This window comes from Streptomyces sp. NPDC058671 (assembly GCF_042716475.1).
Taxonomy (GTDB): Bacteria; Actinomycetota; Actinomycetes; order Streptomycetales; family Streptomycetaceae; genus Streptomyces.
Genome location: NZ_JBHXSA010000007.1, coordinates 248,635 through 304,663, shown reverse-complemented (window position 1 = coordinate 304,663; position 56,029 = coordinate 248,635). Strand labels below are relative to the sequence as shown.

General features: G+C 72.2%; 52 protein-coding genes, 2 tRNA genes and 1 riboswitch (1 of these 55 cut by a window edge). Of the genes, 23 read left to right on the top strand and 31 right to left on the bottom strand.

The genetic code is table 11. The features are described from left to right. A protein-coding gene (locus ACFWV2_RS12030) for an ABC1 kinase family protein (RefSeq protein ID WP_384404885.1) crosses the window boundary here: on the bottom strand, positions 1–1,276 show its 5' portion. Its footprint begins 68 nt before the window's first position; only the first 1,276 of its 1,344 coding nucleotides appear in the window; the start codon lies at positions 1,274–1,276; its stop codon lies off the left edge, out of view. A 41-nt stretch (positions 1,277–1,317) separates the two neighbouring features. Next, complete coding sequence (locus tag ACFWV2_RS12025) at positions 1,318–2,490, bottom strand: ThiF family adenylyltransferase (protein ID WP_384404884.1); 1,173 nt, start codon at positions 2,488–2,490, stop codon at positions 1,318–1,320. Positions 2,491–2,709: 219 nt separating this feature from the next. Between ACFWV2_RS12025 and ACFWV2_RS12020 the strand changes: the two genes are divergently transcribed. The 4 genes from ACFWV2_RS12020 (at position 2,710) to ACFWV2_RS12005 (ending at position 6,660) form a co-directional block, all read left to right on the top strand. Further along, positions 2,710–3,285 (top strand): M48 family metallopeptidase, encoded by a 576-nt coding sequence (locus ACFWV2_RS12020; protein ID WP_384404883.1) that lies wholly within the window; start codon positions 2,710–2,712, stop codon positions 3,283–3,285. A 132-nt stretch (positions 3,286–3,417) separates the two neighbouring features. Further along, a complete protein-coding gene (locus tag ACFWV2_RS12015) occupies positions 3,418–5,190 on the top strand; it encodes a TerD family protein (RefSeq protein WP_384404882.1) in 1,773 nt (590 codons plus the stop codon). Between the two features lie 14 nt (positions 5,191–5,204). Then, positions 5,205–5,885, top strand: a complete 681-nt coding sequence (locus ACFWV2_RS12010) for an AIM24 family protein (protein ID WP_384404881.1) — start codon at positions 5,205–5,207, stop codon at positions 5,883–5,885. Between the two features lie 19 nt (positions 5,886–5,904). Then, on the top strand, positions 5,905–6,660 hold the full coding sequence (locus ACFWV2_RS12005) for an AIM24 family protein (protein WP_360785989.1): 756 nt from the start codon (positions 5,905–5,907) through the stop codon (positions 6,658–6,660). Positions 6,661–6,718: 58 nt separating this feature from the next. On the opposite strand, the gene ACFWV2_RS12000 is transcribed toward ACFWV2_RS12005, so the two are convergent. Together ACFWV2_RS12000 and ACFWV2_RS11995 are read right to left on the bottom strand one after the other, a co-directional pair. Next, positions 6,719–7,240: an NUDIX hydrolase gene (locus ACFWV2_RS12000; RefSeq protein WP_384404880.1), complete on the bottom strand. Its 522-nt coding sequence runs from the start codon at positions 7,238–7,240 to the stop codon at positions 6,719–6,721. Then, the gene (locus tag ACFWV2_RS11995; protein WP_384404879.1) at positions 7,237–8,673 is read right to left on the bottom strand and encodes a zinc-dependent metalloprotease; all 1,437 of its coding nucleotides are present in this window, start codon (positions 8,671–8,673) and stop codon (positions 7,237–7,239) included. Before ACFWV2_RS11995 ends, ACFWV2_RS12000 begins: the two co-directional genes overlap by 4 nt. 205 nt (positions 8,674–8,878) lie before the next feature. Between ACFWV2_RS11995 and ACFWV2_RS11990 the strand changes: the two genes are divergently transcribed. From ACFWV2_RS11990 to ACFWV2_RS11975, 4 genes are all read left to right on the top strand, one after another. Continuing rightward, a complete protein-coding gene (locus tag ACFWV2_RS11990; protein ID WP_360785994.1) occupies positions 8,879–9,988 on the top strand; it encodes an SDR family oxidoreductase in 1,110 nt (369 codons plus the stop codon). A gap of 122 nt (positions 9,989–10,110) precedes the next feature. Continuing rightward, positions 10,111–10,572: a molybdenum cofactor biosynthesis protein MoaE gene (locus tag ACFWV2_RS11985; protein WP_360785996.1), complete on the top strand. Its 462-nt coding sequence runs from the start codon at positions 10,111–10,113 to the stop codon at positions 10,570–10,572. A gap of 253 nt (positions 10,573–10,825) precedes the next feature. Beyond that, positions 10,826–11,056 (top strand): hypothetical protein, encoded by a 231-nt coding sequence (locus tag ACFWV2_RS11980; RefSeq protein WP_384404878.1) that lies wholly within the window; start codon positions 10,826–10,828, stop codon positions 11,054–11,056. 67 nt (positions 11,057–11,123) lie between these two features. Next, the gene (locus ACFWV2_RS11975; RefSeq protein ID WP_384404877.1) at positions 11,124–12,212 is read left to right on the top strand and encodes a PDZ domain-containing protein; all 1,089 of its coding nucleotides are present in this window, start codon (positions 11,124–11,126) and stop codon (positions 12,210–12,212) included. A gap of 18 nt (positions 12,213–12,230) precedes the next feature. Here ACFWV2_RS11975 and ACFWV2_RS11970 read toward each other — a convergent pair whose 3' ends face one another. Further along, entirely contained in the window at positions 12,231–12,782 is a 552-nt protein-coding gene (locus ACFWV2_RS11970) for a PPA1309 family protein (RefSeq protein WP_384404876.1), read from the bottom strand. 135 nt (positions 12,783–12,917) lie between these two features. Between ACFWV2_RS11970 and ACFWV2_RS11965 the strand changes: the two genes are divergently transcribed. The 4 genes from ACFWV2_RS11965 to ACFWV2_RS11950 all read left to right on the top strand — a co-directional run bounded on the left by ACFWV2_RS11965 (position 12,918) and on the right by ACFWV2_RS11950 (position 18,231). Beyond that, on the top strand, positions 12,918–15,815 hold the full coding sequence (locus ACFWV2_RS11965; RefSeq protein WP_384404899.1) for a UPF0182 family protein: 2,898 nt from the start codon (positions 12,918–12,920) through the stop codon (positions 15,813–15,815). 45 nt (positions 15,816–15,860) lie between these two features. After that, positions 15,861–15,934: transfer RNA gene (locus tag ACFWV2_RS11960), tRNA-Met, on the top strand. Positions 15,935–16,139: 205 nt separating this feature from the next. Beyond that, the gene (locus ACFWV2_RS11955; RefSeq protein ID WP_384404875.1) at positions 16,140–18,110 is read left to right on the top strand and encodes a tetratricopeptide repeat protein; all 1,971 of its coding nucleotides are present in this window, start codon (positions 16,140–16,142) and stop codon (positions 18,108–18,110) included. 47 nt (positions 18,111–18,157) lie between these two features. Then, a tRNA-Met gene (locus tag ACFWV2_RS11950) sits at positions 18,158–18,231 on the top strand. 127 nt (positions 18,232–18,358) lie between these two features. Here the strand turns inward: ACFWV2_RS11950 and ACFWV2_RS11945 are convergent. Further along, positions 18,359–18,778, bottom strand: a complete 420-nt coding sequence (locus ACFWV2_RS11945; protein ID WP_384404874.1) for a Fur family transcriptional regulator — start codon at positions 18,776–18,778, stop codon at positions 18,359–18,361. Positions 18,779–18,924: 146 nt separating this feature from the next. On the opposite strand from ACFWV2_RS11945, the gene ACFWV2_RS11940 reads away from it, so the two are divergent. Further along, positions 18,925–20,394, top strand: a complete 1,470-nt coding sequence (locus ACFWV2_RS11940) for a catalase (protein WP_384404873.1) — start codon at positions 18,925–18,927, stop codon at positions 20,392–20,394. Positions 20,395–20,468: 74 nt separating this feature from the next. Here the strand turns inward: ACFWV2_RS11940 and ACFWV2_RS11935 are convergent, their stop codons facing one another. Then, positions 20,469–20,855, bottom strand: a complete 387-nt coding sequence (locus ACFWV2_RS11935; protein ID WP_360786010.1) for a CBS domain-containing protein — start codon at positions 20,853–20,855, stop codon at positions 20,469–20,471. 172 nt (positions 20,856–21,027) lie between these two features. Further along, the gene (hisN, locus tag ACFWV2_RS11930) at positions 21,028–21,837 is read right to left on the bottom strand and encodes a histidinol-phosphatase (protein ID WP_360786011.1); all 810 of its coding nucleotides are present in this window, start codon (positions 21,835–21,837) and stop codon (positions 21,028–21,030) included. A 116-nt stretch (positions 21,838–21,953) separates the two neighbouring features. Here hisN and ACFWV2_RS11925 point away from each other — a divergent pair, with 116 nt between their 5' ends. Further along, on the top strand, positions 21,954–22,607 hold the full coding sequence (locus ACFWV2_RS11925) for a TetR/AcrR family transcriptional regulator (protein WP_384404872.1): 654 nt from the start codon (positions 21,954–21,956) through the stop codon (positions 22,605–22,607). Here ACFWV2_RS11925 and ACFWV2_RS11920 read toward each other — a convergent pair. From ACFWV2_RS11920 to ACFWV2_RS11905, 4 genes are all read right to left on the bottom strand, one after another. After that, positions 22,499–22,822 (bottom strand): multidrug efflux SMR transporter, encoded by a 324-nt coding sequence (locus ACFWV2_RS11920; RefSeq protein ID WP_360786015.1) that lies wholly within the window; start codon positions 22,820–22,822, stop codon positions 22,499–22,501. The genes ACFWV2_RS11925 and ACFWV2_RS11920 overlap by 109 nt on opposite strands. Before the next feature lie 93 nt (positions 22,823–22,915). Next, complete coding sequence (gene rsgA, locus ACFWV2_RS11915) at positions 22,916–23,929, bottom strand: ribosome small subunit-dependent GTPase A (RefSeq protein ID WP_384404871.1); 1,014 nt, start codon at positions 23,927–23,929, stop codon at positions 22,916–22,918. 3 nt (positions 23,930–23,932) lie between these two features. Then, positions 23,933–25,264: a 3-phosphoshikimate 1-carboxyvinyltransferase gene (gene aroA / locus ACFWV2_RS11910; protein ID WP_384404870.1), complete on the bottom strand. Its 1,332-nt coding sequence runs from the start codon at positions 25,262–25,264 to the stop codon at positions 23,933–23,935. Positions 25,265–25,285: 21 nt separating this feature from the next. After that, a complete protein-coding gene (locus tag ACFWV2_RS11905) occupies positions 25,286–25,969 on the bottom strand; it encodes a M50 family metallopeptidase (RefSeq protein WP_360786021.1) in 684 nt (227 codons plus the stop codon). Between the two features lie 48 nt (positions 25,970–26,017). On the opposite strand from ACFWV2_RS11905, the gene ACFWV2_RS11900 reads away from it, so the two are divergent. From ACFWV2_RS11900 to def, 8 genes are all read left to right on the top strand, one after another. Then, positions 26,018–26,833 carry an SOS response-associated peptidase gene (locus ACFWV2_RS11900; protein ID WP_384404869.1) on the top strand — a complete coding sequence of 272 codons (816 nt, stop codon included), beginning with the start codon at positions 26,018–26,020 and terminating at the stop codon, positions 26,831–26,833. A 47-nt stretch (positions 26,834–26,880) separates the two neighbouring features. Then, entirely contained in the window at positions 26,881–27,528 is a 648-nt protein-coding gene (locus ACFWV2_RS11895; protein WP_384404898.1) for an alpha/beta family hydrolase, read from the top strand. A gap of 237 nt (positions 27,529–27,765) precedes the next feature. Continuing rightward, positions 27,766–28,422, top strand: coding sequence for a sigma-70 family RNA polymerase sigma factor (locus ACFWV2_RS11890; RefSeq protein ID WP_030207302.1), 657 nt, complete (start codon positions 27,766–27,768; stop codon positions 28,420–28,422). Next, a complete protein-coding gene (gene rsrA, locus ACFWV2_RS11885; protein WP_360786026.1) occupies positions 28,419–28,736 on the top strand; it encodes a mycothiol system anti-sigma-R factor in 318 nt (105 codons plus the stop codon). Before ACFWV2_RS11890 ends, rsrA begins: the two co-directional genes overlap by 4 nt. Before the next feature lie 147 nt (positions 28,737–28,883). Then, positions 28,884–30,266, top strand: coding sequence for an HD-GYP domain-containing protein (locus ACFWV2_RS11880; protein WP_384404868.1), 1,383 nt, complete (start codon positions 28,884–28,886; stop codon positions 30,264–30,266). Further along, a complete protein-coding gene (locus ACFWV2_RS11875) occupies positions 30,263–31,522 on the top strand; it encodes an HD-GYP domain-containing protein (protein WP_384404867.1) in 1,260 nt (419 codons plus the stop codon). Before ACFWV2_RS11880 ends, ACFWV2_RS11875 begins: the two co-directional genes overlap by 4 nt. Positions 31,523–31,601: 79 nt before the next feature. Further along, positions 31,602–32,582 (top strand): hypothetical protein, encoded by a 981-nt coding sequence (locus ACFWV2_RS11870; RefSeq protein WP_360786031.1) that lies wholly within the window; start codon positions 31,602–31,604, stop codon positions 32,580–32,582. Positions 32,583–32,643: 61 nt separating this feature from the next. Further along, entirely contained in the window at positions 32,644–33,273 is a 630-nt protein-coding gene (def, locus tag ACFWV2_RS11865) for a peptide deformylase (RefSeq protein ID WP_384404866.1), read from the top strand. 66 nt (positions 33,274–33,339) lie between these two features. Here def and ACFWV2_RS11860 read toward each other — a convergent pair whose 3' ends face one another. From ACFWV2_RS11860 to ACFWV2_RS11770, 19 genes are all read right to left on the bottom strand, one after another. Further along, complete coding sequence (locus ACFWV2_RS11860; RefSeq protein ID WP_384404865.1) at positions 33,340–34,356, bottom strand: ribonucleotide-diphosphate reductase subunit beta; 1,017 nt, start codon at positions 34,354–34,356, stop codon at positions 33,340–33,342. Beyond that, entirely contained in the window at positions 34,356–36,734 is a 2,379-nt protein-coding gene (locus ACFWV2_RS11855; protein ID WP_384404864.1) for a ribonucleoside-diphosphate reductase subunit alpha, read from the bottom strand. Before ACFWV2_RS11855 ends, ACFWV2_RS11860 begins: the two co-directional genes overlap by 1 nt. A 132-nt stretch (positions 36,735–36,866) precedes the next feature. Further along, a riboswitch (cobalamin riboswitch) is annotated at positions 36,867–37,006 on the bottom strand. A 48-nt stretch (positions 37,007–37,054) separates the two neighbouring features. Continuing rightward, positions 37,055–37,555: a GNAT family N-acetyltransferase gene (locus ACFWV2_RS11850; protein WP_384404863.1), complete on the bottom strand. Its 501-nt coding sequence runs from the start codon at positions 37,553–37,555 to the stop codon at positions 37,055–37,057. A 100-nt stretch (positions 37,556–37,655) separates the two neighbouring features. Beyond that, complete coding sequence (gene mctP, locus ACFWV2_RS11845; protein WP_384404862.1) at positions 37,656–39,281, bottom strand: monocarboxylate uptake permease MctP; 1,626 nt, start codon at positions 39,279–39,281, stop codon at positions 37,656–37,658. Further along, positions 39,278–39,541 carry a DUF3311 domain-containing protein gene (locus ACFWV2_RS11840; protein ID WP_384404861.1) on the bottom strand — a complete coding sequence of 88 codons (264 nt, stop codon included), beginning with the start codon at positions 39,539–39,541 and terminating at the stop codon, positions 39,278–39,280. Before ACFWV2_RS11840 ends, mctP begins: the two co-directional genes overlap by 4 nt. A gap of 123 nt (positions 39,542–39,664) precedes the next feature. Next, positions 39,665–40,648 carry a LuxR C-terminal-related transcriptional regulator gene (locus ACFWV2_RS11835; RefSeq protein ID WP_384404860.1) on the bottom strand — a complete coding sequence of 328 codons (984 nt, stop codon included), beginning with the start codon at positions 40,646–40,648 and terminating at the stop codon, positions 39,665–39,667. A 100-nt stretch (positions 40,649–40,748) separates the two neighbouring features. Further along, entirely contained in the window at positions 40,749–42,812 is a 2,064-nt protein-coding gene (locus ACFWV2_RS11830) for a hypothetical protein (RefSeq protein WP_384404859.1), read from the bottom strand. Continuing rightward, on the bottom strand, positions 42,802–43,767 hold the full coding sequence (locus tag ACFWV2_RS11825; protein ID WP_384404858.1) for an aldo/keto reductase: 966 nt from the start codon (positions 43,765–43,767) through the stop codon (positions 42,802–42,804). Before ACFWV2_RS11825 ends, ACFWV2_RS11830 begins: the two co-directional genes overlap by 11 nt. A 20-nt stretch (positions 43,768–43,787) precedes the next feature. After that, positions 43,788–44,831 carry an endonuclease/exonuclease/phosphatase family protein gene (locus tag ACFWV2_RS11820; RefSeq protein ID WP_384404857.1) on the bottom strand — a complete coding sequence of 348 codons (1,044 nt, stop codon included), beginning with the start codon at positions 44,829–44,831 and terminating at the stop codon, positions 43,788–43,790. A gap of 4 nt (positions 44,832–44,835) precedes the next feature. After that, a complete protein-coding gene (locus ACFWV2_RS11815) occupies positions 44,836–45,963 on the bottom strand; it encodes an endonuclease/exonuclease/phosphatase family protein (RefSeq protein ID WP_384404856.1) in 1,128 nt (375 codons plus the stop codon). Further along, positions 45,956–46,999 (bottom strand): glycosyltransferase family 2 protein, encoded by a 1,044-nt coding sequence (locus tag ACFWV2_RS11810; RefSeq protein WP_384404855.1) that lies wholly within the window; start codon positions 46,997–46,999, stop codon positions 45,956–45,958. Before ACFWV2_RS11810 ends, ACFWV2_RS11815 begins: the two co-directional genes overlap by 8 nt. Before the next feature lie 12 nt (positions 47,000–47,011). Further along, on the bottom strand, positions 47,012–48,079 hold the full coding sequence (locus ACFWV2_RS11805) for an NAD-dependent epimerase/dehydratase family protein (protein WP_384404854.1): 1,068 nt from the start codon (positions 48,077–48,079) through the stop codon (positions 47,012–47,014). Next, on the bottom strand, positions 48,073–49,503 hold the full coding sequence (locus tag ACFWV2_RS11800; protein ID WP_384404853.1) for an aspartate aminotransferase family protein: 1,431 nt from the start codon (positions 49,501–49,503) through the stop codon (positions 48,073–48,075). The genes ACFWV2_RS11805 and ACFWV2_RS11800 overlap by 7 nt, the downstream gene beginning before the upstream one ends. Positions 49,504–49,513: 10 nt before the next feature. Beyond that, the gene (locus ACFWV2_RS11795) at positions 49,514–50,521 is read right to left on the bottom strand and encodes a lysylphosphatidylglycerol synthase domain-containing protein (protein ID WP_384404852.1); all 1,008 of its coding nucleotides are present in this window, start codon (positions 50,519–50,521) and stop codon (positions 49,514–49,516) included. Between the two features lie 7 nt (positions 50,522–50,528). Further along, positions 50,529–51,491: a UbiA prenyltransferase family protein gene (locus tag ACFWV2_RS11790; RefSeq protein WP_384404851.1), complete on the bottom strand. Its 963-nt coding sequence runs from the start codon at positions 51,489–51,491 to the stop codon at positions 50,529–50,531. 43 nt (positions 51,492–51,534) lie between these two features. After that, positions 51,535–52,587, bottom strand: a complete 1,053-nt coding sequence (locus tag ACFWV2_RS11785; RefSeq protein WP_384404850.1) for a glycosyltransferase family 2 protein — start codon at positions 52,585–52,587, stop codon at positions 51,535–51,537. 38 nt (positions 52,588–52,625) lie between these two features. Beyond that, positions 52,626–52,901: a hypothetical protein gene (locus ACFWV2_RS11780; protein ID WP_384404849.1), complete on the bottom strand. Its 276-nt coding sequence runs from the start codon at positions 52,899–52,901 to the stop codon at positions 52,626–52,628. A 26-nt stretch (positions 52,902–52,927) separates the two neighbouring features. Continuing rightward, positions 52,928–53,128: a hypothetical protein gene (locus tag ACFWV2_RS11775; protein WP_384404848.1), complete on the bottom strand. Its 201-nt coding sequence runs from the start codon at positions 53,126–53,128 to the stop codon at positions 52,928–52,930. A 437-nt stretch (positions 53,129–53,565) separates the two neighbouring features. Continuing rightward, a complete protein-coding gene (locus tag ACFWV2_RS11770; RefSeq protein WP_384404897.1) occupies positions 53,566–54,330 on the bottom strand; it encodes a GntR family transcriptional regulator in 765 nt (254 codons plus the stop codon). A 284-nt stretch (positions 54,331–54,614) separates the two neighbouring features. Here ACFWV2_RS11770 and ACFWV2_RS11765 point away from each other — a divergent pair, with 284 nt between their 5' ends. Then, complete coding sequence (locus ACFWV2_RS11765) at positions 54,615–55,910, top strand: extracellular solute-binding protein (RefSeq protein ID WP_384404847.1); 1,296 nt, start codon at positions 54,615–54,617, stop codon at positions 55,908–55,910. Positions 55,911–56,029 lie beyond the last annotated feature (119 nt).

Below are 56,029 nucleotides of genomic sequence, written 5' to 3'. Positions count from 1 at the left end.
TGAGCTGGCACAGCACCCCGATGGTGCTCAACGTCACCCGGTGTATCAGCAGGTACGAGGGCGGCAGATTGAGCTGCTTGCCCAACTGGTGGGCGGGGGAGCGGATGTCGGCGACCCGGGCCGCCTGGGCGCGCAGCCAGCCTCGGGTGAAGACGAAGGACTCCGCCTCGGCCGGCTCGATGATCGGCAGCAGGTACTCCAGGACCGCGTCCGGGTCGAGCACCACGGACTCCTTGACGAAGCCCTCCGCGCGCAGCAGCTCGTAGACCGTCTCGGCCTCACCTTCGAGCGTCTTCCGCAGACACGTCCCGATCGTCTCCGGCAGCCCGTCCGGCAGCCGGTCCACGGTGCCGAAGTCGAGCACCCCGAGGCGCCAGCCCTCCGGGCCCTCGTCCTCGCCGCCCGGCAGCAGCCGGAAGTTCCCCGGGTGCGGATCGGCGTGCAGCAGGCCCGTGCGTGCGGGGCCCGAGAAGAGGAAGCGGGCCAGCAACTGGCCCGCCCTGTCCCGCTGCTCCTCCGTGCCGTCCGCTATCACCTCGGACAGCGGGACCCCGTCGATCCACTCGGTCACCAGGATCTGCTCCGACTGGTGCACCACCGCCGGTACCACCACGTCGGGATCGTCCGCGAACACCTCGGCGTGCCTCTGCTGGGACTCCGCCTCCAGGGCGTAGTCCAACTCCTCGGAGACCCGGTCCCGCATCTCGGTGATCAGGGGTTTGATGTCCATGCCGGGGACGAGCGGGCCGAGCAGCCGGGCGAAGCGGCTCAACTGCGCCAGGTCGGAGAGCAGTGCCTCACCGGCGCCCGGGTACTGCACCTTCACCGCGACCTCGCGCCCGTCGTGCCACACGGCCCGGTGGACCTGCCCGATCGAGGCCGCCGCCGAGGGCTTGTCCTCGAACTCCAGGAACAGTTCCCGCCAGTCGGGGCCCAGCCGCTCTTCGAGGACGGCGTGCACCGTCCGCGTCGGCATCGGTGGCGCCGCGTCCTGGAGTTTCGTCAGCGCCGCCCGGTAGGGCCCGGCCACCTCCTCCGGGAGCGCGGACTCGAAGACGGACAGCGCCTGCCCGAGCTTCATCGCCCCGCCCTTGAGCTCGCCGAGCACCTTGAACAACTGCTCGGCCGTGCGCTGCTGCACCTCACGGGCGACGAGCTCCGCCGATCTGCCGCCGATCCGTTTGCCCAGGCCCCAGGTGGCCCGGCCCGCGAAGCCCAGTGGCAGCGCGGCCAACTTGACGGTCCGGGTGACCGCCTTCCGGGGAAGATCAGACATGTGCCCCTCCAAGTCCCAGACTGTCGTGCCGCGCAGGGCGGTTACCCCGCCATTGTGTCCTGCGCCCTTCCGGCTGCCGAGGCGCGCTCCCCCTCTCGTCCGCGGAACGCCCCGCAGGGGCAGTTCGGGTGCGGTCCCATCCGCTCCGCCCGCCACTCGAGGAACGGCAGTGACGCCTCCCAGCGGGTGCCCGTGCTCGCCGGGAGGTCCCCGTCCAGAAAGGCCAGCGCGTGGGCGGCGGCCAGGCCCGCCACCGCCGTCGCGAGGCCCAGGTCGCAGGCGGGCAGCGGATGCGGTGCGCCGGAGCGCCACTGGGCGAGCAGCCGGGGCCAGTCCGGCTCGCGGTCGGTGCGCGCCTCCTGGAGACATCGCGCGCAGGCGGTGCCGCCCGGCAGCACGAGCGGCCCGACCGTCCCCGTCGCCTCCAGGACCCCGGCGTAGAGGTGGGGGGTGCCGGTGGCGACCCATCGCTCGGCCGGGAGCGGATCGGGGACGTACGCGCCGAGACCGTCCCGGGGCGTCACGACGACGAGGGAGAGCCCAACCCCGGCGGCCCGCTCGCCCGGCCCGCTCCGTCCCGCCGCCGGGCCGGTCGAGGACGTCGGTCGGCCGCGTCCGGTGCGCCAGCGGCCGACCAAGCGACGGGCCGCGTTCGCCCGGCGCTCGCCGACGGACTCGGCCGGCAGTCCGCCGGGGGCCGTCTCCCAGGGCTCGACCCGGCCCGAGTCCACCACCTCGACCTGACCCACGCCCGCCGCCGAGAGGAGCGCCGCCACCGTCGCCCCCACTCGTCCGGCACCCCGGACCTGGACGCGCAGGGCCCGTCGGGCCGCCAGTGTCCGTACCGCACGCTCCGGCTCGGGGTGGACCACGGAGAGGGAGGCCAGGTCGGCGCGGAGCGGATCGAGGGCGGGGTCGACCGAACCGGCCTTGGGCCCGGCCCTCCCGGGCCGTCCGGCCGTGGCCTCGGTGAGCAGCCCGGCCGACCCGAGCCGGTGGACGAGCGCCTCCAGGCGTCCGTCCGGCAGGCCGCGCGCCCGCGCCTCGGCCCGCAGCAGCTCGGTCCCGCGGGTGCCGTCGAGCAGTCCGAGCAGGGCTTCCGTGTCCGGGTCGACGGGGTCCAGCACCACCGCGTGCGCGGGAGTGACGCCGAACTGGACGCGGCGCAGACCCCGCCAGGCGCGTCGCAGCGCCGGTTTCACCATCGGATGCATTTCCCTCACCCTCATCCCTCGTCCTCATCCCTCACCCAAGATCGACAACGGCCTTTTCGCTGTCCCGGGGTGAGAATGCCCCGCGGCCGTGACGGCCGCCGAAAGTTGTCCACAGGCAAGGGGATTAGTCATTCGAATGGGGCGGAGAGGGGGCGGATGGTTCCCGAAACCACTCCACGGACGGGACTTCGCCCGCCGCCTGCGGGTAACGTCGGGGCCGTGCCCGCCGATTCACAGCGCAGCGTGACCGACTCCCCGCACCGCGGTGCGGGGACGAGTGCGGTCGAGGTCCGCAGAAGTCCGCGGCGGAGGAGAACCGTGTCGGCCTACCGCGAGGGCGACCGGACCGTGGTCCTCATCCCTGCTCGGATGTCCGAGGCGGAGGAGCGCCGCTGGGTGGGCGTCATGCTCGACAAGCTCGCCGCCCAGGAGAGCCGCAGCGTTCTCGGGGACCGGGAGCTGACGGAGCGGGCGACGCGCCTGTCGGAGCAGTACTTCGGCGGCCGGGCCCGCCCGCGCTCCGTGCGCTGGGTCACCAACCAGAACACCCGCTGGGGCTCCTGCACCCCCTCCGAGGGCAGCATCCGGCTCTCCCACCGGCTCCAGGGCATGCCCGAGTACGTCGTCGACTACGTCCTCCTGCACGAGCTGGCCCATCTGCTCGTCCCCGGTCACGGCCCCCGGTTCTGGCGGCTCCTGGAGGCGTACCCGCGCACCGAGCGGGCGCGCGGGTACCTGGAGGGCGTGGTCGCCGCCGCGCGACTGCCGCACCTCCCCGCCCCTCACGAGGAGTGACGGCGGCGGCACGCGCGCGGGAGCGGGTTTCCCGATTCCGTACCGAAAACGACCTGGCCTGTCTCAATGTCGTACTCAGCGGTTAGCCTGGCGCGAGCAATCGGCATTCGGGATGGGGGACGGTCGTAACGCATGGCCAGGGAATTCCAACGCGGCCACAAGGCCAAGATCAGTGATCTCACCGCGGGAACCGATCTGTACGTAGGTGTGCAGATCGCGGCGCCCGGGTTGACCTTCGACATCAGCTGTTTCGGTCTCGACGCGGAAGAGCGGCTCTCCGACGACCGCTACTTCGTCTTCTTCAACCAGCCGAAGACTCCCGAGGAGTCCGTCCAGCTGCTCGGCGCCCAGTCCGGCGACACCGAGTCGTTCCGCGTCACCCTCGACCGCATCCCCGCCTCCGTCCACAAGCTGTCGTTCACCGCGACGATCGACGGCCCCGGCCAGATGTCCCAGGTCGGCCCCGGTCACCTGCGGATCGTGGCCGGCGGCGAGGAGGTCGCCCGGTACTCGTTCACGGGCGCGGAGTTCAGCACCGAGCGCGCCGTGATGCTCGGCGACTTCTACCTCAAGGACGTGTGGCGGTTCGCCGCCGTCGGCCAGGGCTTCGACGGCGGCCTGGACGCGCTCCTGCGGAACTTCGGCGGCGAGGTCGCCGAGGAGGCGCCTGCCGCCCAGCCGCAGGCAGGGTCTCCGGGCTTCGCCCCGCCGCCGCAGACGGCGACGCCCCCGGCCTTCGGCGCACCCGCCGCCCCGGCCCCCGCGCCGGCCTTCGGCGCACCGGCGGCCCCGGCTCCCGCGTTCGGCGCGCCCGCAGCACCGGCTCCCGCGCCCGCGTTCGGCGCGCCGCAGGCGCCGACACCGCCGCCCGCTCCCGCGCAGCCGGTGCACACGGCGCCGACGATGGTGTCCCCGATGGCACCCGCGCCCGTCCCGCCGCCCGCACCCGCCGCCCCCGGGCCGTACGGACAGCCGCCGCAGCCGCCCCAGTACGGCCAGGTGCCGGGCCAGCCGCCCGGCTCGTACCCGGGACAGGTCCCGGGCCAGGCGCCCGGCTCGTACCCGGGACAGGTCCCGGGCCAGCCGCCCGGCCCGTACCCGGGACAGGTCCCGGGCCAGGCCCCCGGCCCGTACCAGGGTCAGCCGCCGCAGGCGCCGTACGGGCAGGCCGCGCCCGCCCCGTACGGACAGCAGCCGGCGTACGGTCAGCAGCCCGGCGTCCCGCAGGGCGTGCCGGCGACCGGCGCGGGACTCGCGGCCGCGCTCGCGCCGTACAAGGAGACCGCCACCGGCGCCCGCTGGACCCCGCAGAACCAGCAGCTGATGCGGGTCGACCTCGCCATGGGCGGCACCCCCGTCCTCGCCCGGCAGGGTTCCATGGTCATGTACCAGGGCAAGGTCGACTTCTCCCACAAGGGCGCGGGCTTCGCGGGCCGGATCGTCGGCAACGCCACCGGCCAGGAGATGCAGTTGATGCGCTGCACCGGACGCGGTCAGCTCTTCCTCGCCGAGGAGGGCGCCCATCTGCACCCGATCGAGCTCCAGGGCGACGGCATCTGCGTCTCCGCCGAGAACGTCCTCGCGTTCGACGAGTCGCTCCAGTACGAGGTGCGGCGCGTCGAGGGCCACGGCATTCCCGGCGGCGCCCTGTTCACCATGCAGTTCCAGGGCACCGGCACCGTCGTCGTGAAGACCCACGGCGTCCCCGTGGTGCTGCCCGTCACGCCGACGACCTTCGCCGACTGCAACGCCGTCGTCGCCTGGTCGTCCGCGTCCCAGGTCATCCTCTCCACCCAGGTCCGGCTCCGGCGCAACGCCTACCCCGGCCACAGCGGCGAGACCGTGAACCTGCAGTTCCGGGGCGCCCCCGGCAACTTCATCGTCGTCCAGCCCTACGAGGTCTGAGGGAGCCCGAAGTCATGAACCAGCAACTCGCGGGCTACGCCCCGACCCCCGTCGCGGCCCGGATGGAGAACCACGGCCGCACCATGCTCAAGGTGGCCATGGCCTCCGGCCAGGACCTCTACGCCCGGACCGGCTCGATGGTCTCCTACGAGGGGTACATCACCTACGAGCCCAACCCGCCCGCCGCCCGCCAGGTCGCCCAGCAGTGGGTCACCGGCGAGGGCGCGCCGATCATGAAGTGCTCCGGCGACGGACTGCTCTACCTCGCCGACTACGGCGCCGACGTCGTCGTGATCAACCTGCAGAACGACTCGCTCTCGGTCAACGGCACCAACCTCCTCGCCTTCGACGCCCACCTCCAGTGGGGCGTCGAGAAGGTCAAGGGCCTCGCCAAGTTCGCCGGCCAGGGCCTGTTCAACGTGGAGATCTCGGGCACCGGCTGGGTCGCGCTGACCTCGCGCGGCACGCCGATCGTGGTCGACTGCGGCCGCGGCGACGACGAGACCTACGTCGACCCGGACGCGCTCGTCGCCTGGTCGCCGTCGCTCAAGGTCAAGGGCAAGCGCAGCTTCAAGGCGTCCTCCCTGATCGGGCGGGGCAGCGGCGAGGCATACCAGATGGCCTTCTCGGGCCAGGGCATCGTCGTCGTACAGCCGAGCGAGGACAGCACCGACCGCCTGCGGGTCCGGGGCTGAGGGGAAGCGAGAACACACCATGCAGAGCCCGCTTTTCAACCACGCCGAACAGCAGAGCCAGGAGCGGTACGTCCTCCAGAACCCGCAGCTCCTGCGGGTCAGCCTCACCGGCCAGGACGACGTCCTCGCCCGCAAGGGCGCCATGGTGGCGTACCAGGGGCTCGTCGACTTCGACGGCGAGTACAAGACCCCGAGCCAGCGGCGGGCCCAGGCCCGCACCGGTGAGGGCCTCGACCTGATGCGCTGCTCCGGCCAGGGCACGGTCTACTTCGCCAACCTCGCCCAGTACGTCCACGTGGTGGAGGTCGAGCAGGAGGGACTGACCGTCGACAGCGCCTACGTCCTGGCGCTCGACTCGACCCTCAACACCGAGGTCATCGCCGTCGACAGCCAGTACGGCATCTCCGGCTCCGGCAAGTACCAGCTCAACATCTCCGGCCGTGGCAAGGTCGCCCTGATGACCTCGGGGCAGCCCCTGATGATGCACGTCACGCCCGACAAGTACGTCAGTGTCGACGCGGACGCGATCGTCGCCTGGTCCACCGGGCTGCGCGTCCAGATGCAGGCGCAGACGCACAACTCCAGCATCCGCCGCCGTCGCGGGGACACGGGCGAGGGCTGGGAGCTCAGCTTCCTCGGCCAGGGATTCGCGCTCGTCCAGCCCAGTGAGGTCATGCCCCCGCAGCACGCGGCCATCGGGCAGGGCGTCGCCGCCCAGTTCGGCGCGGGACAGCACGGTGCCCACGCCCAGAACCAGAACAACGCCTGGAACTGAGCGCCGGAACGGGATGAGGGGCGGTCGCGTCGGCGGCCGCCCCTTCCCCCGTGTCCCGCTACAGGCGGGCGAGCGTGCCCTCCAGGAGACGGACGACGGACACGTCCGCCACGCCCGCCACCTCCTCGTACGCGAACCAGCGCAGGTCCAGCGACTCCTCGCTGATCGCCTCCACCGCGTCGGCCGGCGCGAGCGCCGCGTACTGCACGTCCAGGTGCCAGTGGCAGGGCGCCGGGATCGGATGCCGGTCGAGCCGCACCGGACCGCCCGGCAGCAGGCTCAGGCCCCCGATCCCCGACTCCTCCGTCGCCTCCCGCAGCGCGGCCGCCTCCACCGTCGCGTCGCCCGGCTCGCAGTGGCCGCCCATCTGCAGCCACATGCCCAGCTTCCGGTGCAGGGTGAGGAGCACCCGGCCCCGCGCCGGGTCGACCACCAGCGCGCTGCTGGTGAGATGACCGGCCCCGCACGGCTTGTACACGCCGTCGGGATGCGCGCCCAGATGGTCCAGGTAGAGCTGCCGCAGCTCCTCCTGGTCCCCGTACTCCTTCAGTACGAGGACCGCGTCGTCGTGCAGGCTCACTCCTTGCCGTCCCCGTTCCCGTCCTCCGGGGCGTCGCCCTTCGCCGCCTCGCCGAGCATCTTGTCCAGCTCGGAGAAGTCCAGGTGCTCGCGGTGCACGAAACCGTCGGGGTCGTCCAGGTCGGTCGCCGTCGGCAGCATGTCCGGGTGCTCCCACAGACCGTCCCGGCCGTCGACCCCGCGCGCGTCCGTGAGCGAGGCCCACAGGCGCGCCGCGTCCCGCAGCCGCCGGGGACGCAGCTCCAGACCGATCAGGGTCGCGAACGTCTGCTCGGCGGGACCGCCCGAGGCCCGACGCCTCCGCAGCGTCTCCCGCAGCGCGTCCGCCGAGGTCAGCCGGGACTTGGCGGCCTCGTGGACCACCGCGTCCACCCAGCCCTCCACCAGGGCGAGCGCCGTCTCCAGCCGGGCCAGCGCCGCCTTCTGCTGCGGGGTGTCCTCCGGCTGGAACATGCCCTGCTGGAGCGCCTCCTGAAGCTGCTCCGGCTGCGTCGGGTCGAGCTGACCCACCGCCTCCTCCAGCTTCGAGGTGTCGACCGTGATCCCGCGCGCGTACCCCTCGACCGCGCCGAACAGGTGCGCCCGCAGCCACGGCACGTGCGCGAAGAGACGCTGGTGGGCGGCCTCGCGCAGGGCCAGGTAGAGCCGCACCTCGTCCGAGGGCACGCCCAGGTCCTTGCCGAAGGCCTCGATGTTCAGCGGCAGCAGCGCGGCCCGGTTGGCCGGGCCGAGCGGAAGACCCACGTCGGTCGAACCGACGACCTCACCCGCGAGCGCGCCCACGGCCTGCCCGATCTGCTGACCGAACATGGCGCCGCCCATGGAGCGCATCATGCCGATCAGCGGGCCGGCCATGGCCTGCATCTCCTCCGGCAGGACATCGCCCATCGCCGCGCCGACCCGCTCCGCGACCGGGTCCACCAGCTGCTGCCACGCGGGCAGCGTCGCCTCGACCCACTCGGCGCGGCTCCACGCCACCGCCGTGTTCGCCCCGGAGGGCAGCGAGGTGACCTGGTCCAGCCACAGGTCGGCGAGCCTCACGGCCTCCTCGACCGCGGACTTCTCCGCCGGGCCCACACTGGCGTCCTTGGTGCCGTCGGCGGTGCCCTGGGCCACGACCTGGCGCGCGATCTGCTTGGCCATGTCCCAGTTCACGGGACCGCCCTCGTAGCTCAGCATCTGGCCGAGCTGCTGGAAGGCGGCGCCAAGGTCGTTGGGGTTCAGCGAGCCGAACATCGCCGCGAACGGATTGTCCGCTCCGCTCTGACCGCCCATGCCGGGCAGTCCGCCGAAACCGAACGGGTTCGCCCCGAACGGGTTGCCGGGCTGGCCGCCGGACCCCTGGCCACCTCCGGCGGGGTCCTTCTTCTTGCCCTCGTCGCCGTTCTCCGGCTCCTCCGGCGGAAGGCCGAATCCGAATGGGGTGTCACTCACAGGTTTCCTCGGCTCGTAGGGCCGCCGGCCTCTGCCGACGGCGACTGCCCGTTACACACCACCAGCGTAGGTGGTGTCCCGCCGGACAACCGGGCCGGAAACGGGCTCGGTGCTCCGCCGGGCCGCGCCCTGCGGCAGGATGGACGCCACCTGGTCCGTACGCGTCATGCGTGTACGTACTGAAGACAACCGCTGGAGACGCCCGGTGAGTTCCCCAGACCCTCAGATTCGCGGAGCGCGAAACCACTCAACCCGGTCCGCCGCGCGCGGCCCCGTCGTCGCGGTCACCGGCGCCGCGTCCGGGGTCGGCGACCTGCTGACCAGACGCCTCGCCGCCTCCGACGAGATCAAGAAGATCATCGCCATCGACGAGCGCCGGGGCGATGTCGCCGAGGCGCACTGGCACATCCTCGACGTACGCGATCCGGCCATCGCCGAGAAGCTGCGCGGTGCCGACGTGGTCGTGCACCTCGCCGTCGACCTCGACCTGGAGACCGACCCCGCCGCCCGGACGGCCTACAACGTGCGCGGTACGCAGACCGTGCTGACCGCGGCGGCGGCGGCCGGCGTCCACCGGGTGGTGCTGTGCACCTCCGCGATGGTCTACGGCGCCCTGCCCGACAACGACATCCCGCTCTCCGAGGACGCCGAGCTCAGGGCCACCGCGGAGGCCACCGGCGTCGGCGACATGCTGGAGATCGAGCGCCTCGGCCGCCGGGCGCCCCGCGCGCACCCCGGGCTCCACGTGACCGTCGTCCGCCCCGCCGTCCTCGTCGGCGGTACGGACACGGCCCTGACCCGCTACTTCGAGTCGCCCCGGCTGCTCGTCGTCGCCGGGTCCCGGCCCACCTGGCAGTTCTGCCACGTCGACGACCTGGTCAGCGCCCTGGAGTACGCGGCCCTCGAGAAGGTCGAAGGGGAGTTCGTGGTCGGCTGCGAGGGCTGGCTGGAACAGGAGGAGGTCGAGGAGCTCTCCGGGATCCGCCGCATGGAGCTGCCCTCCGCCGTCGCCCTCGGGGCGGCGGCCCGCCTCCACCGCATCGGGCTCACCCCGTCCCCGGCGGGCGACCTCGCGTACACGATGCACCCCTGGGTGGTGAGCGTGGGACGGCTGCACGACGCCGGCTGGCGGCCGAAGTGGACGAACGAGGAGGTCCTCACGGCGCTCCTCGACGAGGTGCAGGGCCGTCACACGGTCGTCGGCCGCCGCCTGGGCCGCAAGGACGCCACGGCGGCCGGCGCGGCGGGGGCGACGGTGGCGCTGCTCGGTACGGCGGCGCTCGTCCGGCAGATGCGGAAGCGGCGCGGGATCTGACCGACGCCGGAGCCTCCGGGCCCCGTCCCGGCGGCCGTCTGTAGGACCCTCCTACCGCGGCCGCCGACCGCCGGTCGAAACCGCTATTCCGGGATCCCGCGCGCGTACGGCACGATGGGTCCATGGCACCGACGTCTGACCATCCCGGCGAGCAGGCCGCCGCCGATCCGATCAAGCTCCTCGCGATCCGGGAGACCCCGCTCTCCGTCGACGAGGTCTTCCGCGCGGTCGGGGACGACGCCTCGGGCGGCACGACGCTCTTCGTCGGCACCGTGCGCAACCACGACGGCGGCGCCGACGTCGACGCTCTGGGCTACTCCTGCCACCCCACGGCCGAGGCGGAGCTGCGCCGGGTCGCGGAGAAGGTCGTCGCCGACTATCCGGTGCGGGCGCTCGCCGCCGTGCACCGGGTGGGAGATCTCCGCGTCGGTGACCTCGCGGTCGTCGTCGCCGTCTCCTGCCCGCACCGCGGAGAGGCCTTCGAGGCCTGCCGCAAGCTCATCGACGACCTCAAGCACGAGGTCCCCATCTGGAAGCACCAGACCTTCTCGGACGGCACCGAGGAGTGGGTCGGCGCGTGCTGAAGGTTCACCCCCGGCCGGGGGTCCCCCGGCCGGAGGCTGGGGGAGGGTCGGCGCCTGCTGACGGTTCACCCCCGGCCGGGGGTCGCCCGCCGCGCCTCCGTGCCGCGGGGGCGATGCACGCCCTCGTACGCAAGGCGACCCGCCGACACCCCGTAGCCGAACGCCCGATTTGCGTAACCGCCCCCCACGCGCGAGCGTTGACCTCACAGATGAGACAGTCTGCTGATCAACTCACTGGGGACGGGAGGTCGAGATGGCAGCACTGGCCTGGTTGCTGATTCCGCTTTTCGCAGTCGTCGGCGCGGCGATATGGGGAAGCTGGGCTTCGAGGAACAAGACGATAGGTGACGTGGCCGAACTCGCCGGCTACGCCCGTTTCCGGGACGCCATGGAACGCTCCCACCTCACGACCCCCGATTCCGCTCGGCACGAGCGTGAACCGGCCGCCGCGGCCGGCGGGGTCACCACCTCGCCGTCGAGCTGACTCCGGCCCTCCTCGTACGGCCCCGCCCCACGGGTGCGCCTGTGGACGAGTCCCGTACTGTCGTTCCATGCCACGCCGCACCGCGACGATGCTCGCCTCCACCCTGGTCCTGATCTGCCTGCTCATCGCCGGCGTTCTGATCCCGGTGCCGTACGCGGAGATGAGCCCGGGCCCCACGGTCAACACCCTCGGCGAGGCCAGGGGAGAGCCCGTACTGCACATCGCGGGACGCAAGACCTACCCGACCGACGGGCACCTCAACATGACGACGGTCCGGGTCACCAGCGCGGACTACAGGATGAACGCCGTCGAGGCCGTCTACGGCTGGCTGGCCCACGACAACGTGGTGGTGCCGCACGACACGCTCTACCCGGACGGCAAGACCGAGGAGCAGTCGAGCCAGGAGAACGCCGAGGAGTTCACCCAGTCCCAGGAGAGCGCCAAGGTGGCCGCGCTCAAGGAGCTGGGGATCCCGGTGGTCTCCCGGGTCGTCGTCGGCACCGTGATCAAGGGCTCGCCCTCCGAGGGCAGGCTGCACGCCGGGGACGTGATCAAGGCCGTCGACGGTGTGCCGATCGCCGCCCAGGCCGACGTCGCCAAGCAGGTCGTCAAGCGGAAGCCGGGCCAGGACGTGGTGTTCACCGTCGTCCCCGCCAAGGAGGCGGCCGCAGCCGAGAAGGCCCGCAAGGAGCCGACCGTCACCCGGAAGGTCGTCATCACGACCACCACGTCCGAGGAGGGCGACCGGGCCGTCGTCGGCATCCAGGCCGGCACCGACCACGTCTTCCCGTTCACGATCGACATCAACCTGGCCGACGTCGGAGGCCCCAGCGCCGGGCTGATGTTCGCCCTCGGCATCGTCGACAAGCTCACCCCCGACAGCCTCACCGGCGGCCGGTTCGTCGCCGGGACCGGCACCATCGACGACGCGGGCGCGGTCGGCCCGATCGGCGGCATCGGGATGAAGCTGGTCGGCGCGCGGAACGCCGGCGCGGAGTACTTCCTCACCCCCGCCGACAACTGCGAGACCGCCGCGGCCGACATCCCCGAGGGGCTCACCCTCATCAAGGTGGACACCATCGACGACGCCACGAAGTCACTGGAGAAGCTCCGCAAGGGCGACACGAAGTCCCTGCCGAGCTGCTCGAAGAGCTGAGCGGCGTATCGCCGTGTCTCAGGACTCGAAGGTCGCGGCCAGTGCCTCGGCGAGGCCCGGTACCAGGTCGGGGCCCGTGAGGACCTCGGTCGCGGTGTCCTTCTCGCGCAGCCGGATCGCCGCCTCGCGGGCGCCGCCGCGCAGCACCGCCACCGTCATCCGTACCTCCTGTCGGTCCGGGTGGGCGGCCACCCACTTGGCGAGCTGCTTCTCGCCGAGGCCCTGCGGGACCTGGGCCTCGGCCGACGGGGGCAGCATGAGCCGTTCCACCGTCATGGCGCAGCCGGCCACGGCGTCGGGCCAGGCGATCGTGCCGAGGAAGTCGTCGAGGGGCTTTCCGCGCGGCAGCTTGTCCTGCTCGATCGGGGTGTAGGCGGTGGCATCGTCACCCAGGCCCAGCTGGGAGGCGAGCGCGGGTTCCTTGGCGCGCAGGCGCGCGGTGTCGACCAGGGCGAAGAGGCGGGCCGGCTGGTCCCAGCCGAGGCCCGCCGCGTACTCGTCGATCTCGAGCACCGCGCGGGTGAGGGGGCTCGCGGCCATCGCCGGGCCGGGGGGGGAAACGTTGGACATGACGAACATCCTGCCTCCTCTTCCCCGGAACACGGGAACTAGGTAAAGCCTCAGTAAGTTGCACCAGTGGGCTCTACGATCGCGGGGCCTGCTTTCAGACGCATCAACACCGAGGGGCGCACGTTGGCTTTCCAGATGCCGGACCGCGGCGGAGGCCCGACCGGGCCAAGGATGAGAGTCGGCCGGCCGTCCCGGCGGGCCCGTACCCTGCTCATGACACTCGGCGTGCTGGCCGTCCTCGCCATGGCGTTCGTGATGTTCGCCGGGTTCTGGACGGACTGGCTGTGGTACCGCTCGGTCGAGTACTCGTCCGTGTTCACCACCACGCTGTGGACCAAGATCGGCCTGTTCGCGGTCTTCGGCCTGCTGATGGGGCTCGCCGTCGGCGTGAACATCTGGCTGGCGTACCGGCTGCGGCCGCCGCTCAGCGCGATGTCGCTGGAGCAGCAGAGCCTCGACCGGTACCGGATGGGCCTCGCCCCGTTCAAGAAGTGGGTGCTGCTCGCGGTCACGGCCCTGGTGGCGCTGATCGCCGGCGCCTCCGCCTCCGGCCAGTGGCGTACCTGGCTGATGTGGGTCAACGGCGTGAAGTTCGGCCAGAAGGACCCGCAGTTCGGGCTCGACGTGTCGTTCTTCGCCTTCGACCTGCCCTGGTACCGCTTCCTGCTCGCCTTCGGCTTCGCCGCCGCCGTCCTGTCGCTGATCGCCGCCGCGCTCACGCACTACCTGTACGGCGGGCTGCGGGTCACGAGTCCGGGGGCGCGGGCCACGGCCGCCGCCACCGGGCACCTCTCGGTGCTGCTCGGCGTGTTCGTGTCGCTGAAGGCCGTGGCGTACTGGCTCGACCGGTACGGCCTGGCGGTGAAGTCCAGCGACTTCAAGGCCACCGGCAACTGGACCGGTCTGCGGTACGTCGACGCCAACGCGTACCTGCCGGCGAAGACCATCCTGTTCTGCATCGCCGCGATCTGCGCCGTGCTGTTCTTCGCGACGCTCTGGCGCCGCACCTGGCAGCTGCCGGTGATCGGCTTCGGCCTGATGGTGCTCTCCGCGGTCCTGATCGGCGGCCTCTACCCGGCCATCGTGCAGAAGTTCCAGGTCCAGCCGAACGAGCAGGCCAAGGAAGCGCCGTACATCCAGAAGAACATCGACGCGACCCGCAAGGCGTACGCGATCGACGGGACGAAGCTCGAGAACTACTCGGGCAAGTCGACGGTGAAGGCCAAGGACCGGCTGCGGTCGAACGCCGACTCGGCGGCCAGCTACCGCGTCCTCGACCCGAACATCGTGTCGCCGACGTTCCAGCAGCTGGAGCAGAAGCGGAAGTACTACCAGTTCCCGACGACCCTGGACGTGGACCGCTACGCGGGCAAGGACACCGTCGTGGGTCTGCGCGAGCTCAACATCAAGGGCATCCCGAAGCGCAACTGGATCAACGACCACTTCACGTACACCCACGGCTACGGCGCGATCATGGCCTCGGGTACGCAGACCGACGCCAACGGCTCTCCGGTCTTCACCGAGGCCGGTCTGCCGACCACGGGGACGCTCGGCACGTACCAGCAGCGGATCTACTACGGCGAGAAGACCGACCAGTACTCGATCGTGGGCGGCCCGCAGAAGGAGCTGGACTACGAGGAGAACGGCGAGAAGAGCACCAGCTACGAGGGCAGGAGCGGGGTCAACCTCTCCAGCACCTTCAACCGCGCCGCCTACGCGGTGGCCTTCAGCGAGCCGCAGATCCTCTACTCGGGGGCCATCGGCGAGGGTTCGCGGATCCTCTACAACCGCACCCCCAAGCAGCGCGTCGAGGCCGTCGCACCCTGGCTGACCATCGACGGTGACGCGTACCCGGCGGTCGTGGACGGCAGGATCCAGTGGATCATCGACGCCTACACGACGACCAACGGCTACCCGTACGCCTCGCGCACCACGCTCGGCGACACCACGGCCGACTCGCTGACCGTCGGCAACCAGCAGCGCGCCGTCGTCGCCCAGCAGAACCAGGTCAACTACATCCGCAACTCGGTGAAGGCCACCGTCGACGCGTACGACGGCTCGGTCACCCTCTACGAGTGGGACACCCAGGACCCGGTCCTCAAGACCTGGATGAAGGCGTTCCCCGACACGGTCAAGCCGAAGTCCGAGATCAAGGGCGACCTGCTCGACCACCTGCGCTACCCGCAGGACATGTTCAAGGTCCAGCGCGAGCTGCTGACCCGCTATCACGTCACCGACCCCGCGCAGTTCTACAGCGGCTCGGACGCCTGGCAGGTGCCGGACGACCCGACCAACAAGGAGGGCAACGCGGTCCCGCCGTACTACCTGAGCATGAAGATGCCCGGGGACGCCGCGCAGCGCTTCTCGCTGACGACGACGTTCACGCCGAACGGGCGGCCCAACCTGGGCGGCTTCATGGCGGTCGACGCCGACGCCACCAGCAAGGAGTACGGCCGGCTGAGACTGCTGCGGGTCACCGAGGACGTGCCGGGCCCGGCCCAGGTGCAGAGCAAGCTCAACGGCCTGCCCTCGGTCGCCACGTTCGTCCGGGACATGAAGGGCGCCGACTCCGACATCCAGTACGGCAACCTGCTGACCGTCCCGCTCGACGGCGGCTTCCTGTACGTGGAGCCGGTGTACGCCCAGGGACGCAACGCGCTCTACCCGCTCCTGAAGAAGGTCGCGGTGTCGTACGTGGACGCGGACCAGCCGAACGGTGACACGACCAAGGACACCACGGTGTTCGAGGACAGCCTCACCGAGGCGCTCAACGCGGTCTTCGGGGTGGACGCGCCGACCACGCCGCCCACCACGCCCACGAACCCGCCGGGCACCACCGATCCGCCGGTGACGAACGACGCCGCCCTGAAGCGGGCGATCGCCGACGCGCAGAAGGCGTACGACGCCGGGCAGACGGCTCTGCAGAAGGGCGACTGGACCGCGTACGGCAAGGCCCAGGACGACCTCCAGACGGCCCTCCAGCGGGCCGCGGAAGCCGGAGCGAAGCTCAAGTCGACGGGATCAAGCGGCTGACCTGAGGTTTTCCACCCCGCGCCCGTGATACGGTTGGTTTACCGACGCGGGGTGGAGCAGCTCGGTAGCTCGCTGGGCTCATAACCCAGAGGTCGCAGGTTCAAATCCTGTCCCCGCTACTCAGAGGACGAGGGCCCGGATCCATAAGGATCCGGGCCCTCGTCGTGTGTCGGCGTGCATGGGGGGCGCGAAGAGCGGTAGGGAAGGGGCGAGTTGGCGTGAGTCGTGTTTGACTTGTCTCTCTGTGGGCATGTCGACAAAACGCTGAGTGACCTCACTGGCTGCGGGTATACCAGGTGTGCTCGGGTTGCGGGTGGTGCGACGATGGTATTTATGGGGGACAGGGCAACTCTGTTGAAGACAGGGCGGTTTGTGCAGCGGCACGCCAGGAACGCCGCGGACGAGATCATCGAGGCAGTAAAGGCCGTCGATGCGGCCGTCGACACCACCGCCGAGACCGATGCCGACTCCGAGAACGAGACCGAGGTCGAGGCCCGCCACCGGCGGGCCGCCGAGCACGGCGACCTCGCCTCGATGAGCGCCCTCGGCGCGCTGCTGCTGCGCCGCGGTGACCTCGACGGCGCCGAGCCCTATCTGCGGGCCGCCACCGCCGAGGGCGACCGGGCCGCCGCGAACAACCTCGGGGTCCTGCTCCACCAGCGCGGATACGCCGAGGAGGCGGCCGGCTGGTGGCGGGTCGCCGCCGTCGCCGGCTCCGCGCCCGCCGCCCACGCCCTCGGCCGCCACCACCGCGAGCGCGGCGACGAACCGGCCGCCGAGTACTGGCTGCGCCAGGCCGCCGAGCAGGGCCACGCCCTCGGCGCCTACGCCCTCGCCGACCTGCTGGAGCACCGCAGCGACGTCGGCGCCGAGCGCTGGCTGCGCGCCGCCGCAGAGCAGGGCCACCGCGAGGCCGCGTACCGGCTCGCCCTCGCCCTGGAGCGCCGCGCCACCGAGACCACCCCCGGCCCGCACGACACCGGCGCCCGGCTCAGGGTCCCCGGCACGGGCGCCCTCGTGCCCACCGGCGCCGCCGCGACGGGCGCGGGGGTCACCGCCGGGCGCCCCGTCGGCGAGCCCGGGGGGGAGCCGACCGAGGCCGAGCAGTGGTTCCGGCAGGCCGCCGCCCGCGGTCACCGACGGGCCGCGCTGCACCTCGGCGCGATCCTGGAGCAGCGGGGCGAGCTCAAGGAGGCCGGCCGCTGGTACCTCAGCTCCGCCAAGGAGGGCGAGGCCAAGGCCGCCTGCGCGCTCGGCTTCCTGCTCCGCGACGCGGGCGACGAGGAGAGCGCCGCCGTGTGGTGGCTGCGGGCCGCGCAGGACGGCGACGGCAACGCCGCCAACGCGCTGGGCGCGCTGCACGCCGCCCGGGGCGAGCAGCAGACCGCCGAGCGCTGGTACCGGGCCGCCATGGACGCGGGCGACGTCAACGGGGCGTACAACCTCGGGCTGCTCTGCGCCGCCCAGGACCGCATCCCCCAGGCCGAGCAGTGGTACCGGCGCGCCGCCTACGCGGGGCACCGCGAGGCCGCCAACGCGCTCGCCGTGCTGCTCCTCCAGGCCGGCGACGCCAACGGCGCGGAGCCGTGGTTCTCCAAGGCCGCCGAGGCGGGCAGCGTGGACGCCGCGTTCAACCTGGGCATCCTCCACGCGGGCCGTGACGACGACCGTACGGCCCTCGTCTGGTACGAGCGGGCCGCGGCCGCCGGGCACACCGAGGCCGCCCTCCAGGTCGGCATCGCGGCCCTCAGGGACGGCGACGAGCGGACCGCCGAACGGCACCTGCGCTGCGCGGCCGGCGGCGGCAGCGCCGAGGCCGCCTTCCGGCTCGCCTCGGTCCTCGACGCGCGTCGCCCCGACCCCGGCTCCCCCGTCCTCGGCGCGTCCCGGGAGGAGAAGACCGAGTGCGAGGAGTGGTACGAGCGGGCCGCCCAGCAGGGGCACCGGCGCGCCCAGGTGCGGGTCGGGATGCTCGCCGCCGGGCGCGGCGACCTGGCGGAGGCCGACCGCTGGTACCGCGAGGCGGCGGAGGCGGGCAGCCGGAACGGCGCCTTCAACCTCGGGCTGCTCCTCGCCCGCGAGGGCAGCGAGCGCGAGGCCGCTCTCTGGTGGACCCGGGCCGCCCGGGCGGGTCACGGCCGTGCCGCGCTCCGGCTCGCGCTGCTCGCGGCGCGCCGCGGGGAGCTCACCGAGGGGCGCCGCTGGTGCGCCCGCGCGGTGGAGCTGGGGCCCGCGGAGGTCGCCGAACGGGCGGCCCGACTGAGCGAGGCGCTGCACCAGGAGCTCACCGCTTGACGGATTTGCGCTGGTCGGGGGCCGTCCCGTAGAGTCAGGTTCACCGACGCGGGGTGGAGCAGCTCGGTAGCTCGCTGGGCTCATAACCCAGAGGTCGCAGGTTCAAATCCTGTCCCCGCTACTCAGTAGCAACGAAGGCCCGGATCCGATTCGCTCGGATCCGGGCCTTCGTCGTGTGTCGTCGTCGGGTGTCTCGGGATCCGGAGACGCAAAAGCCCCCGCCGGAGCGGGGGCTTCGTGTGTGGCGCTCAGGCCGTGGTCGCGCAGCTCGGGCAGATGCCCCGGTACGTGACCTCGACATCGGAGATCGTGAAGCCGAAGCGCTCGGTGTCCGGCAGGTCCGCCATCGGGTCTCCGCCCGGGTGGACGTCCCGTATCGCGCCGCAGCGTCCGCACACCAGGTGCTGGTGCGGACGGTGGGCGTTGGGGTCGTAGCGCTTGGCGCGTCCGTCGGTCGCCACCTCGATGACCTCACCGAGGATGACCATCTCGCCCAGCGTGTTGTAGACGGTGGCGCGTGAGATCTCGGGGAGGCGTGTCACGGCGCGCGCGTGGACCTCGTCGGCGGTCAGGTGTACGTGATCTCCGTCGAGGACCTCGGCCACGACACGCCGCTGTGCGGTCATCCGCCAGCCGCGTCCACGCAGTCGTTCCAACAGGTCACTCATGGGGGCCAGCCTAACAGTCGGGGACCGTGATCCCGAACGGGTGTGACTTTGGAAGTTCACTTGACTTAGACAATGTCTATCGTAGGATCTGAACCGGGATCGGCCAAGGGCTTCACCGGCCCGGCCGAAGGACAGGACTCGCAGTAATGACGCAGGAGGCGCACGTGACGCAGGGACCGCTCACTACGGAGGCCGGCGCGCCGGTAGCCGACAACCAGAACAGCGAGACGGCGGGCGTCGGCGGTCCGGTCCTCGTCCAGGACCAGCTCCTCCTGGAGAAGCTCGCCCACTTCAACCGTGAGCGCATCCCGGAGCGCGTCGTCCACGCCCGCGGCGCCGGCGCCTACGGCACCTTCACGGTCACCCGTGACGTCTCGCAGTGGACGCGGGCCGCGTTCCTCTCCGAGGTCGGCAAGGAGACCGAGACCTTCCTGCGCTTCTCCACCGTCGCGGGCAACCTCGGCGCGGCCGACGCGGTCCGCGACCCCCGCGGCTGGGCGCTGAAGTTCTACACCGAAGAGGGCAACTACGACCTCGTCGGCAACAACACCCCAGTGTTCTTCATCAAGGACGCCATCAAGTTCCCCGACTTCATCCACACCCAGAAGCGCGACCCGTACACGGGTTCGCAGGAGGCGGACAACGTCTGGGACTTCTGGGGCCTCTCCCCGGAGTCGACCCACCAGGTGACCTGGCTCTTCGGCGACCGCGGCATCCCCGCCTCGTACCGCCACATGAACGGCTACGGCTCGCACACGTTCCAGTGGAACAACGAGGCCGGCGAGGTCTTCTGGGTCAAGTACCACTTCAAGACCGACCAGGGCATCAAGAACCTCACCACCGAGGAGGCCGTCCGCCTCTCGGGCGTGGACCCGGACTCGCACCAGCGGGACCTGCGCGAGGCCATCGAGCGCGGCGACTTCCCGACCTGGACCGTGCAGGTCCAGATCATGCCCGCGGCCGACGCGGCGAACTACCGCTTCAACCCGTTCGACCTCACCAAGGTGTGGCCGCACGGGGACTACCCGCCGATCGAGATCGGCAAGCTGGAGCTCAACCGCAACCCGGAGAACATCTTCGCCGAGGTCGAGCAGTCGATCTTCAGCCCGGCGCACTTCGTGCCCGGCATCGGCCCGTCCCCGGACAAGATGCTCCAGGGCCGCCTCTTCGCCTACGGCGACGCCCACCGCTACCGCGTCGGCATCAACGCCGACCACCTGCCGGTGAACCGCCCGCACGCCACCGAGGCGCGCACCAACTCCCGTGACGGCTTCCTCTACGACGGCCGCCACAAGGGCACGAAGAACTACGAGCCGAACAGCTTCGGCGGCCCGTTCCAGACGGACCGTCCGCTGTGGCAGCCGGTCCCCGTCGGCGGTGTCACCGGCGACCAGGCGGCGCCGGTCCACTCCGAGGACAACGACTTCGTGCAGGCGGGCAACCTCTACCGCCTGATGTCGGAGGACGAGAAGGGCCGCCTCGTCGAGAACCTGGCGGGCTTCATCGCCAAGGTCTCGCGCGACGACATCGCCGAGCGGGCCGTCAACAACTTCCGTCAGGCGGACGGTGACTTCGGCAAGCGGCTGGAGGCCGCGGTCCAGGCCCTGCGCGGCTGACGGCCCTTGTCGTAGGGAGGGCGGGCCGGATTCCGTACGGGATCCGGCCCGCTTTCGCATGCCCGAGGCGCGGTTCAGCCGGCGACGCTGTGCACGGGGATCCAGCAGCGGATGATGTCGCGTACGGAGACGATGCCGACGGGACCCCGGTCGTCCAGGACGACGAGGTGGCGGAATCCCCCGTGGGTCATGGCCTCGGCGGCCTTCGCCAGAGTCCAGGCCGGGGCGGCGAAGACCACGTCGCGCGTGGTGTGGGAACCCGCGGTCTCCACGTCGGGATCCTGGTCCAGGGCGAGGGAGTTGAGGATGTCGCGCTCGGTGAGGATGCCGAGCCCGGCATCGGAGTCGAGGACGACGGCCGCGCCGACGCGGCGGGCCGACATCAGCCGGGCCGCCTGCCTGAGGGTGTGGGCCGGGCCGATGGTGAGGACCACCGAACTCATGGCGTCGCTGACGAGCATGGACGGAGCCACCTCCTTGGTGAACCGTTCCCGCTCTCGACGAGAAGCCCGGCGCCGGAGACGCCTGAGAAAAGCTTCACAAGTTCACAAGCGGGGGGACTCTCAGAGTGGCACCGGGAGAGGAACCCGACAAGGGGGCGCGCGAGGCGCCCCCGGGGAGCGTCGAGGGCGCTCAGCCCTTCGCGTCCTCCTGGTTGAGGTAGCTCAGCAGCTCACCGTGGAGCAGACCGTTCGACGCAGCCGCGTTGCCGCTGTGCGGACCGTGCCGACCGTCCAGGCCCGTGTACGTACCGCCCGCCTCCTGCACCACGACCGCCACCGCCGCCATGTCCCACAGCGACAGCTCCGGCTCCGCGCAGATGTCCACGGACCCCTCCGCGACCATCATGTAGGGCCAGAAGTCCCCGTACGCCCGGGTCCGCCAGCACGCGCGCGTCAGGTCGAGGAAACCGTCGAGACGCCCCGCCTCCTCCCAACCGCTCAGCGAGGAGTACGCGAACGAGGCGTCCTCCAGGGAGGCGACCTTCGAGACACCGATCCGGGTCGCCGAGGCCAGACTGCGCCCGGTGTACGCGCCCGAGCCCTTCGCCGCCCACCAGCGCCGGCCGAGCGCCGGGGCCGACACCACGCCCACCACCGGCTGGAACCCGGTCTCCCCGGCCTCCATCAGGGCGATCAGGGTCGCCCAGACCGGCACCCCGCGCACGTAGTTCTTCGTACCGTCGATCGGGTCGATCACCCAGCGACGTGGGCCCGAGCCCTCCACGCCGTACTCCTCGCCCAGGATCGCGTCGCGCGGCCTCGCCCGCTTGAGCTGACCCCGGATCAGCTCCTCGGCCGCCTTGTCGGCCTCGCTGACCGGAGTCATGTCCGGCTTCGTCTCGACCTGCAGGTCGAGCGCCTGGAAACGGTCCATGGTGGCCGCGTCGGCGGCATCCGCGAGGACATGGGCGAGACGCAGATCATCGTGGTAATCGGCCATGGTCGGCACTCTATCTCCGGGCCGTCCCCGCGTGGAGAAGCGCCCACAGGCGCCCTTGACAGGGCGTGAACCGCTGCCGACGCTGTGCGGAGTCCCGTTCCCTCCCGGAGGTGCCCATGGCGACCGCCCGCGAGGCCCTGCTCGACGCCGCGCTCGACGCGCTCGCGCACCGGCCCTGGTCCGCCGTGCGGATGGCGGACATCGCCGCGGCCGCCCGGGTCTCCCGCCAGACCCTGTACAACGAGTTCGGCAGCAAGGAGGGACTCGCCCGCGCCCTGGTGCGGCGGGAGGCCGACACCTACCTCCACGGCGTACGGCGGCTCCTCGCCGTCCCCGCCCCGCCCGAGCGGAACCTGGTCGCCGTCGCCGAGTGGATCGTGGCCAGGGCCGCCGCCCGGCCCGTCCTCAGGGCCCTGCTCACCGGCGCCTGGGACGGACGGCTGCCGGCGCCCCGGCCCGCCAGGTCCGGCGCCCGCCCCGCGGCCGTCCCCGCCCAGCGCCGCGCCGACGAGGGGCCGCCCGCGCCGGGCGAACTGGTCGCGGCGACCGTGGCCTGCGCGGACGAGCGGTGGGCGGTCGGCTGCGAACTCGCCGTCCGGCTCGCCCTCAGCCATGTCGTGGCGCCCGCCGTCCCGTCCACGGAGGGCCGGAGGGCGGACGGTCAGTGGGAGGAGCCGGAGAGCTGGAGCCCGATCACCCCGAGGATGACCAGGGTGATCGAGACGATCTTGAGCGTGGAGACCAGGTCGCCGAGGAAGACCATGCCGTAGATCGCCGTCCCGGCTGCCCCGATCCCCGTCCACACCGCGTACGCCGGGCCCACGTCGAGCTTGCGCAGCGCGAGCGTGAGGAGACCGAAGCTGCCCAGGGCGAAGGTCGCGAAGGCGATCGTCGGCCAGAGCCGGGTGAATCCGTGCGAGAGCTTCAGACAGACCGCGAAACCGGTCTCCAGGATGCCTGCGACCACGACCAGCAGCCACGCCATCGAAAGTGCCTCCCCACGCCGTCGGTGACTGCTTCGTCGCACTCGGTGCGATTATGCACTCGCCGGTCACCATGGGCCGTGAACGCGGACGGCTCAGTCGCCCTCGCGTCGCTCCCGGGTCGAGAGCAGCCGCCGCAGCGACTCCAGGCGCGCCGGATCGGCGTGCCCGTCGGCCGCCCACGCGTCGAGCGCGCAGTCCGGCTCGTCGTGGCTGCACGCGCGCGGGCAGTTCTCCGTACCCGGTACGAGGTCGGGGAAGGCGAGGATCACCCGGGACGGATCGACGTGGTGCAGGCCGAAGGAGCGCACGCCCGGGGTGTCGATGACCCAGCCGCCCTCCTTGTCGTCCAGCGGCAGCGCGAGCGCCGAGGTGGTGGTGTGCCGGCCGCGGCCCGTGACCGCGTTGACCACACCCGTGACCCGCCGCCGGTCCGCCGGCACCAGGGCGTTGACCAGGGTCGTCTTGCCGACGCCGGAGTGCCCCACGAAGGCGGTGGTCCGCCCCTTGAGGTGCTCGTGGACCCGGTCGGCCGCGACGCCGTCCACGAACTCGTCGCGCGTGGTCACCACGTACGGCACACCCAGCGCGCCGTACATGTCGAGGAGCGTGTCCGGCGACGCCAGGTCCGACTTGGTCAGGACGAGCAGCGGGGTCAGGCCGCCGTCGTACGCGGCGACCAGACAGCGGTCGATCAGCCGGGGGCGCGGCTCCGGGTCGGCCAGCGCGGTGACGATCGCCAGCTGATCGGCGTTGGCCACGACCACCCGCTCGTACGGGTCGTCGTCGTCGGCCGTCCGGCGCAGCACCGAGCTGCGCGGGCCGATCCGCACGATCCGGGCCAGCGTGTCCTTCTCGCCGGACAGGTCCCCGACGATCTCGACCCGGTCACCGACGACGGCGGCCTTGCGGCCCAGCTCGCGCGCCTTCATCGCCGTCACGAACCGGTCGCCGACCAGACACGTGAGCCGGCCCCGGTCGACGGTGAGGACCATGCCCTCGACGGCGTCCTCGTGCTTGGGCCTGATCGTGGTACGGGGACGGGTGCCCTTGCGGTTGGGCCGCTGGCGGATGTCGTCCTCGTCGGTGTTCTTGTTGTAGCGCCGCATGGTTCAGGCCCCGAGCATTTCGGTCCACATCCGCGGGAAGTCCGGCAAGGTCTTCGCCGTCGTCGCCACGTCCTCGATCTCCACGCCCTCGACCGCGAGTCCGATGATCGCGCCCGCCGTCGCCATGCGGTGGTCGTGGTACGTGTGGAAGACACCGCCGTGCAGCGGACGCGGGCGGATGTGGAGACCGTCCTCGGTCTCGGTCACATCGCCGCCCAGCTCGTTGATCTCCTTGGTGAGCGCCGCGAGCCGGTCCGTCTCGTGCAGCCGCAGATGGGCGACCCCGCGCAGGGTCGACGGGGAGTCGGCGAGGGCCGCGACCGCCGCGATTCCCGGGGTCAGCTCGCCGACCTCGCCGAGGTCCACGTCGATGCCGTGGATCCGGCCCGTACCGGTGAACGTCAGGCCCGCCTCGGTCAGCTCGCAGGAACCACCCATATCGGTGAAGATCTCCCGCAGCGCGTCACCGGGCTGGGTGGTCCGCGCCGGCCAGTCCGGGACCGTCACCCGGCCGCCGGTCACCAGCGCGGCGGCCAGGAACGGCTGCGCGTTCGACAGGTCGGGCTCGACGACGAGGTCGCGGCCGCGCAGCGCGGACGGCGACACCCGCCACACGTCCGGCTCGCCGCCGTGCTCCGGCTCGTCGACCTGGGCGCCGACCGCGCGGAGCATGTCGACCGTCATGCGGATGTGCGGCAGCGAGGGAAGCCGCGTGCCCACGTGCCGTACCTCGACGCCCTGGTTGAAACGGGCCCCGGACAGCAGCAGGGCGCTCACGAACTGGGACGACGAGGAGGCGTCGATCTCGACCGTGCCGCCCTCGAGGCCACCCCCGCCGTGCACGGTCAGCGGCAGCGCGCCCCGGCCGTCGTCGTCGATGTGGGCACCCAGCGCGCGCAGCGCGTCGATCACGCCGTGCAGCGGGCGCTCGTGGGAGCGGGGGTCGCCGTCGAAGCGCACCGGGCCGTCGGCGAGCGCCGCGACCGGCGGCAGGAACCGCATGACCGTACCGGCGTTGCCGACGTCGACGGCGGCGGGACCGCGCAGCGGCGCCGGGATGATCCGCCAGACCTCACCGGACCCGTCGGGTCCCACGCCCTCCTCGATCCGGGCGCCGAGGGTACGAAGGGCCTCCGCCATCAGGAGGGTGTCCCGTGAGCGCAAGGGGCGCCGCAGCCAGCCGGGCTCGGAGGCCAGGGCGGCGAGGACCAGGGCCCGGTTGGTGACCGACTTCGAGCCGGGCACGGTGACGGTCGCGTCGACGGCGCCACGCGCGTACGGAGCGGGCCAGAGGTCGGTGGACGGGTCGGTGTGCGCGGAAGCAGCTGCGGTCATGGAACTCACTGTACGGGGGAGTCAGTAGCCCAGGAGCCAGCGCCCGCCGCCGATCAGGGCGCAGATCGAGACGGCGTGGAAGAAGACCAGCCACACCCCGGCGGGCACATGGGTGAGTCGCGCCAGCTGGTCCGCGTCCGAGTCCCCCGTGCCGCCCTGGCGCCGTTTCGCCTGGAGCTCGAAGGCCGGACGGACGCCGCCGAGGAGCAGGAACCAGACCACCGCGTAGGCGAAGGCCGACTGGACGTCGGGGCCGGTCAGCCAGGAGACGAGGAGGAAGGTCGCACCCGTCAGGAGGACGGTGAGGATCCCGTACGCGTTGCGGACCATCACCAGCATCGCCAGGAGCAGCGCCGTCGCGATCCACAGCAGCAGGGTGACCCGGTGGGTGCCGAGCAGGGCGGCACCGCCGAGGCCGAGCAGCGGGGCCGCGGGATAGCCGGCGGCCAGGGTGAGGACCACGCCGACACCGGTCGGGCGGCCCCGGCTCACGGTCAGTCCGCTGGTGTCCGAGTGCAGCCGGATCGCTTCGAGGCGCCGCCCGGTGGCGAGGGCGAGGAGCCCGTGGCCGCCCTCGTGGGCGATGGTGATCGCGTTGCGGGCGAGCAGCCAGAGGCGGCGGGGCACGGTGACGGCGAGGGCGGCGACGCCGGTGGCGATCACCAGCCACTCGGCCGGGGCGGCCTGGGGGTCGAAGAGGTCCATGTCTCGGGCCGCTCCTCCGGGGGTCGGGGTCGTGGCAGTCTGGCACGTATGTGCGGACGGTATGCAGCGAGTCGGCGGCCCGAGGACCTCGTCGACGCCTTCGGGATCGAGAAGTGGGAGCCTGATGAGACCCTGGCCCCCGACTGGAACGTGGCCCCCACCAAAGAGGTCTGGGCCGTTCTGGAGCGTCCTCTGAAAGACGCAGAATCGCGGGATCCGGTTCGCCAGCTGCGGGCACTGAAGTGGGGCCTCGTCCCGTCCTGGGCGAAGTCCCCGGAGGGCGCCGCCCGGATGATCAACGCGCGCGCGGAGACCCTGGACGAGAAGCCCTCCTTCAAGCGGGCCTTCGCCGCCCGCCGCTGCATCCTGCCCGCCGACGGCTACTACGAGTGGGTCACCGGCGCGGGGGAGCGCGACCTGGAGGTCGAGGGCAAGAAGAAGCGGCCCAGGAAGCAGCCCTACTTCGTGACCCCGGCCGACGGCACGGTTTTCGCCATGGCCGGCCTCTACGAGTTCTGGCGCGACCGGACCCTCCCCGACGCCCACCCCTCCGCGTGGTGGGTGACCTGCTCGGTGATCACCACAGAGGCCGAGACCGGCCCGCTGGGCGTCGCCCCCGCCGAAGGCCCGCAGTCGCTCGCCGACATCCACCCCCGGATGCCCCTGATGCTCACGCGGGACCGCTGGGACGCCTGGCTCGACCCGGCGCGCACCGACCCCGAGGAACTGCGCGGACTGCTCGCCCCGCCCCCCGGCGGCCTGATGCGGGCCTACCCCGTCGCCACCGCCGTCAGTAACGTCCGCAACAACGGACCCGAGCTGCTCGACGAGCTGGAGGGCCCGGAGATCGCCACGCTGTTCTGAGCCCCGTTCCCGGCCGGGCCGGACGGCAGGATGGGCCCGTGACCGACGTGACAGAGAACGAGACCGTTTCCACCGACGCCGGTGAGGCCCGCGTCACCTGGTACGAGGGGACGCGGCCGTGGGCCGTCCTCGCCCTCGGCCACGGCGCCGGCGGCGGTATCGAGGCCCGCGACCTGAGGGCCCTGGCCGCCGCCCTCCCCGCGCGGGGCGTGACCGTCGCCCTCGTCGAGCAGCCCTGGCGGGTCGCCGGCAAGAAGCTGGCACCCGCGCCCAGGACCCTCGACACCGGATGGCGCGGCCTCTGGCCCGCCCTCGCCCGCCCCGGCCTCCCGGTGATCGCCGGCGGCCGCAGCGCCGGGGCCCGCGTCGCCTGCCGGACCGGCCGGGAGCTCGGCGCGCTCGCCGTCCTCGCCCTGAGCTTCCCGCTGCACCCGCCGGGCAGGCCGGAGAAGTCCCGCGCCGACGAGCTCCTCGGCACCGGTCTGCCGACGCTCGTCGTCCAGGGCGGCAACGACCCCTTCGGACGGCCCGAGGAGTACCCGGACGGCCCGTACGAACTCGTCGCGATCCCGTACGGCGACCACGGCTTCGCCGTCCCCAAGCGCGCGCCCCTCGGGCAGGACGCGGCGATGGACCTGCTCGTGGACGGCGTCGCCGCGTGGATCACCGCCCTGCGCCGAACACCCCGCCCGTAGCGGGAATGTGGAGGGGGGTACCGCTGTTGTCGAGAGCGTCGGTGTGAGAGCAAAGGAAGAGGTGTCCGTCGTATGGGTTCGACCATCTGCCCGGAGCGTGCGCAGGCCGCTGACCTCGACTGGACAGTGCTGCCCGCCCCCAAGGGCGCCCTGATTCGGGCGGCGGGCGGAGCGGTTCCTCGTCTATCCTCCGAAACGAGCGGGTCCGCCCTCGGGCTCGCCGCCGCGCTGGAGGAGGTGGGTCCGGTCACTGGGACCGACACAGGGACCGACGACGGCCCCGAGGAGACGACCGAGGAGCGCAACGCGCGCTTCGAGCGGGACGCCCTCGGCTACCTCGACCAGATGTACTCGGCCGCGCTGCGCATGACGCGCAACCCCGCGGACGCGGAGGACCTCGTGCAGGAGACCTACGCCAAGGCGTACGGATCCTTCCACCAGTTCCGCGAGGGCACGAACCTCAAGGCGTGGCTGTACCGCATCCTCACGAACACCTTCATCAACTCGTACCGCAAGAAGCAGCGCGAGCCCCAGCGCAGCGCCGCCGAGGAGATCGAGGACTGGCAGCTCGCCCGCGCCGAGTCGCACATGTCGACCGGGCTGCGCTCCGCCGAGTCGCAGGCCCTCGACCACCTCCCGGACTCCGACGTAAAGGAAGCGCTCCAGGCGATTCCCGAGGAGTTCCGCATCGCCGTCTATCTCGCGGATGTCGAGGGCTTTGCGTACAAGGAGATCGCGGACATCATGGGGACACCCATCGGTACGGTGATGTCCCGACTGCACCGGGGCCGCCGCCAGCTGCGCGGCATGCTCGAGGACTACGCCCGCGACCGCGGGCTGGTTCCCGCGGGCGCCGGAGAGTCGTCGAACGATCTGAAAGGCTCGGGCTCATGAGCTGCGGAGAGCCGCACGAGACGGATTGCTCAGAGGTCCTGGATCATCTCTACGAGTTCCTCGACAAAGAGATGCCCGACAGCGACTGCACCAAGTTCGAGGTGCACTTCGAGGAGTGCTCCCCGTGCCTGGAGAAGTACGGTCTCGAGCAGGCGGTGAAGAAGCTCGTCAAGCGCTGCTGCGGCAGTGACGACGTCCCCACCGACCTGCGGGCCAAGGTCATGGGCCGGATCGACCTGATCCGCTCCGGGCACCCGGTGCCCGAGCACGAGATCACGGCGACCCTCCCGACCACGCCGGCGCCGCAGGAGTAGACCCCTCCGGCAGAGGGAACGAAGGCCGTCGCGGCACGAACGCGGCGGCCTTCGCCGTAAGTCAGCTTGTATCACCCGAAGGTGCGAATCCCCGCCGCACCGCCGCCGCCGGCCGCCCCGCTCGCTAGCGTGACAGGGATGATGGGCGTGAAGGTCATTCCACGGGCGGCCCGCGTGTACATCGGCTGCGCCCTCCTCGCCGCCGGGGCCTGCGCCCTGCCCGCGCTCCACCCCGACGCGTCCACCCCCTGGGGCACGCTCGCCCTCCTCGCCGCCCTCTACGCGCTCTGCGAGCTGCCCGGCCGCTGCCCCCTCCTCGGCCGCGCGCTGGGAAGCCCCGTCCCCATGGGCACCGGCTCCTTCTTCCCCGTGCTCCTCGCCGCCGCCCTGCTCCTGCCGCCCGCCGCCGCCGCGCTCGCCGCCCTCCCCGGCAGCCTCCTCACCCGCGTCGACACACCCCCCGCCGCACCCCGCCGCGCCTGGCGCGCCGCCGCCACGGCCCTCGCCGTCTGGGCCGCCGCACAGACCGCCGGCGCCCTCGGCGGCGCCCACGCCCTCGGACACGGCCCCGACGCCCCCGACTTCCCGTACGCGCTGCTCCCCGCGACCGCCGCCGCGCTCACCTTCTGCCTCGTCCTCACCGCCCTCGACGGCGGCATCCGCGCCACCGCCGACGGAGTGCCCCCGCGAGCCGCCTGGCGCGGACTCCTCGGCCGGGCACTCGCCCCGCACACCGTGCACGGCCTCGCCGGACTGATGATGGCCGTCCTCTGGCGCAGCACCTACGGGCCCGTCTCCGCGCTCTTCGTGCTCCTCCCCATGTACATCTCCTGCTGGGTCTTCGCCCAGTACCACCGCGAACGGGCCGCCCACCAGGCCACCATCCGCGCCCTCGTCCAGGCCGTCGACATCAAGGACCGCTACACCCGCGGCCACAGCGAACGCGTCGGCCACGCCTCCGTCCTGATCGCCCGCGAACTCGGCATGGCCGAGGACCGGCTCGACGTCGTCCGGTTCGCCGGCATCCTCCACGACGTCGGCAAACTGGGCGTCCCCACCCGCGTCCTCCGCAAGGACGGTCCCCTCACCCCGGAAGAACGCCGGATCATCGAACTGCACCCGGAGTACGGACACGAGATGGTCCGGGGCATCGGCTTCCTCGGCGAGGCGCGCGGCGCGATCCTCCACCACCACGAACGCATGGACGGCACCGGATACCCGTACGGGCTGCGCGGCGAGGACATCCCCGAGTTCGCCCGCGTGGTCGCCGTCGCCGACGCCTTCGACGCCATGACCTCCACCCGCTCCTACAGCCGCGCCCGCCCCGTCCCCACCGCCGTCGCCGAACTGGAGCGGTGCGCGGGCAGCCACTTCGACCCCCGGATGGTCGCCGCGCTCGTCCAGGCCCTGGACCGCCACGGCTGGCAGCCCGCCGTCACCGCCGACGAGACACCCCCAGGGCCCGACCGGCTGCCCCCGCCACGCGAATCCGGCGCCCCCCGCCCCACCCGGCCGGCGGAGCGGACATGAGGCCCGGGGCCGTCACCGTCGGCGCCGTCCACGGCGCCGCCCTGCTGCTGAGCCTCGCCGGCTTCGCCTCCACCCTCTGGTACGGGGTCGTCGAACCCGGCAACGCCCTCGCCTTCGGCACCCTCGTCGCCCTCGGCGAACTCGCCCGCCGGGGCGCCGCCCCCGACGAACGGGAACCGGCACCCCTCGCCGCCGCCGGAGCCCTCGCCTACGCCCTCCTCGGAGCGAGCGGCGGCACCGCCACCACCCACGGCGTCCTCCAGATCGTCGCCGTCGTCGTCGCCGCGGGCCTGGCCGGGATCGTCCCCCACCTCGCCCGGGGCAAGGACGCCCGCCCCGACCACCTCGCCCGCCGCGTCCTCACCGTCACCTTCGCCGCCCTCTGCTTCCAGCCCCTCTACAACTCCGGGGCCGTCGTCGGGCACCTCGGCCACGGCCCCTCGTACGCACTCTTCCTGCTGCTCCTGCTCGTCCTGACCGCCCTCTGCGACGCGGTGCTCGCCGCGCTCCTCCTCCGCGCCCGCACCGGATTCCCGTACGGCCCCCTCCTCCGCGACGAACTGCGGGCCCTCCTCGGCATCGGCTCCGCCGTCTGCGCCACCGGCGCCGTCATGGCGCTCGGCGTCGCCGCCGCCGGACTGTGGGCGCTGCCCGTGCTCGCCGTGCCCCTGCTCCTCGCCCAGGTCTCCTTCCGGCGGTACGCGGCCGTGCGCACCGTCAACCGGCAGACCATCGCGTCCCTCGCCCGCGCCACCGAGATCGCCGGCTGCACCCCGCCCGGCCACGCCCGCCGCGTCGCCGCCCTCAGCACCGCCGTCGGCCGCGAGCTGGGCCTCTCCGGAGCCGAGCTGACCGTCCTGGAGCAGGCGGCGCTCATGCACGACATCGGCCAGCTCTCCCTCGTCGACCCGGTCGACGGCGGCGCCACCGCACTCCTGCCCGCCGAGGAGCAGCGCAGGATCGCCCACCTGGGCGGCGAGGTCGTCCGCAGGACCGGCGTCCCCACGGCCGTCGCCGTGATCGTGGAGCGGCAGGCCGACCCGTACCGCGAGCAGCCGCTGCCCGCCCGCATCGTCCGGGCCGTGAACGCCTACGACGACCTCGCGGGCGGTGAGAGCGCGGGCGCCGCCCTCGACGCCCTGGAGCGGCTCCGGCTCGGCACCGCCCGCGACTATCACCCGGATGTCGTCGAATCCCTGGCCAGAGTCCTGGCACGGGGCGGACCCGCGGGGGTGACCTCCGCGGTCACGGGGTAACCCATGGGTAATGAGCGCGCGTCCGACCGGGCATGGTTGGATGCGAACAAGAGGGTGAAGCGACCGGCAGGCGGGAATCGTGAAGATCTTCGGGAAGGTACGGCATCGGCCCTCCGCCTCATGGCGGCAGGCCACCGACCGCGCGTTCACGCTGATCGGCGACGGACGGTACGAGGACGCGGGCGCGCTCCTCACACGCGCGGCGGATCTGGAGCCCTGGCTCTCGGAGTCCTGGTTCAACCTGGCGCTGCTGCACAAGTTCCGGCACGACTGGGAGCAGGCGCGGGCCGCCGGGCTCCGCGCGGTCGCGCTGCTCGACAAGGAGAGCGGCGCCCCCGACTGGTGGAACGTCGGCATCGCGGCCACCGCGCTCCAGGACTGGCCCCTGGCCCGCCGCGCCTGGCAGGCGTACGGCCTCAAGGTGCCCGGCGCCGCGTCCGGCACCGGCGAGCCCGTCGGGATGGAGCTGGGCAGCGCCGCCGTCCGCCTCTCGCCCGAGGGCGAGGCCGAGGTCGTCTGGGGCCGCCGGCTCGACCCGGCCCGGATCGAGGTCCTCTCCATCCCGCTGCCGTCCTCCGGCCGCCGCTGGGGCGAGGTCGTCCTCCACGACGGCGTGCCGAACGGCGAGCGGACCACCACCGCGGGACCCTCCTACCCGGTCTTCGACGAGATCGAGCTGTGGGCACCCTCACCCGTCCCCACCTGGGTGGTCCTCCTCGAGGCGGCCACCGAGGCCGACCGGGACGCGCTGGAACAGCTCGCCGCCGAGGCCGGATTCGCCGCCGAGGACTGGTCGTCCTCCGTACGGCTGCTCTGCCGGGCCTGCTCCGAGTCGACGATGCCGAGCGCCGAGGGCGAAGGAGAGCACTCCGACCCCCACGACCACAGCGAGCCGGGACACCCCGGACCGCTCGGCCACCGCTCTCCCGGCGAACTCTGGGTCCCGGAGCGGGAGTGCGGCATAGCGGCCCCGCCGGGACTCGTGCGCGGGCTCCTCGACGGCTGGGTGGCGGACAGCCCGGACAGCCGCGAGTGGCGGGATCTCGAAGAGGTCTGCTGACCACTGCCCGTAGGCTGTACGGGATCGTTCACTGGGGTTCCGAGGAAGGCACGCGCCGGACATGACGCAGCAGGAAACTGACGAGCAGACCAACGACGGGTTCGTCGTGGACACGGAGGACTGCGAGGCGCGCGAGCTCGCGTACCGCGAGCGCGGCACGGCGCGCCCCATCACCGTCGTCGGCAACCCGGTGCTCCACAAGGAGTGCAAGGACGTCACCGAGTTCGACGACTCGCTCGCGTCCCTCATCGACGACATGTTCGCCAGCCAGAAGGCCGCCGAGGGCGTGGGCCTCGCGGCGAACCAGATCGGTGTGGACCTCAAGGTCTTCGTCTACGACTGCCCCGACGACGAGGGCGTCCGCCACACCGGTGTCGTCGTCAACCCCGTCCTCCAGGAACTCCCGGCCGAGCAGCGCGCCCTGGACGAGTCCAACGAGGGCTGCCTGTCCGTGCCGACCGCCTACGCCGAGCTGGCCCGCCCCGACTACGCGGAGGTCCACGGTCAGGACGCCCAGGGCAACCCGATCAAGGTGCGCGGCACCGGCTACTTCGCCCGCTGCCTCCAGCACGAGACGGACCACCTGTACGGTTACCTGTACATCGACCGCCTCTCCAAGCGCGACCGCAAGGACGCCCTGCGCCAGATGGAAGAGGGCACCCCGCGCTACGAGACGGTGCCGAACGCCTGATCTCCGCACCGACGCGAAAGGCCCCGCACTCCTCGGAGCGCGGGGCCCTTCTCGTACGAGCGGGTCCTAGAAGTCCTCGTCCAGGTCCACCGAGCCCTCGACCGCCACCTGGTAGGCGGACGGGCGGCGCTCGAAGAAGTTGGTCAGCTCCTGGACGCCCTGGAGCTCCATGAACGCGAACGGGTTCTCCGAGCCGTACACCGGGGCGAAGCCGAGACGCTGAAGGCGCTGGTCGGCGACGCACTGGAGGTACTCGCGCATCGACTCGGTGTTCATGCCCGGCAGGCCGTCGCCGCACAGGTCGCGGCCGAACTGCAGCTCCGCCTCGACGGCCTCCCTCAGCATGTCCGTGACCTGCTGCTGAAGGTCCGCGTCGAACAACTCCGGCTCCTCCTTGCGGACGGTGTCCACGACCTCGAAGGCGAAGTTCATGTGCATCGTCTCGTCCCGGAACACCCAGTTGGTGCCCGTCGCCAGGCCGTGCAGCAGGCCGCGGGAGCGGAACCAGTACACGTACGCGAAGGCGCCGTAGAAGAACAGGCCCTCGATGCAGGCGGCGAAGCAGATCAGGTTCAGCAGGAAGCGGCGCCGGTCGGCCTGGGTCTCCAGGCGGTCGATCTTCTCCACCGAGTCCATCCAGCGGAAGCAGAACTGCGCCTTCTCGCGGATGGAGGGGATCTCCTCGACGGCGTCGAACGCGGCGGCGCGGTCGTCCGGGTCGGGCAGGTAGGTGTCCAGCAGCGTCAGGTAGAACTGGACGTGGACGGCCTCCTCGAACAGCTGGCGCGACAGGTACAGGCGCGCCTCCGGGGAGTTGATGTGCTTGTACAGCGTCAGGACCAGGTTGTTCGACACGATCGAGTCGCCGGTCGCGAAGAACGCGACCAGGCGGCCGATCATGTGCTGCTCACCGGGGGTGAGCCTGGCGAGGTCGGCGACGTCCGAGTGGAGGTCGACCTCCTCCACGGTCCAGGTGTTCTTGATCGCGTCGCGGTAGCGCTCGTAGAAGTCCGGGTAGCGCATCGGACGGAGGGTCAGCTCGAAGCCCGGGTCGAGGAGGTTCTTCCGGTCGGTGGAGCTCATCACTGGCAGGCCTCGCAGGACTCGGGGTTTTCGAGGGAGCAGGCGACGGCGTCTTCCGGGGTCGCCTGGACGGGGATCGGGGCGGCGGCCACGGTCGACGCCTGCGCGGCGCGGGCGATCCGGGTCGCCGGGCGGGAGCGCAGGTAGTACGTCGTCTTCAGGCCCTGCTTCCAGGCGTACGCGTACATCGACGACAGCTTGCCGATGGTCGGTGTCTCCAGGAACAGGTTCAGCGACTGCGACTGGTCGAGGAACGGGGTGCGGGCGGCGGCCATGTCGATCAGACCGCGCTGGGGGATCTCCCACGCCGTGCGGTACAGCTCGCGGACCTCGGCCGGGACCCAGGTGAAGCCGGCCACCGAGCCGTTGGCGTCGCGCAGCGCCTCACGGGTCTGCGCGTCCCACACGCCGAGCCGCTTCAGCTCGTCGACCAGGTAGGAGTTGACCTGGAGGAACTCGCCGGAGAGCGTCTCGCGCTTGAAGAGGTTGGAGACCTGCGGCTCGATGCACTCGTAGACGCCCGCGATCGAGGCGATGGTCGCCGTCGGCGCGATCGCCAGGAGCAGGCTGTTGCGCATGCCGACCGCGGCGATCCGCTCGCGCAGCGCGGCCCAGCGCTCCGGCCAGTTCAGCTCCACGTCGTAGTGGTCCGGGTGCAGGACTCCGCGGGCGGCGCGGGTCTTGTCCCAGGCGGGGACAGGGCCGTTGCGCTCGGCGAGGTCGGTGGAGGCCTCGTACGCGGCGAGCAGGATCCGCTCGGCGATCCGGGTGGAGAGCGCGCGTGCCTCGGCGGAGTCGAACGGCAGCTTCAGCTGGAAGAAGACGTCCTGGAGGCCCATCGCGCCCAGGCCCACCGGCCGCCAGCGGGCGTTGGAGCGGCCCGCCTGCTCGGTCGGGTAGAAGTTGATGTCGACGACGCGGTCGAGGAAGGTGACGGCCGTGCGGACGGTGGCGTCGAGGCGCTCCCAGTCGATGTCCTGTGCGGTGCTGTCCACGAACGCGCCGAGGTTGACCGAGCCCAGGTTGCAGACGGCCGTCTCGCCGTCGTCGGTGACCTCCAGGATCTCCGTGCAGAGGTTCGAGGAGTGGACGGTGTGGCCGGGCTCGGCGGTCTGGTTGGCCGTACGGTTGGAGGCGTCCTTGAAGGTCATCCAGCCGTTGCCGGTCTGGGCCAGGGTCCGCATCATCCGGCCGTACAGGTCGCGGGCCGGCATCGTCTTGCGGGCCAGGCCCGCCGCCTCGGCCGCGCGGTAGGCGGCGTCGAACTCCTCGCCCCACAGGTCGACCAGCTCGGGCACGTCAGCGGGGGAGAACAGCGACCAGTCGGCGTCGGCGTTGACGCGGCGCATGAACTCGTCCGGGATCCAGTGCGCCAGGTTCAGGTTGTGCGTGCGGCGCTGGTCCTCGCCCGTGTTGTCGCGGAGTTCCAGGAACTCCTCGATGTCCGCGTGCCAGGTCTCCAGGTAGACGGCCGCGGCGCCCTTGCGGCGGCCGCCCTGGTTCACGGCGGCGACGGAGGCGTCGAGGGTCTTCAGGAACGGCACGATGCCGTTGGAGTGCCCGTTGGTGCCCCGGATCAGCGAACCGCGGGCCCGGATGCGGGAGTACGAGAGGCCGATGCCGCCCGCGTGCTTCGAGAGGCGCGCCACCTGGTGGTAGCGGTCGTAGATGGAGTCCAGCTCGTCCAGCGGGGAGTCGAGCAGGTAGCAGGAGGACATCTGCGGGTGGCGGGTGCCGGAGTTGAAGAGCGTGGGGGAGGACGGCAGGTAGTCCAGGCGGCTCATCAGGCCGTACAGCGCGGTGACCTCGTCCAGGGCCCGGGTGCTGTCGTCCTCGGCGAGACCGCAGGCGACGCGCAGCATGAAGTGCTGCGGGGTCTCGACGACCTGGCGGGTGATCGGGTGGCGCAGGAGGTAGCGCGAGTAGAGGGTGCGCAGGCCGAAGTAGCCGAAGCGGTCGTCGGCGGCCTGGTCGATCGTCGCGTCCAGGCGGGCCGCGTGCTGGGCGACGAACTCGGCGGTGCGGTCGGCGATCAGGCCCTCGCGGTGACCGACGGCGACGGAGGCGGAGAAGGAGAAGGCGCCCTGGCCGGCCGCCTCGTCGGCGATGGTGACGGTGAGGAGCCGGGCGGCGAGCCGGGAGTAGGCCGGGTCCTCCGCGATCAGGCCCGCGGCCGCCTCGGTGGCCAGCTCGCGCAGCTCCGCCTCGTCCGACGTGGCGCTGCGGCCGCGGAGCGCGGCGGCGGCGACCTTGCCGGGGTCGGTGTCGGGGAGATCGGCGGTGAGGTCGGTCAGGGTCCGCAGCAGCACGGTCCCGGGGCCGTCGCTCTCGACCGCGGAAGCCTCGGCGGACGCCGGATCGGCGGGCGCGATGGTCACGTGGGGGCTCTCCCTCGCTCGGCTCGGGGCCGCGGCGGGGGAAGGCGGGCACGCGGGCGTCCGTAACGCCGGACGCGACGCTTCCACCGGCCCACTCCGCGAGGCCCGGACGTCAGTGGCACCCGGAACGGACGGACCGGGTGCGCTGCCGGCAGGTCCTCGGACTCACCTCGTACGAATGTGATGTATCCGTACGAAGCACACCGTTGCGGGACAGTTCCGGATTCGCGCCGGATTCCCCTGCGTCGACAGCGAGCACGAGCATACATGTGGGGGGCTCCGCTGATCGCACCCCCCACATGTTGTGTCGCCGCCCGGCTTCAGAACTCCAGGGCGTAGGTGAGCAGCAGAAGGCCGGGGGTCGGTTCCCAGTCCCGGTGGGGGGTGCGGACGAAGCCCAGGCGCTCGTAGATCCGGTGCGCGGAGCGCATCCTCACGTCCGTGGAGAGCACGATCCGCTCGCTCCCCGGCAGGGCCCGGGCGCGGTCGACGCAGGCCCGTACGAGGGCCTCTCCGACGCCCCGGCCGCGGGCCTCACGGGCGACGGCGAGCATCCGGAACTCGGCCTCGCCCGTCACCGCGATGTCCGCCCAGCGGGTGTCGCCGGTGGCGAAGGTCACCCCGCCGAGGAGCGTCCCCTCGGCGTCCTCGGCGACGAGCACCTCGCTCTCGCGCGCCCGCCGCGCGGTGTCCCGCAGGATCTCCAGGTAGAAGTCCTCCGCCCCGTGCTGCAGCAGCCCGTCGTTCAGGTAGGTGCCGGCGGTGAGCTCTCCGAGCGCCTCGTACTCCTCGGGCCGTACCGCCCTGATGGTGAAGTCCATGGGGGAAGTGTGCCTTCCCGGGGACGCGAAGGGGCCCGGGATTCCTGGTGGAGATCCCGGGCCCCTTCGCGTGCGGCCGTGCGGGGGCCGATGTGTGGGGTCAGCGCGTCTCGGCGGCGAGTTTCGGCATGTCGGTCTGCACGCCGGTGTCACCGGCGTCGGCCGTGTAGTCCGAGGGGGAGGTCTCGTCGATGCCCTCGGGGGCCTTGACGGCCTTGAGGACGAAGGTGAGGACGACCGTGACGAGGAGGTTGAGGACGAAGGCGGTGAGACCGATGTAGCCGATCTCGCCGATCCCCGGGATCTCGGCGGAGGAGCCGCCGAAGTGCTTCTGGGTCGGGCTGGCGACCCCGTACGCGGCGACCGTGCCGTAGAGCATGCCGACGGCCCAGCCGGCGAGCAGTGCCCAGCGGTGGAACCAGCGGGTGAAGAGGCCGCCGACGAGGGCCGGGAAGGTCTGAAGGATCCAGATGCCGCCGAGCAGCTGGAAGTTGATCGCGACCGTCTTGTCCATGGTGAGGACGAAGGCGAGGGCGCCGACCTTCACCAGGAGCGAGACGATCTTGGAGACCTTGGTCTCCTGCGCCGGGGTCGCGTCCTTCTTGATGAAGTCCTTGTAGATGTTCCTCGTGAAGAGGTTGGCCGCGGCGATCGACATGATCGCGGCCGGGACGAGCGCGCCGATGCCGATCGCGGCGAACGCGACGCCGGCGAACCAGTCGGGGAACATCGTCTCGAACAGCTGCGGGATGGCGAGCTGCCCGTTCTTCACCTGGATGCCGGCGGCGATCGCCATGAAGCCGAGCAGCGCGAGCAGGCCCAGCATCAGCGAGTACAGCGGCAGGATGGTGGTGTTGCGGCGGATGACCTCACGGCTCCGGGACGACAGCGTCGCCGTGATGGAGTGCGGGTACATGAACAGGGCGAGCGCCGAGCCGAGCGCGAGCGTCGCGTACGTCCACTGGCCGGCCTCGCCGGGGACGAGCGACCCGCGCGGCTTGTCCGTCGCCGGGTTGGTCTGCGCGTACGCCTCGCCGGCCTTGGCGAAGATCTCGTCGAAGCCGCCCAGCTTGATCGGGATGTAGATGATCGCCACCGCGATGACGATGTAGATCAGGGTGTCCTTGACGAAGGCGATGAGCGCGGGCGCCCGCAGGCCCGAGGAGTACGTGTACGCCGCGAGGACACCGAACGCGATGAGCAGCGGCAGGTCCTTGATGAACCAGTGGGTGGTCTCGCCGCCGCCGACGCCCATCACGTCCAGGACGGCCTGGATGCCGACGAGCTGGAGCGCGATGTACGGCATGGTGGCGAGGATGCCGGTGACCGCCACCGCGAGGGACAGGCCCTTGGAGCCGTAGCGGCCGCGTACGAAGTCCGAGGTGGTGACGTAGCCGTGCTTGTGCGAGACCGACCACAGGCGCGGCAGGAAGGTGAAGATCAGCGGGTAGACCAGGATCGTGTACGGCACGGCGAAGAAGCCGGCCGCGCCCGCCGCGTAGATGGCCGCCGGGACGGCGACGAAGGTGTACGCGGTGTAGAGGTCGCCGCCGAGCAGGAACCAGGTCACCCAGGTGCCGAACGAGCGGCCGCCCAGGCCCCACTCGTCGAGGCTGTTCTCGTTCTCCGCCCTGCGCCAGCGCGAGGCGAGGAAGCCCATGACCGTGACGGCCAGGAAGAAGAAGATGAAGACGGCGAGTGCGACGCCGTTCACGCCGTCCTTCATCGCGCGTCACCACCCTTGCGGCCGCGCTGGTCGATCTGCCACAGCTTGTAGGCGACCATGGTGAGCACGGTGGAGACCAGCACCCAGAGCATCTGGTACCAGTAGAAGAACGGGATGCCGGCGAGGAGCGGTTCGGTCTTCGCGTAGGAGCTCACCCAGAGCATCGCCACGAACGGGGCGAACAGACAGAGTCCGATCACCACCCGCATGGGTGTGATGGTGGGTTGTTTCCCTTGTGTCGTATCTGGCGCGTCTGACATGGCGATTCCCGTCCCCTCGCTGATCACCTCGTTAATGGTGGGGAAATCTAGGGGACGGCCACGCTCCACGGAACCCCTGTCCGCATAACGGAAGTGATTCATGGGGCCGTCGGGGTCGCCGGGTCAGAGCCAGCCCTCCTTGGCGGCCCGTACGCCCGCCTCGAAACGGCTGCGCGCGCCGAGCCGGTTCATCAGCTCCGAACTCATCCGGCGCACGGTCCGCAGGGAGATCCCGAGCCGCCGGGCGGCGATGTCGTCCGTGCAGCCGATGCCGAGCAGCATGAGCAACTCCCGCTCCTGCGGCGACAGGTCGTGCGCGTCCCGGCGCGGGGTCTCGCCGAACGGGGTTCCGGTGTCCCACAGGCGGTCGAAGAGCACCAGGAGCGCGTGCACGAGCCCGGGGCTGCGGACTTCGAGGGCGCCCGCGCGCCCGTCCTCCGGGTCGACGGGGACGAGCGCGGCCTCGCGGTCGACGATCACCATGAGCATCGGGACCACGGGCACGGTCCGGGCCTCGCCGCCGAGTTCGCAGTACCAGCGGACGTACTCGACGGTCGGCGGGTCGTTGCGGAAGCTCTCCTGGTAGATCGACCGGATCCGCACACCGCGTTCCAGGGCCAGTTGGTCGAGCGGCTGGCTCGCGTCCATCGTGTCGGGGAGCTGCGCCCCGCCCGGGAGGAGCGAGAGGCACTCGGTGCGGGCGTTCGCGGCCAGGTCCTCAAGGCGTTCGCGGACGTTGTCGAGGCCGGTGATGCGGTCCACGAGGTCGTGCCGGACGCCCGGTTCGGCGTGGTCGGCGTACGAGGCGAGAATGCCCGCCACGGCCCGGCCGGCCTGCTCGACCTGGCGTTTCCGCTTGCTCAGTTCGGCTTCGGCGCGGGACAGCAGGAAGGAGAAACCGACATCCGGGTTGAAGGGCTCGACCTCGCCCGAGGAGTCGTCCATGAGGACGAGCTTGAGGTCCGCGAGGCAGGCGAGCGCCTCGCGGACCTCTGGTTCGGGGCGGCCGAGGTGGGCCGCCATCTCCGTCACGTCGTACTCGGGCCGCTCCAGGAGCAGGCGGTAGACGGCCTCCGTCGACTCCTTTATGCCGAGCGCCTCCAACATCCGTCATCTCCCCCGTCGTCCCCGTCGTCACGTGCCGTCGCGCGATCGAACGCGTTGGTGATCGCGGTCGTCGATGCTAAGCGCGAGACACTGTCTAGGTCTAGACCAATTGGGATGAACTCCGGGGTACGACGGCCGGTCCGCCCGTCGGTCCGGACCCCCGTGCGGTGAGCCGTCGGCCGCCCAGCGCGTCCAGCGTCCCCGCCATCGCGAACCCCGAGACGAGCAGCGCCAGTTCGACCTGCGGACCGATCCCGACGGCGAGCACCGCGAGCGCGCCCGCGCCCGCCGCCACCGGACCCGCCCACGGCGGACCGCCCGCCGCCGAGGCGACCGCCCGGTCGAGGGAGACGCAGAAGGCGAACACGCCCACGACGAGGGGGACCCAGCCCGTCACCGCGCCGGTGTCCGCGGGGCCCCACTGCCACAGGACGGTGAGGGCCCCCGCCGACGCGGTGGCGGCGAGCAGGGCGCCGGCCACGGCGCGGGCGGCCGCGCCCGCCGCGGTGAAGGCCACGAGCACGCCGAACGCCGCCAGGGCCGCTGCCGGGACCGCGTACGGCAGGAGCCCGTAGACCCCGTCCACGAGGTCGCGGTCCACCACGCCCGAACCGCCGACGAGGACGGGACGGTCCGGGCCCGCACCCGCGCCGCCGGGTCCCGCACCCGCGCCCGTCCCCGCGCCGGCGGGTCCCGCGCCCGCGCCCGTGCCGTCGGGTCCCGCACCCGCACCCGCGCCCGTGCCTGTGCTGCCGTCGAGTCCCGTCCCCGCGCCGCCCCGTCCCGCGCCCGCGAGGGTCGCGCGCAGGGCCGTCACCGTCATGGCGCCCGCCGCCGTCATCGGTTCCTCCTCCGGCACGACCACGACCACCGCCGAACCGGCGCGGCGCCACCCGGCGTCCGTCGGCGCCGCCGCCAGCAGCACCCCCGGCACCCGGGCCGCCCGCGCGGCCACCGCCTCCGCGTCCACGCCCTCGGGCACGAGGACCTCCAGGGGGTTCAGCGCCCCCGTCGGCACCCCGGCCGCGGCGAGCAGGTCCAGACCGTCCCGGGCGGGGCCGCTCGCCACCAGGGCACGGGCCTCCGGATTGCCCACTCTCAGCTGCGTGGCCGCGCCGGTCAGCAGGACGAGGAGCGTCAGACCGAGCGCGGCGGGGACGGCACGGGAGCGCCGGCCGGGCCGTGACGCGTCGATCCGTGGCGTCTTCGAGCGGAGGACCGGCGCCAGGGTCAGGGCCGCCGCCGTGCCCACCGCGCACACCGCGAGCCCCGCGGTCCCGACCGAGCGCAGGAACGCGGCCGGGAAGAGCGCGAGGACCGCGCAGGCCGCCGCCCCCGCCGCACCGCCCGCCACCGCGGACCGGGCCGCGGTCCCCGGCGGCTGCGCCCAGCGGTGCACCGCGAGCACCAGCGCCGTGACCGGCACCAGGTACACGACGACGAAGCTGATCTCGGTGAACCCGGCGACCGCCTCCACCAGGACCAGCGCCCCCACCGACGTCGCCGCGGCGAGCAGCAGCGGGGCCAGGGCCCCACCCGGCGAGCGGAACGCCAGGACGAGGAGCGCGACCAGCCCGAGCGCACAGGCCGCCTTCGCCGCGAGGGCCCACGCCCCCGGCCCCGCCACCGCGCTGTCGTGCTGGAGGGGCAACACACCCGTCACCTCGACCCGGGCCTCGGGCAGGGCCGACCGCACTCCGGTACGCAGGGTGCCGGCCGCCTCCTCGACGGCCGTGAGCCCCGCCAGGTCCGGCTTCCCGGCGCCCGGGTACACCAGCGCGTACACGGTCCTGCCGTCCGCCCCGACGAACCCCTCGTCGCCCGTGCCCGCGTACGACACCGTCCGCGCTCCCGGGCCCGCCGCCCGCCCGACGGCGGACGCGACCCGCGCCGCCGTGGCCGGGGCCCGTACGTCCGTCCCCGCCGGCCAGACGACGACGGCGACCAGCGGGGCGACGGCCGCCCCGTTCCCGTACCGCTCCTGGACCGCCTGGTTCGCGCGGTGACCCGGCCCGCCGGACGCGGTGAAGGACTGGTCGAGCCGGCCGAGGCCCGCGACCGCCGCCGCACCGCCGAGCAGCAGCACGAGTGACCACACCACGATGACGGCCACCCGGTGCCGGAGCGCGAACGCCGTCACGGCGGAGGCCCGTTCAGTCGACATCGTCGAGCCGCTTCCTCAGCTCCGCGTCGAGCCGCAGCCCCACCGCGCCGAGCGACTCGTCCAGCTGCGCCGGCGAACTCGCCCCGATCACCGGCAGGACCGGCAGCTCGCCGCCGAGGGCCCAGGCCAGGACCACCTGGTTCGCGGTCACCCCCAGCTCCGCCGCGACCTCCGCGAGGACCTTGAGGCGCCGCTCGGAGCCCGCGTGCCGGTACTGCTCCGGCACCTCCTTGCCCGGATCGGTGTACGCCCCCGTCAGCTGGGTCGTGTACGCGGTGAACGTCAGCTCCGGCCGCGTCCCCAGATAGTCGAGCAACTCGTCCGAGGCGTGCGGGTTCACCCCGAACTCCGCGCCCGGACGCGGCCGCAGATAGGTGTAGCGCTGCTGCACGGCCGCGTAGTCCGGCACCCTCGCGGCGACCGCCGCGCCCCGCGACTCCTCGATCCGCCAGGCCGCGAAGTTGGAGCAGCCGGCCCGGCCGATCTTCCCCGCGTCCCTCAGCTCGCCGAAGGCACCCATCGTCTCCGCGACCGGGGTCGCCCGGTCGTCGATGTGCGCGTAGTAGAGATCGATCCGGTCCGTGCCCAGGTTCCTCAGGCTCTCCTCCACCTGGCGGCGCAGCACCGGGGCCGAGAGGCCCTCCGCGTACTCCGGCCAGGCCGAGCCCGGCGGGTCCGGCAGGGCGCCGACCTTCGTGGCGATCACCATCTCGTCCCGTACGCCCCGGCTGCGCAGCCAGCGGCCGATGAGCAGCTCGCTCTCGGCGCCGGTCGCGCCCGGCTCCCAGAAGGCGTAGGTGTTGGCGGTGTCGACGAAGGTGCCGCCGGCCTCGTGGAAGCGGTCGAGGACGGCGAAGGCGGCGGCCTCGTCGATCCGGGTGCCGAACGGCAGGGTGCCCAGGCACAGCGTGCTGACGCGCGGTCCCTCGGGGCCGCCCAGACGCGTGTACTCCATCAGTTGATGCCTTTCTCTCGTCAGTGGTTCTCGCGGGGCACGGTCAGGGTCAGCTCCTGGACCAGGTGGTCCGAGAGGCCCTGCGCGTCCCGGAAGCGGTACGAGCCGACCCGGGCGCCGCCGCCGGTGAACGCCCAGTCGATCCGCCACAGCCGCAGCCGGGCGCGGGCGTTCCAGCTGGCGGGGAGGACCGAGCGGCAGGCTCCGATGGCGTCCCGCAGCGATGCGGGCATCCGGCGGATGTCCCCGATGGCCGCGCTGGTGTTGAAGTCACCGGTCACCACGACCGGGTGCGGGTTGCCCCGCAGGTCGGCGACGAGCGCCGCGTACTCCCGGTCGCGGGCGGCGGCCCGGCGCCGCATGTCCCGGAGGAAGGCAGGACGCAGGGGATTCATCACGGTCAGCTGTACGGGGATGTGCACGTTGTACGTGGACAGGATCCCGTCGCCGATCCGCAGGTCCACCCGGAGCGAGCAGGCGCCGACCGGCGTGGGCGGCCCGACGGACGGGAACCGGGACAGCGTCACCGAGTTGTTTCCGACGGCCAGGTGGTGGCCGGGGAACGAGGCGCGGAGCCGCTCCTCGTCGTCGATGTCCCAGACCTCGCCGCCCTCGAAGCCGTTCAGGTACTCCTGGAGGACGTAGACGTCGGCCGTGAGCCCGCGCAGGAAGGCGTAGAAGCGGTCCGGGTCGCCGCCCTGGTTCCAGTGCTGGGTGTTCCAGGACACCAGCCGAGGCCCGCCGTCCCCCGCACGGGCCCGGCGGGGGCGACCGCCCAGGTCGGTGTGGTCGGTGCGGCCGCTGAGGTCTGCGCGGTCTGCGCCGGGGAGGAGCGCCCGCGTGTTGACCCCGTTCTGCGACCAGCCCGCGAGCAGGCAGCCGGCGGCGAGCGCCGCCGCCCCCCGCCCGCCGGTGGCGGCGGCGCAGGCGAGCACGGCCAGCGGCACGGCCGCGAAGGTCACCGGCGGGATCAGGGAGACCGCGAGCCAGGGCCACCACCGCCCGTTGAGCGCGAGGTGCAGGGCGAGGAATCCCGCCCAGACCAGGGCGCAGGACAGCACCACGTCCTCACCCGTTCCCCGGCAGGGACACCCACAGGTCCTGCACCGCGTGGTCGGACAGCTCCTCCGGCTCGCCGAACACGTACCGCTCGGCCCTCGCGCCGTTCCCGGTGAACGCCCAGTCGGTCCGCCAGAAGGGCTTCCACCCGCCCTCCTCCCAGCTCGTGGGGTACGGGTCGGTGCTCACGTCCGCCGCGTCGTCGAGACGCTCCCGCAGGGGGTCGAGGTCGGACATCGCCGCCGTCGCGTTGAAGTCGCCGGCCACCACCACCGGGTTGCGGTTGGCCGCCAGGTCGGCCTCCAGGCCCGCGTACTGGGCCTTGCGGGGGGCGAACCGCTCCCGCATGTGACGGTAGAAGGCGGCGGACAGGAGCCCGTCCGGCATGCTGTTCCACACCGGCATGTGCACGTTGTAGAAGGACACCGTCCGGCCCCTGACCAGCACGTCCGTCCGCAGCACCTTGTTCGCCCGGTACTCCGCCGCCCAGTCCGCGCCGGGCGGCAGGTCCCCGGCCGGGCCGACGGCCGGCTGCCGCACGATCGGGAAGCGGGAGAGCGTCACCAGCTCGCCCCGGACCGCGACCTGGTGGCCGGGGAACTCCCGGCGCAGCCGTGCCAGGTCGTCGACGGGCAGCCTGCCCTTCCGGTCGTCGGTCACGTGCTGGTACTCGTGCAGCAGGTAGACGTCCGCGTCCTTCGCCTTCAGGAAGGCGTAGAAGTGGTCCTGCGTGCCGAGGAGCTGGTTCCACGAGTTGGTGTTCCAGGCGAAGACCCGCACGGAGTCCGGGCCCGGCCTCGGCTCCGCCCGCCACAGCGCCGCCGGGTCGAAGCCCGACTGCCCGAAGCCCACGGCGAGCGCGAGCACGGCGGCCGCCAGGCTCCGCCACCGGGCGGCGCCCCGGGCGAGGGCGGCGAGGGCCGCGAGCAGCAGCGGGACCAGGACGAAGGCGGCCGGCGGGACGATGCCCACCAGGTGCCCGAGCCAGATCCGGCCGTCCGCCGCCCACTCCACGAGCAGCAGCACCGGCCAGGCCAGGGCCGCGCCGAGGACGAGCCGGTCGCGCCGCCGCCGGGGGGAGGGAGCGGCTGGCTGCCCGGTCTCGCGTACGGGCGCCGGTGCGAGCGTGTCAGCCACGGGACGCCTCCGTCGCCAGGCGCGGGAGGTCGGGGCGGGGCTGCGGGTCGTACAGGTGCCGGAACCGCTTCGAGCACAGCCACTGCGCGCCCGCCACCCCGATCGCCGCGCACACCGTCAGGTTCACCAGGAAGTTGACCGCCACGAAGTACCCGAGGAACGCGCGCCCCCGATGCCGCCGCACCACCCGGTACATGTCCAGATCGCCCCACACGCCCAGCGCGAACAGGGCGAGCGGCAGCAGCGCCCATCCCACGCCCCACAGCGGCGGGGCGGCCAGCGCGGCCACCGTCAGCGGGGCGGCGAGGCTCGCGCCCGCCCGTGGACCGGTGACGAAGCCGCCCTGGAGCGCCCGGCGGCTCAGGATGAGCGGTACGGCGAGCCGCGCGCGGGCGAAGACCTTGCCGAGGACGATCCGCACGGTGTCGTCGTGGTCGTGCCGGCCGAGCACCTCCAGGGAGCTGAGGACCGTGTACCGCTCCGAGATGCGCCGCCCGTAGTCCTGGTCCTCGGTGTGCCGCAGGATCGGGTTGAACGGTCCCACCTCGTCGAAGACCCGCCGCGGGATCGCCAGGATCGCGGTGTGGACGGTGTCGATGACTCCTTCGGACCTCAGCAGCAGGTAGTACTGCTGGAGCGAGCGGTACTCCTCGATCAGGCTGTCGCGGATCAGGGGTTCCGGCTCGTAGGTGCCGCAGATCGCCCCGTACCCCTGTCCGGATCCGAGCAGCTCGACCGACTTCGCGACGGCGTCCGGGTGCATGGCCACGTCGGAGTCGAGGAAGACCAGGATCTCGCCCGAGGACAGTTCGGCGCCGAGGTTGCGGGCGACCGCGACCCCGCTGTTGACGCCGGTGGACACCACCCGGGCGCCGGCCGCCGCCGCGATGGCGGCGGAGTCGTCGGTGGAGCAGTCGTCGACGACGAGGACCTCGATGTTCGGGTACGTCTGGGCGAGGGCGGCCTCGACGCAGAGGCCGATCGAGCGGCCGTAGTTGTAGTTGGGGACGATGACGGAGACCAGGGGAAGGGACACGGTCGGGTTCTCCTAGAAAAGGACCTTGGCGAGGGAGAGGGCTCCCTGCCGCCACGGTTCGACACTGGTGACGCCCTCGCTCTTCTTCGCGGGGCGGGCGGCGGCGGGGAGCGCGGCGGCGGTCCGCCGCTGCTCGCGCCACCAGGCGAAGGTGCGCAGGATCGCGTCCTGGTTGGAGTGCTTCGGCCGGAAGCCGAGGACGTCGCGGGCCTTGTCGGTGGAGACGAAGCTGTCGTCGAGGAGCTTGTGCAGCAGCCTCCCGTACACCGGGGAGAGCCCGGTGCGCTGGAGCAGGCTGAGAGCGGCGAGGGCGGGCCGCGCGGGCAGTGAGCGGACCCGCTTGCCGTGTCCCGCGGCGTCCAGGACGGCCTGGAAGTCCTCGCGTATCGTGCCGAACGCGGTGGCCCCGAGGTTGAACGTGTCGTCGGCGCGCTCGGCGGGCGCGTCCATCGCGGTCACCACCGCGTCCACCAGGTCGTCCACGTCGAACATCTGGATGCGGACGTCGCCCCGGCCGAGGACGGGGAAGTTCCTGCCCTCGTCGGCCCATTCGAAGAGCATCGCGAACAGGCCCATCCGGCCCGGCCCGAGGAAGGTCTTGGGCCGCAGGATCGGCACGCACGTGCCCCGGCCACGGAAGCGTTCGGCGACCTCCTCGGCCTCCGCCTTCGCGGCGCTGTAGGTGTCGACGGGCTCCCGCGGGTGCTCCTCCGGGGTCGGCACCCGCTTGGGCAGGCCGTACACGGCGGTCGAGGAGATGTGGACGACCCGGGGCACGGCGTTCGCCTCGGCCGCCGTCAGGACCGCCTCCGTACCGCCGACGATGACCGACCGGATGGTGTCGGCGGGGTAGCTGGGCAGGGCCGCCGCGCAGTGGACCACCACGTCGGCGTCCGCCGTGACCCGCTTCATCGTGACGGCGTCCCGGATGTCCGAGACCGTGTGGGTCAGGTTCGCGTGCTCCGTGCGCGGGGCCCGCAGGTCCACGCAGTGCACCTGTCGGCCGTCGCCGACGAGCCGGTCGATCAGCGTCGATCCGAGCATGCCGGCACCGCCGGTCACCACGATGCGCTCTACCACAGCGACGACACCTTCTCCTTGACGAAACGGGTGAGCAGACGGGGCAGACCCTGGGCCAGGGTCTTGTCGAGGGAGTCCAGGAAGAACTCGACCTCGTGCGGCTCGGCGACCAGTGAGGGGGCGGCCATCAGCGGGTTGTCGCCGTTGAGCGTGTAGTACGCGTAGACGCCGTGGTCGCGGTAGAGGGCGTTGACCACCGCGGAGGTGATGAGCTTGGTGCGGAAGCGCGGGTCCTTCGTCATCGCGCCCGGCACCAGCTTCGTCACCAGTTCCAGGACCTTCGGGCCCTTGTGCAGGAAGATCCCGTGCAGCGCGCCGTGGCCGCGGACCTCGGCCACCACCTCCGGGTGCTCCTTGGCGATCCGCTCCAGACCGGGGCCGAGGATCCGCCCGATGTCCCGGGCGCGGGCCGGATAGTCGTCCTCGACGGCCACGTTGACCGCCTCGATCGCGGTGACCGCCTCCTCGCCGAAGCCGTAGTAGGTGGTCGACGTCGACTGGAGCAGGGCGTCCGTGAGGTTGTCGTAGGCCTTGCGGAAGACGGGTTCGCGGGCGACGAACGCGGAGATGGAGGACTTGCCGCCGCCGAAGGACTTCGAGGTGGTGAGGATGTCGGGGACCAGGCCCTCGTACCGCATGAAGTGGAAGAGGGTGCCCGTCTTGCCCCAGCCGGTGTAGATCTCGTCGAAGAGCAGCACGATGTCCTCGGCCGTGCACAGCTCCCGCAGCCCGCGCAGGAACTCCTCCGAGCACTCGTTCATCGTGGACGCCGACAACGGCTCGATGAGGATCGTGTACACGTCCGACTCGCCGGTGGCGGTGCGGTGTTCCGCGACCAGCTTCCGGACCGAGTCGAGGTCCCCGTACCGGAAGATCCCCACGCCGGGGATGCCCGGGAACTGGAAGGTGGACTGGTTCTGGCCGGTCAGGCTGCCCGAGCCGAGGAGCTTGCCGTGGAAGGAGATGTCGGCCCGCAGCACCCGGGAGCGCCGGCCGCCGTGGTACTTGTACGCCAGCTTCACCGCGCCCTCGACCGCCTCCGCACCGGAGTTGGGGAAGAAGGACATGGTCAGGTCGGCGGGCAGCAGCTCGGCGAGGTTGTGGCCGAGGGCCGCGATGTACGGCGAGAAGTAGGTCTTGTGGACCTCCATGCTCTTGCGCTCCTGGAAGCGCTGCCGGGCGGCGAGGATCCGGGGGTGGTTGTGGCCGTGGTTGAGGACGCCGACGCCACCGGTGAAGTCGAGCACACGGCGGCCGTCGCGCTGGGTGATCCAGACGCCCTCGGCGCTCTCGACGAGCTCCTGGCCGAAGCCGAAGGAGGTCATCAGGGAGACCTGGCTCTTGTTGACGTGGTCCTTGTACAGGCCGTGGACCTGCTTGGTCGTCAGCGACTCGCAGTCGTCGACGGAGTACAGCGGAGGCATGTGCGCGGTCCTAACGTGTCGGTGGGGGCGTCTTGCCGGTGGGGGAGGCGGGGGAGGTACGGGAGGGGAGGGTCAGAAGCAGGGCGGCGCCGCCGACGAGGACCTCGCTGAGCGTGCAGACCACCCGGCTGGCGACGGCGACGGCGGTCGCCTCCTGCCAGGGCAGGACGGCGGTCAGCGCCAGGAGCAGCAGGGCCTCGCGGGCGCCCCAGCCGTCGGGCAGCACCACCACGAGGCTCGCGGCGGCCGTGGCGAGGGCGAAGCCGCCCACGCAGACCGGCAGCGCGGTCAGCGGCGGGGCGCCCAGCATCACGGCGAGCGCCCACAGGTGCAGTCCGCCGACCGCCCAGGAGGCGGTCGCGGAGGCGAGGGCCCGCCGCATGCCCCGGTCGCTCGCCCGGGTGGACGGCGCGGGCCGCCGGGCGAGGCGGGCGGCGAACGCGGCCAGGTGGTGCAGCAGTCCGGGCCGTACGGCCCAGGCGAGGGTGACCGCGCCCGGCAGCACCAGCCACCAGGCCTCCGCGCCGAGCGTCCAGGGCGCGGCGAGGGGGCCGACGGCGAGACCGGTGAGGACGGCCACGATCAGGTTGAGCAGGAAGACGGCGAGCACGACCGGTGCCGGGACGCCTGCCGCCCCGCCCATCCGCAGTTGGGCGAGGACGCCCCAGACGGCGCCGGGCACGTACTTGCCGAGGTAGGAGGTGAAGTAGATCCGGGTCGCGGTCCTGCCCGGCACCCCGGGGCCCAGGTCGGCGAGGAGGGTGCGCCAGGTGGTCATGGAGAGCAGGACGGCGAGGGCGTTGGCGGCGAGCGCGGTCAGCAGGTACGGGACGGAGTCGGGCCGCAGGACGAGCGCGGCGAGCTCGCCGGCCCTGCCGTACAGGGCGAAGCCGATGCCGGTGACGACGGCGAGGGGGAAGAGGACGGGGAGGGCGCGTCGGATCGGGCCGCGGCGGGTCCGGGGGGCGGGCCCGGTCGAGGGCGTGGCCGTCTCCGCGGCCGGGGCGGTGGTCGTCATGACCGCCTCACGCGCCGAGGTGGCTGAGCGGCCACGCGCCGGCGAGCAGCGCCGACCAGAGCAGGGCGTTGGAGACGGTCATCCGGTCGCTGAACAGGGCCCGTGAGGGGTTGCCGCCGCCCGCGTCGACCACGAGCAGCTGGAGGTAGCGGGCGAGCCCGAACAGCGCGAACGGGGCGGTGAACACGGCGACCAGCGGGCCGTGCGGGCCGAAGACCGGACTGTCCCGCACGTGCAGGACGTAGCTGACCGCCGTGAGGACCGCGGTGAAGGCGAGCAGCTGGTCGAGGAAGCCGAGGGTGTAGCCGCGCAGCGCGGGCCGGTGCAGGACCCCGCCGACCGCCATCTCGTGGCGCCGCTTGCCCAGGATCAGGAGCAGGCAGAGGGAGAGGACGCAGAGGGCGAGCCAGCTGGGCACCGGGTTGCCCGAGGCCAGGCAGCCCTGGGCGAGGCGCAGGACGAATCCGAGCGCGACGATGAAGACGTCGAGCAGCGGTACGTGCTTGAGGCCCTTGCTGTACGCGGCGTTGAGCGCGACGTACGCGGCGACCGGCCACCAGTCCACGAGCGAGGCCGTGCCGGTGGTCACCGTCAGGGCGACCGTCGCCGCGAGGAGGAGGGCGAGGGCGGCGGCGAAGGTGACGGCGGTGGCGACGCCGATCCGACCGGCGGCGATCGCCCGGTGCCGCTTCTCCGGGTGCCGGCGGTCGCGGTCCCGGTCGCCGATGTCGTTGACCAGGTAGATCAGCGCGGACGCGAGGGTGAAGACGCCGATCGCGGCCGCGGCCCCGCCGAGCGCTCCGGCGTCGAGCCGGGGAGCGCCGAGCAGTCCGAGCGGGACGACGACCAGGTTCTTCGTCCACTGTCCCGGGCGGACGAGTGCGGTGAGGTCGGCGAGGCGACTGGGGGGTCGGGAGGCCGGCGGGCGGGCCGTCGGCGCCTGGGGGCCGGTGAGCGTGGGCGTGGCCATGAACGGGCTCCTGAGGGGAGGGACGTACGGGGGTCGGCGGAGGTCACCCGGTGGTCGTGGGGGTGGCGGCGGGGGCCCCGGGGCGGTCTCCCGGGACGTCCTCGACACGGCGGCGTCCGCTCGGCCCGAAGTCCGGCTCGGTGAGCCGGCGGACGGCGCCGCGCGCCGCGCCGAGCACGATCGCCTGGTGCAGCACGAAGTGGACGGCGGTGAAGTACAGGAGGAAGGCGGGTCCCCGCGTCCGGAGCGCGAACCGGCTCAGGCCCGGGTCGGCGCAGGCGAAGAGGAGCACGCACACGGCCGGGACGAGCAGCAGCCAGGGCGTGAGCAGGCCGAACGGCAGGGTGGGGAGCGTGAGCGCGGCGGCCAGGACGCCGAGCGGCCGGTTGGCGGTGAGGCCGCCTTCCCGTATCTGCCCGAGCGCCGCGATGAGGAGCTGTGAACGCCGGTACTGCTCACGGAGCATGTCCCCGAGCCGGTCGACGTCGTCGTGCCGGCCGCGGATGGCCTCGGTCATCAGGATGCGGTGGGTCCGGACGAGCCGGCCGCTGTACTCGACGTCCTCCGAGTCCCGGAGGTTCTCGTCGAAGGGGCCGGTCGCCTCGAAGACGTCCTTGCGGATCGCGCCGAGGGCGAAGAAGGCGGTCCGGACCTCGCCGACGGCCCGGCGGCGCCAGAAGTGGGCGTGGAGGGCGTGGTAGCGCTCCACGGGGCCGTCGTCGAAGAGCGGTTCGGGGTCGAGGACCCCGTGGACGCAGCCCAGACCGGGGTCGTCCCGGAGCAGGTCGGCGGCGTTCGCGAGGGCCTCGGGGTGGAGCGCCGTGTCGGAGTCGAGGAAGAAGAGGACCTCGCCCCGGGCGGCGGCGGCGCCGAGGTTGCGGGCGGTGGACACGCCGCTGTTGCGGGGGTTGGCGATCAGGACGACGTCGAACTCGCGGGCGATGTCCCGGGACGCGTCGGTGCTCGCGTCGTCGACGACGATCACGTCGATCGGGGTGTGGCTCTGGGCGAAGACCGAGGTCAGACAGGCGCGGAGGGTCTTCTCGTAGTTGTAGTTGGGGATGATGACGGACACGCTGGGACGGGCCCTTGGCATGGGGGTTCCTTGGGGTGGCGCGGGGATCTCGCGGGTCTTCAGAGCAGCCGGAAGTCCGCGATGCGGTGGCGGGAGAGCGCGGGGGAGTGGCCGAGGAGACGCCGGCAGAGCAGCAGCGCGTGGCCGACGGCCTCGATCTCGTCGGGGCCCCGGATGTACAGGGCGAGCCGGACCGACCGGTCGAGGACCAGCGCCCGTGCGGACTCGAAGCGGTCCTGCGGACGGGCGACGCGGTGCAGCGTCTCGACGAGTGCGGCGGCGGACGGGGCCGGTGGGTCGGTGTCCGGTGCGGGTTCGTCGTCCGGTGCCCTCATCGAGATGCCGACGAGGTAGATGACGATCAGCCCCAGGAGAACCCGTCGCCGCTGTCGGCGGGCTGCGTGGCCGGGGCGGTCACGTCCTCGGCGGTGACGACCGCCGCCCCGGGCGCCGACTGGGCGGAGAGGACGAGGGCCAGCGCGGCCGCGGCCGGGACGAACAGGGCGAGGACGGGCCGGAGCTGAACGCGGACGAAAGTGGCGTGACGGGCGCTGCTGGGCATGGCGGACGTGCCTTCCTGGCGAGACGGGGTGAACGGCGCGGAGCGGGTCTTCCGGGGGTGCTTCTCCCGGCGCCGCTCCGGGGCTCTGCCGGGCGGCTCCGACAGGTCCAAGACTGGCCCGGTCGCGGTGCCCTGTCACCGGGGAACGGCTGGCGCCAACCGCGTGGCCGCTAGGAGCCACGCCGTACGCCCGGCCGCCGCGCTCCGCTCACCAGGGGGTTTCCCGGGGCCGTCACGTTCCTGCCAGGCGGAAGGTGCCGGGGGGCCGTCATCTCCTCGTACGGGGGTCGACGGCCTCCTCGTACGGGGCGTCATCTCCTCGTACGGCGGTCGACGCCTCCTCGTACGGGGCCGTCGTCTCCTCGTACGGCTCCGGAAACGCGGCACGGCCGCACCCGGTGGGGTGCGGCCGCTCTGGCGTACGGAAGGGGCGGGGGTCAGCCGTTGGGGCGCTTGAGGCGCGCCACGAACTTGTACCGGTCGCCGCGGTACACGGACCGCACCCACTCCACCGGCTCGCCGTCGGCGTCCACGGAGTGGCGGGAGAGCATCAGCATCGGCAGGCCCACGTCCGTGCCGAGCAGCCCGGCCTCGCGCGGGGTGGCGAGGGAGGTCTCGATGGTCTCCTCGGCCTCGGCGAGGTGCACGTCGTAGACCTCCGCGAGCGCGGTGTACAGCGAGGTGTACTTCACCAGCGACCGGCGCAGGGCGGGGAAGCGCTTCGCCGACAGATGGGTGGTCTCGATCGCCATGGGCTCGCCGCTCGCGAGCCGCAGGCGCTCGATGCGGAGCACCCGGCCGCCGGTCGAGATGTCGAGCAGCCCGGCGAGGGTGTCGTCGGCGGTGACGTATCCGATGTCGAGGAGCTGCGAGGTGGGTTCGAGGCCCTGGGCGCGCATGTCCTCCGTGTAGGAGGTGAGTTGCAGGGCCTGGGAGACCTTGGGCTTGGCGACGAACGTGCCCTTGCCCTGGATGCGCTCCAGGCGGCCCTCGACGACCAGCTCCTGGAGGGCCTGGCGCACGGTGGTCCGTGACGTGTCGAACTCGGCGGCGAGCGTCCGCTCCGGCGGGACCGGTGTGCCGGGCGGCAGGGTCTCCGTCATGTCGAGCAAATGCTTCTTGAGTCGGTAGTACTTGGGCACGCGCGCGGTACGGGTGGGCGTCCCGCCCTCCGTCTCCGTGCTGCCCGCGTCCGTGGCCATGGCCTGCCTTCCCGACTCCTGTGCTGCTGCCGTCACCGGCTCCTCCGTCTGTAGCGGCTCACATGGTGGCACGGACCGGTCACGGGTCGTCGCCCTCCCTCAGGTGTCGGTCCGATAACGGACGCGACTGCCCTTCTTATACACCCTTGACACCCCTAAAGGTCTAGGCCAAGCTCCGGGTACTGGTCTAAACCATTAAAGACCAGGTCCCAGCCCCACGAGCACTACCCGACGTATGTCTTCGCGCGGTGGGCAGGGGTTGCAGCATCCCTGAGGAGGGTGGCGTGAAGCGCAAGCTCATCGCGGCGATCGGCGTCGCAGGCATGATGGTCTCTATCGCTGCGTGTGGTTCCGACAGCGACAAGGGCAAGGACGGCGCCAAGGCGTCGGCCGGGGGCGACAAGACCCTGACGGTCTGGGTCATGGACGGCTCCGCTCCGGACGCCTGGATGGCCGAGGTGAACAAGGCCTTCGAGGCCAAGCACCCGGGCGTCAAGGTCAAGGTCGAGAAGCAGATCTGGAACGGCATCCAGGAGAAGGTCACCACCGCCCTCTCCGAGGACACCCCGCCGGACGTCCTGGAGCTGGGCAACACCCAGACCGCGGGCTACGCCGTCACCGGCGGCCTCGCCGACCTGACCGGCGACAAGGCCACCCTGGGCTACGACGCCTGGAACAAGGGCATGGTCGCCTCCAACGAGCTGGACGGCAAGCTCTACTCCGCCCCGTGGTACGCCGCCAACCGCGTCGTCGTCTACGACAAGGCCGCCTTCAAGAAGGCCGGGGTCACTCCGCCGAAGACCCGCGCCGAGTGGATCGACGGTCTGAAGAAGCTCAAGGCCTCCGACCCCAAGTCGCAGGCGATCTACCTGCCGGGTCAGTCCTGGTACGTCCTCGCCGGCCTCATCTGGGACGAGGGCAGCGACCTCGCGGTCAAGGACGGCGACAAGTGGAAGGGCAACCTGTCCTCCCCCGAGGCCGTCAACGCCGTGAACTTCTACAAGGAGCTGGCGTCCTACTCCACCGCTCCCAAGGACAAGGACGAGGCGACCCCGCAGCAGTCCACCGACATCGTCCCCAAGGGCGGCGTCGCGTCCTGGATCGGTCTCGGCTGGGAGGCCGGCGGCGCGATCGACGCCATGAAGAAGGCGGGCAAGACCGCTGACTTCGGCTACTTCCCGATCCCGGGCAAGACCGCCGACAAGCCGGGCTCCGTCTTCCTCGGCGGCTCCAACCTCGCCATCGCCGAGCGCTCCCCGAACAAGGACCTCGCGAAGGAGTGGCTGGCCCTCGCCGCCGGCAAGGACTTCATGACGAAGTACGCCGCCGCCACCGAAGGCGCGCTGCTTCCGAACACCGACGCCGCGCAGTTCAAGCCGGCCGCGGGCTCCTTCGCCGAGGCCATGGCCCTCTCGTCCGCCTCCGGCAAGGTCACCCCGGTGACCCCGGGCTGGGCGAACGTCGAGACCGCCCCGAACCCGATCAAGGACTTCATGACCAAGGTCCTGAAGGGTGGCGACCCCAAGGCCGCCGGCGAGGCGGCCGACAAGATCATCAACGAGCGCCTCAACCAGCAGTAGTCGGTGGCCCGGTGGTGGGGGGGGGGGGGGGAGCCCCCCCGCCCCGGCCGGGTGGGCGCACAACTGATAACGAGGGGCCCGCCCCCCGGGCCGCGCCCGGCGGGGCGGGGGCGGCCGAG

Coding starts and splice junctions, on each gene's coding strand:
- ACFWV2_RS11955 (WP_384404875.1), top strand. CDS start 16,140: ATGGTATTTATGGGGGACAGGGCAACTCTGTTGAAGACAGGGCGGTTT.
- ACFWV2_RS11905 (WP_360786021.1), bottom strand. CDS start 25,969: ATGGACCTCTTCGACCCCCAGGCCGCCCCGGCCGAGTGGCTGGTGATC.
- ACFWV2_RS11860 (WP_384404865.1), bottom strand. CDS start 34,356: ATGAGCTCCACCGACCGGAAGAACCTCCTCGACCCGGGCTTCGAGCTG.
- ACFWV2_RS12015 (WP_384404882.1), top strand. CDS start 3,418: ATGGCCAGGGAATTCCAACGCGGCCACAAGGCCAAGATCAGTGATCTC.
- ACFWV2_RS11790 (WP_384404851.1), bottom strand. CDS start 51,491: ATGGCCACGCCCACGCTCACCGGCCCCCAGGCGCCGACGGCCCGCCCG.
- ACFWV2_RS11785 (WP_384404850.1), bottom strand. CDS start 52,587: ATGCCAAGGGCCCGTCCCAGCGTGTCCGTCATCATCCCCAACTACAAC.
- ACFWV2_RS12025 (WP_384404884.1), bottom strand. CDS start 2,490: ATGCATCCGATGGTGAAACCGGCGCTGCGACGCGCCTGGCGGGGTCTG.
- ACFWV2_RS11840 (WP_384404861.1), bottom strand. CDS start 39,541: ATGTCAGACGCGCCAGATACGACACAAGGGAAACAACCCACCATCACA.
- ACFWV2_RS11935 (WP_360786010.1), bottom strand. CDS start 20,855: ATGCTCGTCAGCGACGCCATGAGTTCGGTGGTCCTCACCATCGGCCCG.
- ACFWV2_RS11780 (WP_384404849.1), bottom strand. CDS start 52,901: ATGAGGGCACCGGACGACGAACCCGCACCGGACACCGACCCACCGGCC.
- ACFWV2_RS11940 (WP_384404873.1), top strand. CDS start 18,925: ATGACGCAGGAGGCGCACGTGACGCAGGGACCGCTCACTACGGAGGCC.
- ACFWV2_RS11985 (WP_360785996.1), top strand. CDS start 10,111: ATGGCACCGACGTCTGACCATCCCGGCGAGCAGGCCGCCGCCGATCCG.
- ACFWV2_RS11770 (WP_384404897.1), bottom strand. CDS start 54,330: ATGGCCACGGACGCGGGCAGCACGGAGACGGAGGGCGGGACGCCCACC.
- ACFWV2_RS11970 (WP_384404876.1), bottom strand. CDS start 12,782: ATGTCCAACGTTTCCCCCCCCGGCCCGGCGATGGCCGCGAGCCCCCTC.
- hisN (WP_360786011.1), bottom strand. CDS start 21,837: ATGGCCGATTACCACGATGATCTGCGTCTCGCCCATGTCCTCGCGGAT.
- aroA (WP_384404870.1), bottom strand. CDS start 25,264: ATGACCGCAGCTGCTTCCGCGCACACCGACCCGTCCACCGACCTCTGG.
- ACFWV2_RS11830 (WP_384404859.1), bottom strand. CDS start 42,812: ATGTCGACTGAACGGGCCTCCGCCGTGACGGCGTTCGCGCTCCGGCAC.
- mctP (WP_384404862.1), bottom strand. CDS start 39,281: ATGAAGGACGGCGTGAACGGCGTCGCACTCGCCGTCTTCATCTTCTTC.
- ACFWV2_RS12010 (WP_384404881.1), top strand. CDS start 5,205: ATGAACCAGCAACTCGCGGGCTACGCCCCGACCCCCGTCGCGGCCCGG.
- def (WP_384404866.1), top strand. CDS start 32,644: ATGACGCAGCAGGAAACTGACGAGCAGACCAACGACGGGTTCGTCGTG.
- ACFWV2_RS11850 (WP_384404863.1), bottom strand. CDS start 37,555: ATGGACTTCACCATCAGGGCGGTACGGCCCGAGGAGTACGAGGCGCTC.
- rsrA (WP_360786026.1), top strand. CDS start 28,419: ATGAGCTGCGGAGAGCCGCACGAGACGGATTGCTCAGAGGTCCTGGAT.
- ACFWV2_RS11900 (WP_384404869.1), top strand. CDS start 26,018: ATGTGCGGACGGTATGCAGCGAGTCGGCGGCCCGAGGACCTCGTCGAC.
- ACFWV2_RS11925 (WP_384404872.1), top strand. CDS start 21,954: ATGGCGACCGCCCGCGAGGCCCTGCTCGACGCCGCGCTCGACGCGCTC.
- ACFWV2_RS11965 (WP_384404899.1), top strand. CDS start 12,918: ATGCCGGACCGCGGCGGAGGCCCGACCGGGCCAAGGATGAGAGTCGGC.
- ACFWV2_RS11945 (WP_384404874.1), bottom strand. CDS start 18,778: ATGAGTGACCTGTTGGAACGACTGCGTGGACGCGGCTGGCGGATGACC.
- ACFWV2_RS11920 (WP_360786015.1), bottom strand. CDS start 22,822: ATGGCGTGGCTGCTGGTCGTGGTCGCAGGCATCCTGGAGACCGGTTTC.
- ACFWV2_RS11835 (WP_384404860.1), bottom strand. CDS start 40,648: ATGTTGGAGGCGCTCGGCATAAAGGAGTCGACGGAGGCCGTCTACCGC.
- rsgA (WP_384404871.1), bottom strand. CDS start 23,929: ATGCGGCGCTACAACAAGAACACCGACGAGGACGACATCCGCCAGCGG.
- ACFWV2_RS11825 (WP_384404858.1), bottom strand. CDS start 43,767: ATGGAGTACACGCGTCTGGGCGGCCCCGAGGGACCGCGCGTCAGCACG.
- ACFWV2_RS11795 (WP_384404852.1), bottom strand. CDS start 50,521: ATGACGACCACCGCCCCGGCCGCGGAGACGGCCACGCCCTCGACCGGG.
- ACFWV2_RS11975 (WP_384404877.1), top strand. CDS start 11,124: ATGCCACGCCGCACCGCGACGATGCTCGCCTCCACCCTGGTCCTGATC.
- ACFWV2_RS11875 (WP_384404867.1), top strand. CDS start 30,263: ATGAGGCCCGGGGCCGTCACCGTCGGCGCCGTCCACGGCGCCGCCCTG.
- ACFWV2_RS11800 (WP_384404853.1), bottom strand. CDS start 49,503: ATGCCTCCGCTGTACTCCGTCGACGACTGCGAGTCGCTGACGACCAAG.
- ACFWV2_RS12005 (WP_360785989.1), top strand. CDS start 5,905: ATGCAGAGCCCGCTTTTCAACCACGCCGAACAGCAGAGCCAGGAGCGG.
- ACFWV2_RS11775 (WP_384404848.1), bottom strand. CDS start 53,128: ATGCCCAGCAGCGCCCGTCACGCCACTTTCGTCCGCGTTCAGCTCCGG.
- ACFWV2_RS11980 (WP_384404878.1), top strand. CDS start 10,826: ATGGCAGCACTGGCCTGGTTGCTGATTCCGCTTTTCGCAGTCGTCGGC.